The organism is Nonomuraea sp. NPDC005730, assembly GCF_040630865.1.
Lineage (GTDB): Bacteria > Actinomycetota > Actinomycetes > Streptosporangiales > Streptosporangiaceae > Nonomuraea.
In genome coordinates, this window is sequence record NZ_JBEXYK010000024.1 from 57672 (window position 1) to 114354 (window position 56683).

A 56683-nucleotide genomic window follows, 5' to 3' on the forward strand; every position below is an offset into this window, starting at 1 on the left:
GGGGTGGCGGCGGCCAGGTGGGTCATCGCGGCCAGGCTGATGCCGAGATGGGAGTTGGAGTGCATCGACAGGTCCAGGCCGAAGGTGCCGCAGAGGGTGGCGATGTGGGCGGATCGTACGAGGCCGCCCCAGTAGTGGTGATCCAGCAGGAGCACGCCGATCGCGCCGGCGGAGATGGCGGGGGGCAGGTGTTCGGGGGTGACGACGCACATGTTCGTGGCGAGCGGCATCGGGACGGCCCTGGCGACCTCGGCCATGCCCACGATGCCCGGCGTGGGGTCCTCCAGGTACTGGAGGGCGCCGTCGAGTTCGCGGCCGACACGGATGGCGGTCTCGACGGTCCAGGCGGCGTTGGGGTCCAGGCGGAGAGGGATTCCGGGAAACGCCTCGTGCAGGGCGCGGATGCCGGCGATCTCCTGGTCGGGCGGGAGGACGCCGCCCTTCAGCTTGATCGAGGAGAAGCCGTGCTCCTTGATCAGGAGTGCGGCCTGCGTCACCAGGGCCGCCTCGTCGAGGGCCGGGCCGAAGCGGTCGGGGGCGGCGCCGGGATGGCCCGCCCACTTGTAGAAGAGGTACGCGCTGTAGGGGACGGCGTCGCGGACGCGGCCGCCGAGCAGGTCCACGACGGGTACGCCGGCCGCCTTGCCGCGGATGTCCAGGCAGGCGACCTCGAAGGGCGAGAAGACCCGGTCGACGCTCTTCTCCTTGGTGGCGACGCCGGTCAGTCCGTGCAGGTCGGTCACGACGTCGCCGACGGTGCCCGCGATGCGGGCGTACATCTCGTTGGTCGCGTGGACGTCGAGCCCGAGCAGGACCTGCGCGCACTCGCGGACCTTGGTGAGGTGGCCGAGGTCGCCGTAGGTCTCGCCCAGTCCGGAGATGCCCTCGTCCGTGACGATCTCGACGATGGTCCGCAGGGCCCACGGCTCGTGGACGCCGGCGGCGTTCAGGAGGGGCGGATCCCGGAAGGCGACGGGGGTGACGTGGATCTGCCGGATAATCATTTCAGAACCGCCGTCCATATATATGAACAATAGCCAGATTTGTGGACAAGTTGCCGCAACTGTAAGAATCGGGCCGAGAAAGTGTCAAGACTCCGAAGGGCCACTCGATGATCTACGGATACGACCCCAGAACCGGTGAGACCGTGGGCGGCGGCCTGCCCCAGACCGACCGCGCCGGGGTCGACTTGATCGTCTCCGCGGCGGCGGCCGGCGCCGCGTGGCGCGCGACCCCGGCGGACGAGCGGGCGGCGGCGCTGGAGGCCGTCGCCGACGCACTCACCGCGCACGTGGACGAACTGTGGCAACTCGCCGACCGGGAGACGGCGCTCGGAGAGGTACGGCTGCGGGGCGAGGTGGCGCGTACGGCCGGACAGTTCCGACTTTTCGCCCAGGTCGTCAGGGACGGCGGTTACCTGGAGGCCGTCATCGACCACGCGGACCCGGCGCTCACGCCGCCGCGGCCGGACGTGCGGCGGATGAACCATCCGCTGGCCGGGGTCGTCGCGGTGTTCGCGGCGAGCAACTTCCCGTTCGCGTTCTCGGTGGCCGGTGGGGACACCGCCTCGGCGCTGGCCGCGGGGTGTGCCGTGGTGGTCAAGGCGCATCCGGGGCATCCGAACACGTCCGAGCGGGTGGCGAAGATCGTACGGAATGCCCTGCCTTATCCGGACCTGCTGGGGCTGGTGCAGGGGATGCAGGCGGGCGGCGACCTGGTACGCCACCCGCGCGTGGTCGCGGCCGGGTTCACCGGGTCGGTGGCGGGCGGCAAGGCGATCCAGAAGCTGATCGACGAGCGGGAGACGCCCATCCCCTTCTACGGGGAGCTGGGCAGCGTCAACCCCGTGGTGGTGCTGCCGTCGGCGCCGGCGCAGGAGGTGGCGAGCGGGTTCGCGGCGTCTCTGACGCTGGGGGTCGGGCAGTTCTGCACGAACCCGGGGCTCATGTTCGTGCCCGAGGACGACGAGTTGCGCAAGGCGCTGGTCGCGGCGGTCGAGGGGACCGGCGGTGGCCCCATGCTGGCCGAGCGGATCAGGGACGGGTATCTGGGCGGGCTCGGCCGGCTCGGCGAGCTGCCGCTGCTGGCGGAGGGGAAGCCGGGGGAGGGGGCCTGGGCGGTGGCGCCCAAGGTGTTCACGACCGATCTGGAGTCGTTCGGCGAGCGGCTGCCGGGGATCGCGGAGGAGTGCTTCAGGCCGGCGGCTGTTGTGGTGACTTATCGGGAAATTTCGGAGCTGAGGAGGGTGCTGGAGCGGCTGGAGGGGTCGCTCACGGCGACCGTCCATGGCGGTGATCCCGACGAGGCCGAGGAGATCGTCGAGGTGCTCGGCCGGAAGGCCGGGCGGCTGATCTGGAACGGATGGCCGACCGGGGTGGCGGTCTGCTGGGCGATGCACCACGGGGGGCCGTGGCCTTCCTCGACGTCGGCGTACACGTCGGTGGGGGCGACGGCGATCGGGCGGTGGGTGGCGCCGGTCGCGTACCAGGACTGGCCGGAGGCGCTGCTCCCGGACGAGCTCAAGGACGCCAACCCCCTCGGGATCCCGCGCCGGGTGGACGGCCGCCTCCAGACGGCGTGACAGGCCGCTCGCGGTCTTGGAAGGCGGCTCACCATGAGGGGGCTCACCATGAGGGGGCGTTCGGTGGGTTCGGGCTTGCTTGAGGGGGCCTGCTGCGGGGTGGGGCGCTTGTCGAAACCAAGAGTGGGTGGCGCCTCTCGAAGGGGGCGTCGCGACAGGTCGGCCGGGGGCTGAGGGATGGCGGGTGTGTGGTGATGGCGGTGGTGCCTGATCGCCCCCGGCATCGCCCATAGTCGGAGTGGAACCCGGGGGCTGTCAGGGGGCGGCCAGTTCGAGACCTCTTGTGGTGAGGTGGTGCAAGGTGGCCAGGTGGTCGGGGGTCGGGTCCGTCAGGGGGGCGCGGACGCCGCCCACGTCCAGCCCCCGCATCCGTACGCCCGCCTTGACCAGCGAGACCGCATACCCCGGCACCAGGTCCCGCAACTCCACCAGCGGCAGGTAGAACCCGGTGAGCAGCCGTTGCACGAGCACCTCGTCCCCGCCCGTCACCGCCTTGTGGAAGGCCAGCGCGATCTCGGGCGCGAAGGCGAACACGGCGCTGGAGTACAGGCTCACCCCGAGCCCCCGGTAGGCGGGCACGGTCAGCTCGGCGGTGGGCAGTCCGTTGAAGAACGTGAACTCCCCGGCGGGCGCGGCCGCCCGGACGGTCAGGATGATGCGCTGGAGCAGGTCGAGGTCGCCCAGCCCGTCCTTGAAGCCGATCACGTTCGGCAGGGCGGCGAGCTCGGCCACGGCGGCGGGGGAGAAGCGCGCGTTCCCCCGCTGGTAGACGACGACCGGCAGGTCGGTGGCCGCGGCGACCTCGCGCACGTACCGCACCAGCCCCTCGGGCGGGGCGCTGACCAGGTACGGCGGCAGCAGCAGCAACCCGTCGGCCCCGCTGTCGGCGGCGGCCCGCGCGGCGGCCCTGGCGGTGGGCAGCGGCCCGCCCGCGCCGCCGAACACGGGCACGCGCCCGCGCGCCGCCGCCACCGACGTGGTCATGACCTTGACGTAGTCGGTGAGGTCGAGGGCGTTGTACTCACCGGTGCCGCAGGCGGCGAACACTCCTCCCGCCCCGGCCGCGACCCCGGCGGAGACGTGCTCGGCCAGCACCGCCTCCGAGACGGCGCCGTCGCCGTCGAAGGGGGTCACGGGAAAGAAGAGAACACCATCCAGCCGCATCGGCAGTCCTTCCAACGAGGGGGTCTAGCGGATGCCCTCCCTGCGCAGAGTGGCAGCCAGCTTGCGGGTGTGCTTGATCACCGCTTCGGTGATCCGCTCGATCTCGGCGGGCGGCAGCGCGGCCGGCATCGAGCAGCTGATCGCGTCGGTGGCCGGGATGCGGTAGTCGACCGCCACGGCCACGCAGGCCACGCCGGGGGTGCCCTGCTCGCGTTCGAGTGCCCAGCCGCGGGTGCGGACCTGGTCGAGCTCGCCGGTCAGCTTGGTCAGGTCGGTGATGGTGTGCTCGGTCAGCGCCCGCAGCGGGTCGGGCAGCAGGGCCACGACCTCGTCGTCGGTGAGCTGGGCGAGCAGCACCTGGCCGAGCGCGGTGACGTGGGCGGGCAGCCGCCGGCCCACCCTGGGGATCACGTGGCCGGCCTCGCGCGACTCGCGGGTGGCCAGGTAGAGGACGTGGGCCTCGTCCCTGCGGGCGAAGTGCACGGTCTGGCCGATCTCGTCCCGCAGGTCCTCCAGGGTCTCCTGGGCGAAACGCAGGGCCGGGTCCTTGTCGAGGTAGGCGGTGCCGGTCAGCAGGGCGTGCGGCCCGATCCCGAACGCCGACCTGGTCGTGTCGGTCTCGACCCAGTTGAGCTCGACGAGGGTGCGCATGAGGGCGTGGAGGCTGCTGCGCGGGAAGCCGGTACGCCGCTGGAGCTCCGACAGCGTCATGGGGGCGGAGGACTCCGCCAGGGTCTCCAGGATGCGTACGGTCCGCTCGGCGGACTTGACCAGCTGTGGCTCCATACTCGTCCCATCTCGGCGGCGGCTTCAGGGTGTCAGGATATGGGATCCCGTCCAGATACATGGACATCAACCCTTGATCGCGCCACTTGTCAGACCCCGCATGAACTGCCGCTGGAACGCCAGGAACGCGATGATCGACGGCAGCAGCGCCAGCAGCGAGGCCGCGAGCAGCACGCCGATGCCGACCTCCTCGTCGGAGCGGAGGGAACGCAGGGCGATGGGCAGGGTCCAGGTGCTGGAGTCCGTCGAGACGATCAGCGGCAGCAGGTACTGGTCCCAGATCATGGTGAAGCCGAAGACGCCGATCACACCGAGCGCGGGACGGCACAACGGCACGATGATCGTCGCGAAGATGCGCAGCTCGCCCGCGCCGTCGATGCGAGCGGCCTCCTCCAGCTCGACCGGCACCTCCTTCATGAACTCCGTCATGACCAGGATCGAGAAGCCCCAGGCGCCGACGGGCAGGATCATCCCGGCGTACGTGCCGATCAGGTTGAGGTGCAGAACGGGCAGGTCGGCGAGGACGAGCGACAGCGGGATCGCGATGATCTCCTCGGGCAGCATCATCGTGGCCAGCATGAGCAGCATCACCACGGTCATGCCGCGGAACCTCCTGCGCGCCAGCGAGTACGCCGCGAACACGCTCACCAGCAGTTGCAGCAGCAGCCCGAACCCCACGACGACGAAGGAGTTGACCAGGTACAGGTAGACGTTCTTCTCCCCGGCCTGGACGAAGTTCTCCAGCGTGAGGTCGTCCGGCCACAAGGTGAAGGACGTCGGGTCGAGTGTCCTGCTGAACGCGCTGACCAGCAGCCCTATCAGCGGCCCGGTGAAGACCAGGACCATCGCCGAGTAGAGCACGACCTTCCCGGCGGTGGCCGCCGGCCCCTTGCGCGCCTCCAGGCCCAGGGCGCTGTCGAACCTCATGTCGCCTGCCTCCTGCGCAGCGTCTGCACGACCAGGGTGAGCGCCAGCGTGGCCAGGAACAGCACGATCCCGCCCGCCGCGGCCACCCCCAGCTCGTTCTTCTGGAAGCCGAGCTTGTAGATCAGCGTCATCAGCACCTCCGACGAGCCGTTGGGGCCGCCGTTGGTCAGGACGTAGACCTCGACGAACACCCGCAGCCCGCGGATGGCCGCCAGCGTGAACAGGATCCAGAACACCGGCCGCAACGCCGGCAGCGTGATGTGCCGCAGCCGGTGCCGGGTGGCGGCGCCGTCGACGGCGGCGGCCTCGTACAGGCTGCGGTCCACGCCCACCAGGCCGGCCAGGAAGATCATCATGTCGTACGGCGTCCCGCGCCAGACGCTCATCATCATGATCGACCAGAGCGAGGAGTCCTCGCTGCCCAGCCACGGTTGCGGATCGACGCCCGCCCAGCCGATCACGACGTTGAGCAGGCCGGTGTCGCCCGGATGGAACATGATCCGCCACACCTCGGCCACCGCCGCCATCGTGGTGACGACCGGGAGGAAGGCCGCGGTCCTGACGAACCACAGGTAGCGGGCGGGCCCCTCGATGAGCAGCGCGAGCACGAGCCCGAGCAGGAGCGAGCCGACCGTGGTGCCGAGCGCCAGCACGAGGCTGTGCCAGACGGCCGAGGCGAACGCGTCGTCGGCGATGATCGTGCGGTAGTTGTCGAGGCCGACCCATTCGTCGGAGGCGTACTGGACCTTGTTGAAGCTCTTCCACAGGCCCAGGGCCATCGGGATGAACTTGAAGTAGAGGAACAGCAGCAGGGCGGGCGCGAGGAACAGCCAGGCGACCAGCGTTCCGCGCCGCCGCGCCCGCCCGGCGCCGCGGCGCGGGGCGGCGGTTGTGGCCGGCGCCCCCGTGACGGTCGCGGTCATGACGCCTTCTGGCTCCGCAGTTCCTGGTTGAGCCTGGCGGTCAGCTCGGCCATCTTGGCCTTGACGTCGGCGCCGCAGTCGGCCCACACGGTGTTGATGACGTCGGCCGAGTCCTGCCGGATGGGCGCCCAGTTGGGCACCGGCGGCGCGTAGACGGCATGCTCGTAGGACTCCTGGAACACCTTCCAGCGCGGGTCCTGCCGCTCGGCGGCCAGGTCGACGCCCTTGTTCACGGGCAGGCGGACGATGGCGCCGTTGGCGTCCTTGTTCATGCCGATCCGCTGGCCTTCGGGGGAGATCGCGAACTCGGCGAACTTCTTCTGGGCGTCGGCCATGTCCGAGCCGACCATGAGGTAGACGTTCTCGCCCTCACCGAGGGTGCCGGGGCCGCCGGACGGGCCCTTGGGCACCGGCAGCACCTCGATCCTGTCGGTCCCGACGCTCTTGACGAACCGGGCCAGCACGTACGGCCCGACCAGGTAGATGCCGCCCTGCCCCTTCTCGAACACCTCGTGCGTGACGGTGGTGTCGTTGCTCACCGCGCCCGGGTTGACCGTCTTGGCCGTGCAGAACTGGTCCTGGAGGTACTGGACGGCCTCGACGGTCCTGGGGTCGTCCGTCATCGCGGCGAACTTGCCGGGTCCGGTGGGCTTCACGAAGTCGCCGCCGTTGGCGTAGACGAGGGAGGAGGCGTACCAGGAGGCGTAGCCGCGTTTGGTGCCGGCCGGGATCACGAAGCCCGCGGTGTCCTTCCGCCCGTTGCCGTCCGGGTCCTTCTCGGTGAAGGCGCGGGCCAGCGCGGCCAGGTCGGCCCAGGTCGCCGGTGGTCGCATGCCGACCTTCTCGCGCCAGTCCCTGCGCACGACGAGGGCGAAGGCCTGTGCGGAGAAGGGTGCGCCGTAGAACCTGCCGTCGGAGCCGGTGGCCGCCTTCCAGGCCAGGTCCGAGAGCTGGTCGCCGCCGGCCAGCCGGCCCTTGTCGACCTCCTGCAGCCAGCCCTGCGAATGCATGTTGCCGAGTTGGGCGGTGTCGTTGATGACGATGTCGGGAAGCGCCTTCTGGGCGGCCTGCTGGTTGAGTTTCGTCTCGAAGTCGTCGAAGAGCGCGACGACTTTGGTCCTGACCCCGGCGGCCTTGGTGAATGCGTCGGCCAGTGTCACCGCCGTCTTCGCGGAATCGGAGTCGGGCGGTTGCCTGATCCAGATCTCCAGCGTGTCGTTCTTGCTCGATCCCCCGGAACCGCAGCCCGTCAGCGTTGCGGCCAGGGCCGCGGCGAGCGCGGCCCCCAGCAAACGGCGTGACATCAGACCGCCTCCCGTTCACATACGTGGACACGTGTCGTGTGCTTGAACTCGTTCCTGTGACGGTAACTATCGCGGGACCAGGCGGTCAATATTCAAGTATGTGAATTTGAATCAGAATTGTGTACAACGGTTGGCATGCGCATTCTGATGACCGGCGCCGCGGGAAAAGTCGGCACGCTGCTCCGTCCCCGGCTCGCCCGTCCAGGCCGTACGCTGCGGCTCTCCGACCTCCAGCCGGTCGAGCCGGGCCCGGACGAGGAATGGGCGGGCGCCGACCTGGCCGACCGCGCGGCCATGGCCGAGGCCATGAAGGGCGTGGACGCCGTCCTCCACCTGGGCGGCCAGAGCCGCGAGCACCCGTGGGAGGACATCGTGCACGCCAACGTCAACGGCACCCAGGTCCTCATGGAGGCCGCCAGGAACGAGGGCGTCCGGCACCTGGTGCTCATGGGCAGCCACCACGCGGCCGGCTTCCACACCAGGCCGCGGGACGGCTCCGACCTGCCCGACTACGCCTTCCCGCGCCCCGACACCTTCTACGGCGTCAGCAAGGTCGTCATGGAGGCCCTGGGAAGCCTGTACCACGACCGGTTCGGCATGAACGTGACCGTGATCAGGCTCGGCACCTGCAACGAGGGCTCGGCCGACACCCGCGGCCTGGCCACCTGGATCTCGCCCGGCGACCTCGCCCGCCTGGTCGAGGCCGCGCTGGTCGCGCCCGGCTACCACGTCGTCTGGGGCGTCTCGGGCAACGCCCGCCGGTGGTGGTCGCTGCGGGAGGCCCGCCGGCTCGGCTACGAGCCCCGCGACGACTCCGAGCCGCAGGCCGCCGCCCTCGTCGCCGAACAGGGCGAGCCCGACCTGTCGGACCCGGTGCACGACCGCGCCGGCGGGGTGTTCACGCTCAACGAACTCGGCGGTTCGTGGTAGGCAAGCGGTTGCAGGAACCTTGACGTCAGGGCCGCCGAAGGTCAAGGCTTGGCTCTGGCAACCGTTTGCAAGGAGGACGGCCATGACGGTGACGATCAAAGACGTCGCCCGCGCCTGCGGCGTGCACGTGTCGACCGTCTCGCGCACGTTCTCGGCGCCGCACCTGGTCAATCCTGCCACGCGCAACCGGGTGCTGGCCGCCGCCGACGACCTCGGCTACCGGCCCAACAGGGCGGCCAGGGCGCTGACGACCGGGCGCACGTTCAACCTCGGCCTCATCGTCGCCGACATCGCCAACCCCTTCTTCCCGCCGCTGATCAAGGCGGCGCAGGCGCAGGCGCGGGGGCGCGACTACCACGTCTTCGTGGCCGACACCGACGAGGATCCGCGGGTCGAGGAGGAGCTGATCCGCACGTTCGCCAAGCAGGTGGACGGCGTGCTGCTGTGCAGCCCCCGGTTGTCCAACCGGATGATCGAACGCCTGGCGGAGGACGTGCCGTTCGTACTGGTCAACCGGCGGATCAAGGGCATGCCCGCGGTGCTGATGGACGTCGGCAAGGGCGCCAGGCTCGCGCTGGAGCACCTGGCCGGGCTCGGCCACCGCAGGATCGCCCTGCTGTCCGGCCCGCCCGGCTCGTGGACCAGCAACGAGATGCAGGCCGCCGCGGCCGAGATGCCGGGCCTCGACCTGCTCTTCTTCGGCCCCAACCAGCCCACCGGGTCCGGCGGCCTGGCGGTGGCGCCGGAGGTGGCCGCCTGCGGCGCGACCGGCGTGCTGGCCTACAACGACCTCGTCGCGCTGGGCCTCATCGAAGGGCTCACCGCGATGGACGTCGAGGTGCCGGGCCGGATCAGCGTGATCGGGTTCGACGACATCCTGCCGGGACGGCTCGGCCGGCCCAAGCTCACCACGGTGACGATGCCCGCCGCGGTGGCCGGGCGGATGGCGGTCGACCTGCTGCTGCAGTCAGAGGGCGAGGGCGCGGTGATCAACCTGGACACCGACCTCATCGTCCGCGAGTCCACCGGAAGGGCCCACTCATGATCTTCGGAACGCTGCCGTCGGGTGAGACCGTCGAGTGCGTGGAGCTGTCGTCCGGACGGCTGCGCGCCGAGGTGCTGACCTACGGCGCCGTCCTGCGCTCGCTGGAGGTCTCCGGCCGCGACGTCGTGCTCGGCCTGGACACGCTGGAGGACTACCGCACCCGCAGCCGCTACTTCGGCGCCGTGGTCGGCCGCTACGGCAACCGCATCGCCGGCGGCCGCTTCACCCTCGACGGCCGCGAGCACCGGCTGCCGGTCAACAACGGCCCCAACAGCCTGCACGGCGGCACCGAGGGCTTCGACAGCAAGGTGTGGACGATCACCGCCCGCACCCCCGCCTCCGTCACCCTCGAACTGACCAGCCCCGACGGCGACCAGGGCTACCCCGGCACGCTCACCGCCGCGGTCACCTACACCCTGGAGGACGACGCCCTCCGCCTCGACTACGCCGCCGAGACCGACGCGCCGACCGTGCTCAACCTCACCAACCACTCCTACTTCGACCTGACCGGCGGCGGCGACGTGCTGGGCCACGTGGTCAGGCTGGACGCCGCCCACTACCTCCCCGTGGACGACGGCAAGATCCCCACCGGGGAGCTCGCGCCGGTCAAGGGCACCCCCTTCGACTTCACCGAGCCGCAAGCGGCGGGCGAGCGGATGGGCGGCGCCTACGACCACTGCTACGTGCTCGACGGCGACATCGAGGTCAGCGCGGGCGGCCTGACCATGCGGGTGACCACCACCGAGCCGGCCGTGCAGTTCTACACGGGCGGCATGCTCGACGGGGTGGCCACGCCGTACGGGCCCTTCGCCGGGTTGTGCCTGGAGACGCAGCACTTCCCCGACTCGCCGAACCAGCCGCACTTCCCCTCCACCGTGCTGCGGCCCGGCGAGCGCCACACCTCCTCGACCACCTACCGCTTCACGGCCTGACCCCGCGCAGCTCCGTCGCGGCCTTGATGACCAGCAGCGCCACGTCGTCCTGCGACGGCTCCTGGGCGAACGTCTCGACCGCGTGCCGCACGCGTTCGGCCACCGCGTGGGCGCTCAGGCCGCGGCAGGTGGACAGCAGCGCCGACAGGCCGTCGTCGTCGTCGAGCAGCCGGTCGCCGTCGCGCCGCTCGGTCACGCCGTCGGTGACGCACAGCAGCACCTCCTCCGGCGCCAGCTCGAACGTCTCGACGTAGAACCTGGCGCCGGCCTCGACGCCGAGCAGCAGTTGCGGCGCGGCCACCGTGTCGACCGCGCCGTCGGCGCGCAGCAGCAGCGGCGGCGGGTGCCCGGCGGACGCGATCGTGCACAGGGCGCCGCCCTGGGGCAGCGGGATCAGCTCGCCGCACAGCAGGCTGAGGAAACGGCCGTCGTCGCCCTCCTCCAGCAGGGCCTGGTTGAGCCGGTCGAGGATGTCGGCCACCGTGTAGTGCTCCTTGGCCAGCAGCCGGACGGCGTGCCGGGCCAGACCGGTCACCGCGGCCGCCTCGGGGCCGCTGCCGCACACGTCGCCGAGGGCGAAGCACCAGTGGTCGGAGACGGTGAACAGGTCGTAGAAGTCGCCGCCCACGTCGGCGCCCTCCTCGGCCGGCTCGTAGACGACCGCCGACTCCAGGCCCGGCATGGGGGCCACGCGCATGGGCAGCAGGCTGCGCTGCAACACCCGCGAGGTGGTCGCCTGGCGGGCGTACAGCATGGCGGTGTGCAGGTTGAGCGCGACCAGCCGGCACAGGTCGGCCAGCAGGTCGGCCAGCTCCAGCGGCAGGGTCGGCTCGGCGCGGCCGATCACCAGCGCGCCGTGCGACCTGCCCTGCGTGAGCAGCGGGAACGACAGCACGGTCTCGGGGCCGACCGGCCAGCTCACCTCGTTGAGCGCGGTGCGCGGGATCGCCGGCAGCGACCTGCGCAGGTTGGCGTTGTAACGCTCCTCGCTGTGCCAGACGTGGGCGAGCCTGGTCATGCCCGCCAGATCGGTCAGGTAGACCGCCGCCCACGTCGCGATCTTGGGCACGACGAGCTGCGCGGTCAGCGCGGCGATCAGCTCCTCGTCGTGCACCCCGGCCAGCAGCTCGCCCGCCTCGGCCAGGAAGGACAGCCGGCCCCGGTGGGCGCGCTCGCGCTCGGCCAGCCGCTCGCGCTGCACCGGCACGGCCACCTGGTCGGCGATGTGCTGCAGGCTGACCGTGAGCTCCTGGTCGAAGCGGCCCGGCTGGGCCGCGGTCACCACGATGTAGCCGGTCACCTCGCCGCCCACGCTCATCGGCGCGCACGCCAGCGACCTGGCCCGCAGCTGCTGGGCCAGCTCGACGTCGCCGGCCAGCAGGTCGTCGATCATCGACGGCGTCCTGCCGTCGGGGCCGAACACGCCCGCGGCCAGCACCCCGACCAGCCCCGCCGTCGCGCCCGCGCCCGCCGCCACGCCGAACCGGTCGCCGCCCTCGGCGGCCAGCAGCACGTACGCCGCGTCGCCGCCGCTGCTGGTCTGGACGATCCGCGCGATGGTGTCCAGCAGTTCCGCGAACGGCATGTCCCGGTCGAGCAGGTCCTTGATCCGCCGCCCGGCCTCCCTGCGCAGCGGCGCGGCCGGCGGTGTCAGCACGTAGCGGTGGTCGCCGGCCACCATCATCCAGATCGACCGGCGGTCGTCCTGGCCGCCGCGGCTGCGCACGTGGGAGACGTAGACGGGGATCAGCCGGCCGTCGAGGTGGCGCATGCGCGCCTCGCCCCGCCAGCGGCCCAGGGACAGGGTGCCGGCCAGGGACATCGCGTACGGGCCGTGGCCGCGCCAGGCCACCAGGTCGGCCAGCGGCCTGCCGACGGCCTGCTCGGGCGTCCAGCCCAGCAGGTGCTCGGCCTCGGAGTTCCACGACAGCACGGTCCCGTCGCCGTCGGCGAGCAGCACCCCGACGTGCAGGCCCTCGATGGGCGCGGCCACGGTGGCGGGCGCCAGGCCCGGCGTGCCGACCATGACCTCCTGGTGGTCGGGCCCGTCGGTCAGCTCCATGCGGACCCACACCCGTTTGGCGGTCCTGGTGTAGGTGACGCCCCAGGCGTCGGCCAGCATGGCGGCCAGCGCCAGCCCGCGCCCGGACGTGCGCGCGGGGTCGGTGGACATGGCCTCGGGGGTCGGGACCGTCCTGCCGGGCCGGTGGTCGTCGACCTCGATCTCCAGCCTGGCCGGGCTCGCCGCGACGTCGAGGCGGCAGGTCAGCTCGATGCCGGTGCCCGCGTGCAGCACGGCGTTGGTGACGAGCTCGCTGGTCAGCAGCACCGCGTCCTCCGTCAGGTGGCTGAGGCGCCACTCGCCGAGCACCTGGCGGATGAAGCGGCGCGCGTGCGCCGGGGCGTGCGGAGTGCCGTCGAAGGCTGTGCTCGACACTCTGGTCGTGTCCACTGTGCGTCCTAGAACATCACTCGTTGTGGCAGTTCGGTCACAGTCAGAGTGTCAGATGGGTGCCGTTGATACCTCCGGTTGTGAAGAAGGTGCTCCCGGCTTAGCGCACGTCCCGGAGAAGGCCGACCAGCGGCGCCGCGGCGGCCGTCACGACCGCGCAGGCCAGGAAGAGCAGGAAGTAGTTGGGGCCGGGGGCGAAGGGGTCGCTGCCGACGCCGAGCAGCACCGGCGCCAGCGCGGGCGCGACCGCCGACGGCAGGTGCTTGGCCATCGCGAACGCGCCCAGGAAGCGCCCGGCCTCGCGCTCGTCGGGCAGCACCTGGGTCACCATGCCGAGGTCCACCGCGTAGTAGACGCCGGTCGCCGCCCCCGAGACCACGGCCACCAGCACCACGACGGCCACGCTCGCGGTCGCCGCCTTGAGCAGCAGCATGGCGGCCAGGATCACGGTCGCCCACAGGACGAACGGCCGCCCCCCGCCGATCCTGGCCGCCAAGCGCCCGCCGAGGTAGGCCAGCAGGCCGGACAGCAGCGTGCTGACGATCGTCGTCAGGCCCACCAGCGCGGTCGCCGCCGCGGTCGGCATCTCCAGACGGCTCTGCAGGTAGTAGAGCGAGTACGACGAGATCAGCGCGAACCCGATGCTGACCAGCACCCGCTGGATCCACAGCAGGCGGAAGTCGCGCGCTCCGGCGGGCAGCACCAGCAGCGCCGAGGCCAGGCTGCGCAGGCTCACCGGCCGCCGCCCGGCCGGATCGAGCCGGCGGTCCGGCAGCGCCACCCACAGCACGAGCGCGGCCGCCACGGCCAGCGCCCCGCACACCGCGAACGCCGTGACCAGCGAGTCCTTGAACACCTGGGCGGCCACCATCGCGGGCACGACGCCGACGATGTTGCACATCGAGAACACCCCGGCCACCCGCGTCCGGCGCTCGGGCGGGAACTGGTCCACGACAGTGGCGGTCAGCCCGGCCACCATGGCCTGGTAGCCGCAGACGGCGACGATCCAGCCCAACGCGACCAAGGGCACCGAACCGGCCGATGCCAGCAGGAGCAGGCCGGCCAGGCCGGTGAGCGAGCCGCCGAGGATCCAGGGGCGGCGCATGCCGTAGCGGCCGGCGGTCCGGTCCGACAGGTGGCCCGAGACCGGGTTGGCGATCACGGTGGCCACGCCGCCGAGGGCGGTGACCAGGCCGAGCGTGCTCTCCTTGCCCGCCGGGGCGATCTCCTGGATCTTCAGCCCCAGCCCGAGGACGAGCGGCAGCGCGCCGGCGGCGGCGTAGCAGAGCTCCGCCAGGCCGATGGCGGCGACCAGGCCGCGGCGCACGCGTACCGGCTCCTGGGTGAGCGTCATGGCAGCAGGGCGGCGCGCAGCCGCTGGATCCGGGCGGCGGTGAGGCCGTGGGCGAGCAGGAACTTCTCGGCGCCGCCCAGCTCGTCCAGGGTGGCCAGGAACGTGCGCATCGCGCTCTCGGGCGCGTCGAGCAACGCGGCCGGCACGCCCCCGGACGCCCCCGGGGTCTCGGACAGGCCGAGCATGGCCAGGACCTGGGGGAGCGCCCGCGCGGTCAGGGCGTAGTCGCGCACGATGGCCTCGTGGTCCACGCCGAGCAGGTCGAGGATGAGGGCGACGACCATGCCGGTCCGGTCCTTGCCGGCCGCGCAGTGCACGAGCGCGGGCAGGCCGTCGGCGATCTCGGCGACCACCTCGGCGAACCAGGCGGCCCGGTGGCGGAGGAGGGCGGCGTACAGGTCGCCGAGGTCCAGGTCGGCGGGTAGTGCCGCGAGCCGGGCGGGGGAGGAGTCGCCGCCCGTGCCGAGCGCGGCGTGCCGGACCGCGCCGTCATGGACGCCGCCGAGCTCGGCGTCGAGGGCGTCGGCCCAGTCGCCGGGCCGGCGCTCGTCGTCGCCGCGCAGGTCCGCGATGAGCCGGAGGCCGGCGACCAGCCGGGCGTCCTCGGGGGTGAGGGTGTGCGGTTGCGCCGAGCGGTAGAGCACGCCCGGACGCAGGGAGGTCGCGGTGGCGACGTCCCGGAGGTTCAGGAGAGGCATGGGTCATATATATGAGTGGACGGTCCGCGGGAAGGCTGCCCGCATGTGGCCGGAGGATGAACCCTGCGGCACCTTTAAGGTGTTCACGTGCCACGACAAGCCCGCTACCGGGAGATCGCCCAAGTCCTCGGCAGGTCCATCGAGTCGGGCGAGCTGGCGCCGGGCGAGCGCCTGCCGACCGAGGACGCGCTGGCCGAGCGCTACGGCGTCCACCGGCTGACCGCCCGCCAGGCGATGGTGGAGCTGCGCAAGGCCGGCCTGGTCGAGACCCGGCAGGGGCTCGGGAGCTTCGTCAGGCGGGCGCCGCGCCGCATCGAGGTCTCCGTCGACCCCGAGACGCGCCGGCACCGCCCTTCGGACATCGCGGGCATGGCGGGCGTGTTCGGCGGCGGCGAGCGGGTCGTGGAGCGCGCGGAGGCGGCGCATCCCGTGGCGGCCGGTCACCTGCGGCTGCCCGGCGGCGTCGTGCACGAGATCACCACCCTGCTCCGCAACGCCGAGCGGCCCTGCGTGCTCAGCCGCTACAGACTGGCCCCCGAGCTGGCCGGGCTGCGCCTCGACGCCAAGGCGGGCGTGCTCGCCTCGCTGGAGGCGGCCGGCCACGCCTACCGCTACGCCTGGCACGCCATCTCGGCCGAGCCCGCCGACCTGCACGACCAGAGCATGCTGGAGATGCAGGCGGGCGAGGCGGTGCTGGTGCGGGAGGGGCTGCTCACGCACGACGGGCAGCCTCTGTGCCATGTCGAGCGGCGCTGCCGCGGCGACATGATCTCGTTCGTCACCCGATATGACTGAGCAGGACCTCGGTGTCCAGCTCGTAGACCGGCGGCGCGGCCGACAGCGGCACGAGCGTGGCGAGGGCCCCTGACGGGCCGAGGTCCACGCGGGTGAACGCCTGCAGCGGCAGCGCCCGCGTGCGCCCCGCCGGGGGCATGGTGTCGGCGGCGTAGGCGCTGCCGGGGCCCACCCAGACCGGGATGCCGGCCAGTGTGCCGGCGCTCGCGCTGTGCGTGTGACCGGCCAGCACGAGCCGCACGTCCGTCCCCGCCAGCACGCGGGCCAGCCGTTCGGGTTCGCGCAGGCCGATGCCGTCCATGAGGGGCAGCACGCTCGGGATCGGCGGGTGGTGCAGCACCAGCACGCTCCCGTCGGGTGCGGGCGTGGCGAGCGTGTCCGCCAGCCAGGCGAGCTGGTCGTCGTCGAGCTCGCCGTGGTGCCGGCCGGGCACGGAGGTGTCCAGCGCGACCAGCCGCAGGCCGCCCGCCATCGTGACGGCGTCCCAGGGGCCCTCCGCGGCGCGCGGGCGGGCGGCGGCGTTCAGCCCGGTCAGGCCCGCGCGGAAGGCGGCGCGCTCGTCGTGGTTGCCCATGGCGGTCACGACCACCGCGCCCAGCGCGCGTGCGGCCTCCCCGACCGCCTCCTCCAGCAGTCGGTACGAGGCCAGGTCCCCCTGGTCGGCCAGGTCCCCCGACAGGACGACGGCGGACACGTCCGTCCCTGAGGCCAGGACGGCGGCCAGCGCGGCCCGCAGGGCGCCCACGGGGTCCGCCGAGCCGTGCAGCGGCCCCTCGGGTACGACATGGACGTCGGTGAGATGGATCAGCGTGTACGTCATGACTGCGGACGATCCACGACGCCACTGAACGTGATCAGTCATCTATATGAATAGAGTAGGACATTTCGGGCGCACGGCGCGTCTCCGCGCGTGCGACGCCGTCTCCGACGTACCTTTGGCATCATGGCCACCCGTACGCCGAAAAGCGCATCGAAGGGGCCGGCGAAGCGGTCGACCTCGCCTCGATCGACCCCCGCGAAGCGGCCGGCCACGGCGGCGGGGCGACCGAGGGCGAAGGCCGCGAGCTCCGGCCGCAAGTCCTCCGTGACCCATCCCGACCCGATCAGCTGGGTCTTCACGATGATCGGCAAGCTGATCGTCGGGCTGTGGATGCTGCTCGCCAACGGCATCGGCAGCACCGCCCGCGCGCTCGGCAAGAACGCCCGCGAGCTCGACCCCGCACACCGGCGCGACGGCGTGGGCCTGTCGGTGCTGGCCGGCGCGATCGTGCTGGCCGCGATGACCTGGCGCAACCCCGAGGGCACGGTCTCCGGCGTCGTGAACACCGTCGTGCACGCCGTGTTCGGCTCGCTGGCGTGGGCGCTGCCGCTGCTGCTCGGCCTGCTGGCCTGGCGCTACCTGCGCCACCCCGACCAGAACGCCGACACCGGCCGCATGGTCATCGGGTGGAGCGCGCTCATGGTCGGCGTGCTCGGCGTCATCCACGTGGCCAACGACACCCCCTACCCGGCGGGCCAGGGTCAGGGCATGGACAAGGTGTCGGCCGCCGGGGGCATGATCGGGTTCATCGTGTCGGCGCCGCCGATGAGCATCCTGCCGTCCTGGATCACGATCCCGCTGCTGCTGCTCCTGTCCGGGTTCGGCGTGCTGGTGATCACCGCCACGCCCGTCCACCGCATCCCCGAGCGGCTGTCGGAGCTGCGGCACATGTTGTTCGAGCGGCACGCCGAGCCGCTCGCGCCGCGCGAGCCCGCCAAGCGCCGGCCGCGGACCAAGAAGGCGGAGGCCGAGGGCGCCGAGACGGTCAAGCCGTACGACACGCCGGTCATCGCCGAGAAGGACAAGCTGGCCGACCACTCGCCGGAGATCGTGCCGGGGCTCGTCGACGGGCCCGCGGACGAGGAGCCGTCCGTGCCGGAGCGCAGGCCGGAGCCGCCGGAGCCCACGCCCGCGCCGCGCAAGGTCGAGCAGCTCGTGCTGTCGCCGCAGGCGGGGCCGTACAGCCTGCCCGACCTGCAGTTCCTCAAGCCCGGCACGGCGCCCAAGCCGCAGACCAAGGCCAACACGACCGTGGTCAACGCGCTGACCAGCGTGCTGGAGCAGTTCACCATCGACGCGCAGGTGATCGGCTTCACCCGCGGCCCGACGGTCACCCGCTACGAGATCGAGCTGGGCCCGGCGGTCAAGGTGGAGAAGGTCACCGCCCTCACCAAGAACATCGCCTACGCCGTCAAGTCGGCCGACGTCCGGATCCTGTCCCCGATCCCCGGCAAGTCGGCGATCGGCGTCGAGATCCCCAACGCCGACAAGGACCTGGTCGCGCTCGGTGACGTGCTGCGCTCCCAGGTGGCCCAGGCCGACCACCACCCGATGATCGTGGGCCTGGGCAAGGACGTCGAGGGACGTACCATCGTCGCGAACCTCGCCAAGATGCCCCACCTGCTCATCGCGGGCGCGACCGGCGCCGGCAAGTCGGTCTGCGTCAACGGCCTCATCACCAGCATCCTCATGCGCTCCACCCCCGACGAGGTGCGCATGGTGCTGGTCGACCCCAAGCGCGTCGAGCTCAGCGTCTACGAGGGCATCCCGCACCTCATCACGCCCATCATCACCAACCCGAAGAAGGCCGCGGAGGCCCTGGAATGGGTCGTGGGCGAGATGGACCGCCGCTACGACGACCTGGCCGCCAGCGGCTTCCGGCACGTCGACGAGTTCAACAAGGCCGTGCGCGCGGGCAAGCTCGTGCCGCCGCCGGGCAGCGAGCGGGTCTACCAGCCGTACCCGTACCTGCTGGTGATCGTGGACGAGCTGGCCGACCTCATGATGGTGGCCCCGCGCGACGTCGAGGACTCGATCGTGCGCATCACGCAGCTCGCCCGCGCGGCCGGCATCCACCTGGTGATCGCCACCCAGCGGCCCTCGGTCGACGTCGTCACCGGCCTGATCAAGGCCAACGTGCCGTCCAGGCTGGCCTTCGCGGTGTCGTCGCTGACCGACTCGCGGGTCATCCTCGACCAGCCGGGCGCCGACAAGCTGGTCGGCCAGGGTGACGCGCTGTTCCTGCCGATGGGCGCGAGCAAGCCCATCCGGATCCAGAACGCGTACGTCTCGGAGAAGGAGATCGCCGAGATCGTCGCGCACTGCAAGGAGCAGATGCAGGTCGAGTACCGCGACGACGTGGCCGCCGCGCCGGTCAAGCGGGAGATCGACGAGGAGATCGGCGACGACCTCGACCTGCTGATCCAGGCCGCCGAGCTGATCGTGACCACCCAGTTCGGCTCGACCTCGATGTTGCAGCGCAAGCTGCGCGTCGGCTTCGCCAAGGCCGGACGGCTGATGGACCTGCTGGAGAGCCGCAACGTGGTGGGCCCCAGCGAAGGCTCCAAGGCCCGCGAAGTGCTGGTGAAACCGGACGATCTGCCCGGGTTGCTGGCCGACCTGCGTGGCGAATGACCCCAATGCACAGGTCCACGGCGATAACTGATTGAATATGAACCACTACGCACTGTCGTGGTGGGGAGGCGTTCGCTGTGCAGGAACAGAGCATCGGGGCCATGCTGGCAGCGGCCAGGCAGGCGGCGGGAATGACGGTCGCGCAGGTCAGCGCGGCGACCCGGATCCGAGAAACGATCATCAACCGGATGGAGCAGGAAGACTACGACCAGTGCGGGGGGGCGTTCTATGCCCGCGGTCACGTCAAGGCCGTGGCCAAGGTCGTCGGGCTCGATCCCGAGGCCATGGTCCACCTGTTCGACCAGCAACACGGCGGGGCGCCGCAGCCCGTCCGCGCCGCCGCGGTGTTCCAGGCCGACCGCACGCTCGCCCTGCGCGAGCGCCGGGGGCCCAACTGGACGATGGCGCTCGGTGTGGCGCTGGCCGTCGTGGTGGTGTTCGGCACGGTGCGGGTGCTCGGCGGCGCGAGCGACCAGGTGCGCACCGCCGACGTGCACGCCATCACGCCCAAGCCCAGCGTGCCGCCGAACACGCCCATCACCGAGGGGCCCCGCGCCGCGGCGGCCAAGGGCAGGACGGGCAAGAACATGGTCACCCTGAAGATCAACGCCAGACGTACGTCGTACGTCAACGTGCGCGACGGTCAGGGCCGGATGCTCTTCGCCGGGATGTTGAAGGCCGGAGACAGCTCGACCTGGCAGGCCGCCGAGAAGGTCAGCCTGCTCCTCGGTGACGCCGGAGCGGTGTCCTTGCAGGTCAACGGCAAGAAGGTGGACAAGCTCGGGGGCCGGGGGGAGATGGTGAGCCGCTCGTTCGGCCTCGACGCGACGCCTCCGCGGTAGTCCGGCGGGGAGGCCGTGCATCAGGTGGTGGCCAACTCCCGATACCGTAGTGTTCACCATGTCATCCCGCCGAACCGCATCGCTGATCACCCTGGGCTGCGCGCGCAACGAGGTCGACTCCGAGGAGCTGGCCGCGCGACTCGAGGCTGCCGGCTGGCAGCTGGGCGACGACGACCCCGACGTCGTCGTCGTCAACACGTGTGGCTTCATTGACTCGGCCAAGAAAGACTCCATCGACACGCTGCTCGCCGCCGCCGACTCCGGGGCGAAGGTGGTGGCCGCGGGTTGCATGGCCGAGCGCTACGGCAACGAGCTGGCCGAGGCACTGCCCGAGGCGAGCGCCGTCATCTCCTTCGACGACTACACCGAGATCGGCGGCCGGCTCGACGACGTGCTGGCCGGGCGTCCGCTCAAGCCGCACACGCCGCGCGACCGCCGCACGCTGCTGCCCATCTCGCCGGTCGAGCGCGGCAGCGCGCCCAAGACCGGCATCCCGGGCCACGGCGAGCTGCCCGACGGGGTGGCGCCCGCCAGCGGCCCGCGCGTGCTGCGCAAGCGCCTCGACGAGAGCCCGGTCGCCTCGCTCAAGCTGGCCTCCGGCTGCGACCGGCGCTGCACCTTCTGCGCCATCCCGGCCTTCCGCGGGGCCTACGTCTCGCGCAACCCCGACGAGCTGCTCGCCGAGGCCGACTGGCTGGCTCATCGCGGCGTGCGCGAGCTCGTCCTGGTCTCGGAGAACTCCACCTCCTACGGCAAGGACCTGGGCGACCTGCGGGCGCTGGAGAAGCTGCTGCCGCAGCTCGCCGCCGTGCCGGGCATCGACCGGGTGCGGGTCAGCTACCTGCAGCCCGCCGAGCTGCGGCCGGGGCTGATCGACGTCATCACCGCCACCGAGGGCGTGGCCGACTACTTCGACCTGTCCTTCCAGCACGCCAGCGGGAGCGTCCTGCGGCGGATGCGCCGCTTCGGCGACCCCGAGCGTTTCCTCGGCCTCCTGGAGAGCGTGCGCAAGGGCGCTCCCGAGGCGGGCGTGCGCTCCAACTTCATCGTGGGCTTCCCGGGCGAGACCGAGGAGGAGTTCGGCGAGCTGGTCGGCTTCCTGGAGCAGGCCAGGCTCGACGTGATCGGCGTGTTCGGCTACTCCGACGAAGACGGCACGGAGGCGGCCGACCTGCCGGGCAAGCTCGACCAGGAGGTCATCGACGAGCGCGTGCGCGTGCTCACCGAGCTGGCGGAGGAGCTGACCGCCCAGCGCGCGGAGGAGCGTATCGGCACGGAGGTCGACGTGCTCATCGACGACGACCTGGGAGACGGCGGCTACGAGGGCCGGGCCGCCCACCAGGGCCCGGAGGTCGACGGCTCGGTGACGGTCCAGGGCATCGGCCTGGTCAAGGGACAGATCGTGCGCGCGGTCGTGGTCGACGCCGAGGGGGTCGACCTGATCGCGCGCATCAAGGCCAGTCCATGACCAGGGACGAGCGCCGCGTGGTAAGCCCGTGGAACATCGCCAACGTCCTCACGGTCCTCCGGTTGGCGCTCGTCCCCTTCTTCGTCGCATGCCTGTTCCTGCCCGGCACCGGCTGGCGGCTGGCCGCCCTGGGGGTGTTCGGGGTCGCCTCGATCACCGACCATCTCGACGGCGAGCTGGCCCGCCGTTACGGGCTGATCACCGATTTCGGCAAGATCGCCGACCCGATCGCCGACAAGGCGCTCACCGGGGCGGCGCTGGTGTGCCTGTCGATCCTCGACGAGCTGCCGTGGTGGGTCACGATCGTGATCCTGGGCCGCGAGCTGGGCATCACCCTGCTGCGGCTGGTCCTGCTGCGGCACGCGGTCATCCCGGCCAGCTACGGCGGCAAGGTCAAGACCGTGCTGCAGATCGCCGCCATCGTGCTCTACATCCTGCCCGGGGTGCCCGACCCGCTGCGCTGGGTGGTGATGGGCGCGGCCCTGGTCGTGACCGTCGCGACGGGCGTCGACTATCTCGTACGGGCGGTCAAGCTGCGTCAGGTCGCCAGACGGGCGCGTGGGGAGTGATCTGAGCGATGGCGGACGCGGCCGAGGTTCTGGCCCTGCTGGTGCGGCACGACGCCACCGTGGCGGTGGCCGAGTCGCTGACCGGCGGGCTCATCGGGGCCGCGTTCACGTCGGTTCCTGGGGCGTCCAAGGCGTACCGGGGCGGGGTGGTCTCCTACGCCACCGATCTCAAGCGCGATCTGCTGGGCGTGCCCGGCGAGCTGCTGCGGCGCGAGGGGGCCGTGCATCCCGAGGTGGCCGCGGCGATGGCCGAGGGCGTCGCCCGGGTGTGCGGGGCGGCGTACGGGCTGGCCGTGACGGGTGTGGCCGGCCCCGAACCACAGGACGGAAAGCCCGTGGGCCTGGTGTACGCCGCGGTCCACGGCCCCGGCGGGGAGAACCTGGTGCGTGAGTTGAGCCTTGAGGGGTCGCGCGAACGTATCCGGGTAGGGACGGTGGACGAGGCAGTCGATCTCCTTGCAGGTGTGCTGAAGGCCAACAAAGGGGAACATTCCGGATGATTACCGTGTTACGTCCCGAGCGAACATGCGAAGCACGGTCTGACGCGGTGTCGGTGGATACGGGTACGGTGGAGCTGTGAGTGAGGTCCGTGAGCCAACTGCAAGCACCGAGCGCCCGGCAGGCGGGCCTGATGAGTCGCGCGACCAGGCACGAGCGGCAGACCCGGGGAGGCGACGCCCCATGATGACGGCGAGGAGTATGTACGAAGCCAAGAAGACCAATGTGCGGCACGATCCGATCGCGCGGGGCGTGGTGAAGACATCCACGCCGGGGAGGGAGCGACAGATGATTCTGCTGCGTCAGCTGCTCGGTGACGTGCTGAGGCGGTTGCGGGTGCGTCAGGGGCGCACGCTACGCGAGGTGTCCACGCTGGCGCGTGTCTCGCTCGGTTATCTTTCCGAGGTCGAGCGTGGCCAGAAGGAAGCCTCGTCCGAGCTGCTCGCGTCCATTTGCGGTGCCCTCGGAGTGCCGCTCTCGCAGGTGTTGCGTGAGGTTTCCGACCAGTTCGCGCTGGCGGAGCTCCAGGCCGCGCCTGTGCTGGCCGACATGCCCGAGCACGAGCGCCTGCCTCTTGCCGAGACGGTTCCCGGGTCGATCGGCGACACCGTGTTCCCCGAGGTCAAGGACATGGTGGCGGCCTAACGCGGCTGGCAGCCACCACACCACAGGATCAGCCTTTCCTGTGGCTGTGCCCCCATCTCCCCGCGGCTGATGCGCGTGCCGCATCGGCGACAGGGTCTCCCTGCCCTGCCATAGACCCAGGTCTGGTTCGCCGGGCGGCGATCACCTGTCGTCACCGTGCCGCCATGCCCCTTGTTGGCCTCCAGCAGCCGGTGGGCCAGCGTGACGAGCCCTTCGAGATCCTCGATCTCCCCGACCTTCTTCCACGGCCAGATCCCGCGCAGGAACAGGGTCTCGGCGCGATAGATCGTGCCGATCCCCGCCAGGTTGCGCTGATCGAGCAGCGCTTCGCCGATCGTCCTGTCCGGTGCCGCTCGTAGCCTTCGCACGGCCTCGCCCGGATCCCAGTCGGCGCCCAGCAGGTCAGGCCCCAGGTGCCCCACCAGCCGCTCCTCGTCGGCGGTCGTGACCAGGTCGACCATGCCGAGCTTGATCCCCACCGCCTGCCACTCCTCGTTGGCCAGGATCAGCCGCACCTGGTCGCCGCCGGCCGTGCGCCGCCCGGCGGGCATGACCCGCCAGCTTCCGTCCATGCGCAGGTGGGTGTGCACGGTCAGGCCGCCCTCGACCCGGGTCAGCAGATGTTTGCCCCTGGAGACCGTGGTGAGCACCGCACGGCCGCTCAGGTCCGCCGTGGCGTGCCGCGGGACGCGGAAGTCCGACCTGGTCAGCACACGGCCGTCGAGCGCGCCACGCAGGCGCGCCGCGGTGCGGTAAACGGCGTCTCCCTCGGGCATCCCTCCAGTCTAGGTACCCGCCTCCCGGCCGGGGCGGCGGCCACGGGCCCCGAGGGCGCCCGCCGCCATGCCCGGCCGGAGGGTTCAGTCCCAGGCGGCGGGGTCGGCGGCGAGCTGGCGGACACGCTCGGGAAGGCTGCCCGTGGCGACCTGTTCGAGCGTGACCTCCTCCAGGATGGCGCGCTCGGTGGCGCGCAACGCGATCCACACCTGCTGCAACGACTCGGCCGGACCTCGGTAGCCGACATGTTCCGGACGCTCGCCGCGCACGTTGGCCAGCGGCCCGTCCACGGCCCTGATCACGTCGGCGAGCGAGATGTTCGCGGCGGGCCGGGCCAGCACGTAGCCGCCCTCGGGACCCCGCTGGCCGCGCACGAGGCCGGCGCGGCGCATCTGGAGCAGGATGTTCTCCAGGTATTTGGGAGGCATGTCCTGTTCCTTGGCGAGCTCACCCACGGTAGTCGGACCCGCGCCGGCTGCGGCGAGTTCAGCGGCGGCACGGAGGGCGTAGTCGACACGAGCGGAAAGGCGCATGTTCTCGATTATCCCTCCTGGTCAACACTGGTTAGGCGCAAGGTCGTCAGAACGGGCAGGTGATCCGAATACGGCAACCGCGGCGCCTGCGCAGAAATCGCGATCAACCCCTTGGTGAGCAGCACGTGGTCGATACGCTCCTTGGGAGCGTCGGCGGGCGAGGTGGGCGGGTCCCCGAACGCGGTCAGCGGGTCGCTCAGCCCGGCCGCCCTCAGCACCTCCATGGCCGGATCGGTGGGCCGGGTGTTCAGGTCACCCGCCAGGATCACCGGTCGCCTCACCTGCTCCCCGGCTCCGGCGGCGCGGTGCCCGGCCTCGTCGGCGTCCCGGCCGGCGGCCAGGGCGCGGGCGATCGCGGCGACCTCGGGCGCCTGGCCCTCGGGGGCCTGCAGATGGGTGTTGACGATGCCCACCTCCTTGCCTCCGACCTCCAGGACGACCGTCTGGGCCTGCGCGCCCGTCGGGTAGTCATGGGCGCCCAGAGGATGGGAGTGCACCTGCTTGACCGGGAGGTTGGTGAGCAGCGCGTCGCCCCACACCTGGTCGGCGGCGGGCGCGAAGTGGTAGCGCATGCCGAGGCCGCGGGCGATCCTGGCCAGGTCGTCGTGGCCGCCGTTGAGCAGCCAGCCGCGGTCCACCTCGCTGAGCAGCACGACGTCGGGCTTCTGGGCGGCGGCCCACGACGCGATCTTGTCGAGCGACAGGCGGCCGTCCAGTCCGTAGCCCATGCGGATGTTGTAGGCGATCAGGGTGAAGGTGTCGCCCTGCTTGGCCCGTACGGGCGGCGCGGACGGCGCCCCCAGCGTCACGAGCCCCACCAGCAGGACGGCGACGGCCACCGGCAACCAGCCGAGGCGGACCGGCGCGACCGGCCGCGGCGAGTGCCGGACCAGGGCCGTCACGACGCTGAGGGCGGCCACCAGCACCGCCACCGCCACGAGGACCAGGCCGTTGGGGAAGCCGAGGTTCATGTCGTAGGCCGCGTAGTAGACGAACAGCCCGACGAAGAAGACCAGCCCGCCGCCGAGCACGGCCACTCCCGGACGTCGCCCGGCGGGGCGGTCCGGCCTCGCGGTCCCGGCGAGCAGGGAGCCGAGCCAGCCGATCAGCAGCACGGTGCCGTAGGGCGCCGACAGGGCGAGGGCCACCGCGGAGACCACCAGCAGAACGCCGAGGATGACGTCGAAGACCGGCGACAGCGGCGGGTGGGCGGCCTGCACCACGACCATGACCAGGACGACGGCGAGCAGGCCGGTGCCCGCCAGCACCGCCCACAGGTCGGTAGGGCTCTGCTCGGGTTTGGCCCAGCCCGTGGCGGCCACGCCGGTCAGCAACATCGCCGGGCCGAGCAGGAACCACGTCAGCGTGGGCGCGCGGTCCACCTCGGCGGCCGGCGGGCGGAGGAGGCTCAGGAAGGCGGCGCAGACCGAGAGCACCGCCAGCCACGGGACGAGGCCGTCACGCCAGACCAGATCCACGCCGTCCAGCAGCAGATGGACGATCAGCGACAGGCTCAGGCCGCCCATGACGCCGACGGGCACCGCCCGGCGCGGGACGGCGTGGGTGCAGCCGTACAGGAAGACCAGGCCCGCGGTGACGCCGGCCGAGGCGACGTAGAGCTGGCTCACGCCCGCCTGCAGCAGGATCCTGGCGAGGACCAGCGCCGCGGCGCCGCCGAGCAGAGCGTGGCGCGGCTTGGCTAACAGCGCCAGGAAAGGCAGGATGAACCAGGCGGCGGCGTAGAGGCCCATCAGCTCCGGCGGCGTCTCGCCCGCGCGGCCGAACAGGGTGATCAACGACGGGAGGAAGACCCTCAACACGTCCAGCAGCAGCACGAGGCCGAGCGCGAGCATGATCGCCGGGCCGCGGGGGATGGTCATGAGGCATCCTCGTGTTCGGCTCCGATGATATGCAAGAGCTGGGGCGCTAAACTTCCAACAACCTTTTCGAATTGACGGTGGGAATCAGCGTGGAGCGTCGTCCTGGTGTGCCCAGACTTCTCCGGGAGATCAACGATCGGGCCGCACTGGAGCTGTTGCTGGCCACCGGTCCCATGACGAGGGGGCAGATCGGCGACCTGACCGGTCTGTCCAAGGTCACCGCCTCCCAGACGCTCGCGCGGCTGGAGGAGCGCGGTCTGGTCGAGGTGGTGGGCGCGCAGGCGGGCGGCAGGGGGCCGAACGCGGCGCTCTACTCGGTCATCCCCTCCAGCGCGTACGTGGCCGGTCTGGAGGTCGGGCCCGAGCTCATCTCCACCGCCGTCGCCGACATCCACGGCCGCACGATCGCCGAGGTCACCGTCGATCCCGGCGGCCACGACGACCCGGTGGCCGCCGTGCACGGCGCGATCGTCAAGGCCTGCCGCAGCGCCAAGGTCAGCCTGGCCAGGCTGCGCGGTGTGGTGATCGGCACCCCGGGCGTGGTCGATCCGCGCAGCGGCGACGTGCGCTTCTCCTTCGACCTGCCGGGCTGGCACGAGGGCATCCACGAGGCGCTCGCCGGCGACCTGCGGCGCGAGGTGACGATCGAGAACGACGTGAACCTGGCCGCCATCGCCGAGTACGCCGACGGCGCGGCCAAGGGCGTCGACGACTTCGTGCTGGTGTGGGCGAGCCGGGGCCTCGGCATGGCGGTCATGCTGGGCGGCAAGCTCCACCGGGGGCGTTCGGGCAGCGCGGGGGAGATCGGCTACCTGCCGGTGCCCGGCGTGCCGTTGCCGGAGGACATCCGCACCAAGCCGGGCCGGCTGCCGTCGCTGGCGGGCGGCCTGCAGTCGCTGGTGAGCGCCGAGGCGGTGGCCGAGCTGGCCCGCGGCTACGGTTTCACGGCCGAGAGCGCCGGCGAGTGCGTCGAGGTCGCGGTGGCGGCCGGGTCCCGCGGTGAGCCGATGCTCGACGAGATCGCCCACCGGCTGGCTCTGGGCGTGGCGGCGGTCTGCGTGATCCTCGACCCGGGGCTGGTCGTGCTGGCCGGGGAGGTGGGCCACGCCGGGGGATCCGCGCTGACCTCCAGGGTGGAGGAGGCCGTGGCGCGGATCTGCCCGGTGCGGCCGCAGGTGGTCACCACGGCGGTCGCCCACGCCAACCCGGTGTTGCGCGGCGCGGTGCTGGCCGCCCTGGACCAGGCGCGCGAGGAGCTCCTCGCGCCCTGATCCGGCGGGCCGTGGCCGCCTGTCTCAGGCGGTGATCAGTTCCACGGCGGCCTGGGCGTTGGCCCTGGCCGCCCCGTACGTGGCGATGTAGGCGGCGCTGTCGGGCCGCCAGACGGGCAGGCCCATCTCGATCACCGTCGTGTCCTGGCGGGCCGCCACCAGAGCGGAGACCAGTTCCTGGCTCGCCTGGTAGCGGTGGGCGTCCTTCACCACGATGACCAGCGACCGGTTCGCGGCCTTGGCCAGCAGGGCGGGGACGTCGGCGGCCGCGGGCTCGACGCGGACGATCTCGGCGTCCGGCAGCCACGGGCCCACACCCCATGGCACGTTCCCCACGGCGATCGTGGGCGGGGTGTCCACCTCGATCACCAGGGGCTCCACCAGGGGTTCCGTCTCGCCGGTCAGCTGCACGGCGCGGCGGGCGGCGTGCAGGCCGACCCCGTTCTGCTCGGTCGCGATCACCTCGGGCGTGCCGAACCAGGCCCGCAGCGCTCCCACGCGGTCGGCCGCCTCCTCCAGCCTGGCGGCCGGCAGGCGGCCCTCGGTCACCGCAGCCACGATCTCCCCGATGACCCGCTGGACGTCGTCCTCGCCGGGGATCGGGCCGAGGCAGATCAGGTCCGCCCCGGCCGCGAGCGTGAGCACGGCGCCGTTGGCCAGGCCGACGCTCTTGGTGATCGCGTGCATGTCCAGCGCGTCCGTGATCACCACGCCGTCGTAGCCGAGCTCGCCCCTGAGGAGCCCGGTCAGAGCGGCGGGTGACAGGGTGGCCGGAGTGTCCCCGGTCACCACCGGAACCGCCACATGGGCGGTCATCACGGTCTTGGCGCCGGCCTCGATGGCCGCCCGGAACGGCGCGAGCTCGCGGGTGCGCAGCACGTCCAGGCCGACGTCCACGACGGGCACGGCCAGGTGGGAGTCCACCCGGGTGGCGCCGTGGCCGGGGAAGTGCTTGACGCAGGCGGCCACGTTCACCGACTGCAGCCCGTTGACCGCCGCGACCGTGTGCCTGGCCACCAGCGCCGGGTCGGCGCCGAAGGACCTGGTCCCGATCACCGGGTTGTCGGCCTCGGTGTTGACGTCCGCGCTCGGCGCGAGGTCCAGGTTGATGCCGCACGCGGCCAGCTCCGACCCGATCGCCGCGTAGACCCGGCAGGTCAGGTCCACGTCGTCGACCGCCCCCAGCGCCGCGTTCCCCGGGTACGGGCTGCCGACGTGGTAGGCCAGCCTGGTGACGTCCCCGCCCTCCTCGTCGAGCGAGATGACGGGCTCGGCCGAGGCGCGCAACGTCGAGGTGAGCGACCTGACCTGGTCGGGACCGGCGACGTTGAACCCGAAGAGCGTCACGCCGCCCAGGCCGTTGTCCAGCTCACGCAGCACCCAGTCGGGCGCCGTGGTGCCCTGGAAGGCGACGAGCAGCGTGCCGGCCGCGAGGCGACGCAGCCCCCGATCACTCTGACTCATGGCTCCTCATCACTTGAATGACGGCACGATCGGGTACGGCCCGGACCAGGCCGAGCCGTACGAGGATCAGTGCCTGTTACCCCTTCACGGCCCCGGCGGTGAGACCGGTGACCATGCGGCGTTGTACCAGCAGGAAGAAGACGACCACCGGAAGGGTCATCAGGGTGGAACCGGCCATGATCGCGCCCCAGTCGACGCCCTTCTGGCCGAAGTAGTACTGCAGCGCGACCGGCATCGTGTAGCCCTCGGAGCCCGACATCAGGTAGAGGGCGAACACCAGATCGTTCCACGCGGTGATGAACGAGAAGATGCTCGTGGCCACCAACCCCGGCGCGACCAGCGGGAACAGCACCTTCCAGAACGTGGTCATGCGGCTCGCGCCGTCGATCCAGGCCGCCTCCTCCAGCGTCCGCGGCACTGCCGCCACGAAGGTGCGCAACATCCAGATGCCGAACGGCAGCGTCAGCGCGACCTGGGTGATGATCAGTCCGAGGAGCTGGTCACCGAGGCCGACCCGCTTGACCATCATGTAGAGCGGGATGAGCAGGCCCTCCGCCGGCAACATCTGCACGATCAGCAGGATGACCAGGAACGTGCCGCGCCCCTTGAACCGGAAGCGGGCGATGGCCGTGGCCGACAGCAGCGCGAAGACCGAGCCGATGAGCACGGTGCCGAGCGCCACGATCGCGCTGTTGCGCATGTAGAGCCAGATGGAGTTGTTCGCCACGCCCTCGGTCAGCACCTGCGAGAAGTGGTCGAAGGTGAAGTGCGTCGGGAACGGGATGAACTCCGTCGTGAAGATCTGGTCGTTCTCCTTGAAGCCGGTGGAGACCATCCAGTAGACGGGGAAGACCGCGTAGAGGAAGACCAGCACACCGGCCGTGTTCAGGAGGATCTTCCCGAGCTTCTTGCGGGCCAGCGGGTTCACATCTCCTCCTGCTTCACGATCTGCCGGACGTACGCGACGGTGATGATGAGCAGGATGATCGTCAGCACGATGGAGATCGCCGCGCCGGTGCCCAGCTTCTGCGGGGGCCTGAACGCCTCCGCGACCGAGTACATCGACAGGTTGAAGCCGTCGCGGTTGGTCGGGCCGTTCATCAGCACGTAGAGCTGGCTGAAGACCTTGAAGTCCCAGATGATCGACAGGATCGTCAGGACGGCGAAGACCGGCTTGAGCAGCGGCAGGGTGATCTTCCTGAAGGTCCGCCACGCCCCCGAGCCGTCGACCTTCGCCGCCTCGTACAGCTCGGCCGGGATGCCCTTGAGACCCGCCAGCACCGAGACCGCGATGAACGGGAACCCGGCCCACACCACGCACACGATCAGCGCGACGTACAGCGGGAAGGTCTCGTTGAGCCATGGGGTGCCCGTCCAGTCCCGCTGGCCGGCGGGTGGCGCGGCCAGCCAGTCGGGCAGCAGGTTGAGCAGCCAGTTGACGATGCCGGACTCGGCGTCGAAGAGCGAGCGCCAGATGACGCCCTGGGCGACCGGCGGCACGGCCCAGGCGAACATGCACCCGATGACCACGACCAGGGACATCTTCTTGCCGAGCTTGTTCAGCAGCACGCCGATCGCGGTGCCCACGATCAGGGTGAGGCTGACGGCGACGAAGGCGAACACCACGGTGTTGCGCAGAGCCGACCAGAAGATGTCGTTCGAGAGGATCTTGTTGAAGTTGTCCAGGCCCACCCACTCGGCCGGCTTGCTCCCTCTGATCTGCGCGAGCCCGACCTTCTGGAAGGCCATCACGGCGAGCTGGAACATCGGGTACAGCAGCAGTACCGCGATGACCAGCACACCGGGGACGAGCAGGAGGTACGGGACGCTCCACGTGGGCATCCCGCTGGCCTTGCCCGGGGTGCCGCCCTTACGGCGGCGCCCCGGGGCGGGGGACGAGCCCCTGCCCCGGGTGACCGTAGTCGTGTTCGCCATCGTTACTGGTTCAGGATCTCTTCGAGTTCCTTGTTGGCGTCAGCGAGAGCCGTGGTGGTGTCCTTCTTGCCCTCGATGACGGCGCGTGCCGCGTTCTGCAGCACGGCCTTGGTGGCGTCGGCCTCGGCCCAGTTGGCGTCGGCCGGGAACGCCTTGGCCTTGGCGAAGGCCTGGGCGAACGGGCCCTGCGCCGGGTCCTCGTTCAGCGCCGCCAGGGTGTCGGGGTAGACCGGCAGCAGGCCGCCTTCCTTGGCGTAGCGGTCGGCCCAGGTCTTGCTGGTGGCGAGCTTGATGTACTCCTTGCCGAGGTCGGCCTCCTTGGTGCCGCCCCACAGCGCGATGTCGTTGCCGCCGAAGAAGGACGGGGCCAGACCGCCGGTCTTGGCGGGCAGCGGGAAGAAGCCGAGCTTGTCGCCCTTCAGCTTGCCCTTCGAGTCCTCCTCGATGCCGGGCAGGTCCCAGCCGGCCGTGAGGTACATCGCCACCTTGTTGTTGGCGAAGCGCTTACGGATGTCGACGGTGTTCAGCGTCAGGTTCGCCTTGCCGGACAGGCCGCCGGTGACCAGACCGGTGTAGGTCTCGAAGCCCTTCTGGAAGCCGGGGTCGGTCAGCTTGCCGACCCACTTGTCGCCCTCCTTGACGGCGAACTCGCCGCCCTCGGACCAGGCGAACGCGGCCAGCAGGTGGTTGGCGTCCGAGCCGCCGTTGAAGGCGAAGCCGTCGACGCCGGCGCCCTTCTCCTTCTGGATCTTCTTCGCCGCGGCGACGAGCTCGTCCCAGGTCTTGGGAACCTCGATCTTGAGGTCTTCGAACCAGTCCTTGCGGTAGAGCACTGCGCGGGCGCCGGCGCCCCACGGGATGCCGTAGATCTCGCCGTCGACCGTCTCGTAGCCGTAGAGGTTCTCGGGGATCTGGGCCCGGTCGCCTTCACGCGCGATGTCGGTGATGGGGGTGAGCGCGTCCTGGCTCTGCCACATCGGGACCTGGTCGTTTCCGATCTCGGTCACGTCCGGGCCCGAGCCCGTCGCGGCGGCGGCGAACTTGTCGGCCACCGTCGGCCACGGGATGAACTCAAGCTTGACATCCGCGCCGGTCTGCTTCTTGAACTCGGCGTCGAGCTCTTCCATGTACTTGGCCGCCGCGGGGTTGCTGTCACCGAGACGCCACACGGTCAGCGTCTTGCCCGCGAACTTGGGGCCACTGGAAGCGGGAGCCGCAGCGCTGGAAGACGGCTTCGGCTCCTCGCTTGACCCACAGGCGGCCAGGCCCAGGGCCAGGGCGGCCGTGGTGACCGTAGTGGCTGTGATCTTCGCGATCCTCACAGGGTTCTCCCTTCCCGGGTGCTGGCCTACGGTCCGCACCAGGCTGATCGTCAAATGCCGAACGACGCTGTTAAACTAACAAGAAACTTTCTTAAAAGAAACGCTCGTTAGCCATTCGTGACGAGAGGGGTGCGGTAATGAGTCGAAGCCCGGGGATCCCCCGGCTGCTGCGCAGGTTGAACGACCGCTCGGCACTTGAACTCCTCCTCGCGGACGGCCCGCTGACCCGCGCCGAACTGGGGGAGCGAACGGGACTATCCAAGGTAACCGCAGGTCAGCTGCTTGCTCGCCTCGAAGAACGGGGCCTGGTGGAGGTCGCGGGCGAGCGCGCCGGCGGCCGTGGGCCGCACGCCGCCCTGTACGCCGTGGTTCCGTCGAGCGCGTACGTCGCCGGGCTGGAGGTGCTGCCCGACAGCCTCACTGTCGGTGTGGCGGACATCACAGGTAAAATCGTTGTCGAAGTGACGGTCAACCCGTCCGACGCCCGCGACCCGGTCAAGGCGGTCCACTCGGCCGTCCAGCGGGCCTGCGCCACGGCCAGCGTCGAGCTCTCCCAGCTTCGCTCCTTCGTCATCGGCACCAGAGGTGTCGTCGATCCCCGCAGCGGCGACGTGCGCTGGTCCTACGACCTGCCCGACTGGCACGTCGGCGTGCTGGCCAGCCTGCGCCAGACCCTCGGCGTCTCGGTGACGATAGAGAACGACGTCAACCTGGTCGCCCTGGCCGAGAGCCGCTACGGCGCCGCCGTCGGCCACGACGACTTCGTGGTCATCTGGGCCGGCGTCGGCCAGGGCCTCGGCGTCATGCTCGGCGGCCGGCTGCACCGCGGCATCACCGGCGGCGCGGGCGAGATCGGCTGGCTGCCGGTGCCGGGCGAGCCGCTGCCGGCCGACGTCTCGCAGCCGCAGTCGGGCTCGTTCCAGCGCCTGGTGGGCCACGACGCCCTGCGCGGCCTGGCCGGCGAGCACGGCGTGATCGGCTACACCGTGCCCGACCTGGTCCGCAACGGCGACGAGGACTACCTGGACGAGGTGGCGGGCCGCCTGGCCGTGGGCGCGGCGGCCGTGGCCGTCGTGCTCGACCCCGGGCTGATCGTGCTCAGCGGCGACGTCGGCCGGGCCGGCGGCGAACGGCTGGCCGCCAAGGTGGAGGAGGCCGTGGCCCGCGTGTGCCCCAGCCAGCCGACCGTGGTGACCACCAAGGTGACCGGCAACGCGGTGCTGCGCGGGGCCATGGTCGCGGCCCTGGAGCAGGCCCGGGAGCAGGTTTTCTCCGACACTGTGTGAGAATTTCTGCCCATGTGGCAGCTCGACACCGACGTAGTCCTCATCTCCGATCCGCGCGTCTCGGCGATCCCCGTCCGGGAGTGCGGTGAGCCGCTGGCCGACGTACGCGGGCGGTTGCGGGTCGACACGCGGATGGCCGACGCCGACGGCGCGTACGCGCACCTGCGCGCGGGGCTGCTCGACCGGCTGGAGCGGGCCGAGAGCTCGTTGCCCGACGGCTTCCACCTGCTGATCGTCGAGGGATACCGGCCCATCGCCACCCAGCGGCGCATCTTCGAGGGGTACCGCGCCGAACTCCTGACCACTTACCCCGAAATGACGCCCGACGAGTCCTATATCGCGGCAAGTCGTTACGTGTCGCCCGTCGAGGTCGCCCCCCACACCGCCGGCGCCGCCGTCGACCTGACCCTGTGCGCCCCCGACGGCACCGAGTACGACATGGGCACCCAGGTCAACGACAATCCGGAGGAGAGCGGCGGCGCCTGCTACACGGCCGCCGCCGGCATCCCTGCCGAGGCCCGCGCCCACCGCAAGATCCTGGCCGCCGCCCTGGAGCCCGTGGGCCTGGTCAACTACCCGACCGAGTGGTGGCACTGGTCGTACGGCGACCGCTACTGGGCCATGTCCACCGGCGCCCCCGCCGCCCTGTACGGTCCTGCCCCCTTCTAGCCAGGTTTTCCCCCGGCAGCGGTACGGGCACAACCTGTGGCGGAGGCTCTTCGGACTCCCCAGCGAGGTGTGCATGGTTCCGTTGATCGGGATCGAAGAGGAATACCTCGTCGTCGATCCCCGCACCCGCCACGTGTCCCCACGGGCGGCCGAAGTCCTGGCCGCCGCGACGGACATGCTCGACGTGGCCCACGAGATCACCCGTTTCCAGGTGGAGGCCCGTACGCCGCCCTCCGCCGACCTCAGTGAGCTGGGCTCCCAGCTACGGGCAGCACGGAAGGAGGTGGCCGAGGCGGCCCGGTCGTGCGGCCTGGCGGTCGTGGCCAGCGGCATCCCGGTGCTCGGCAACGTCATGCCGCCGCCGCTCACCGACGACCACCGCTATCAGCAGGGCAAGGAACTCTACCGGGCGTTGCAGGACGAGATCAGCATCTGCGCGCTGCACGTGCACGTCGACGTACCGGACGAGGAGATCGCCGTCTACGTCGGCAACCATCTCAGACCCTGGCTGCCGACGCTGATCGCGCTGGCCGCCAACTCGCCGTTCTTCGTGGGCCGCGACACCGGCTACGCGTCCTGGCGAGTGATCAGCTGGGGGCGGTGGCCGGTGTCCGGGGCGCCGCCGTTCTTCCCGACGTTCGGCGACTACGAGCTGGCGCTGCGGGCGCTGTCGGAGTCGGGCGCGCTGATGGACCCCAAGACGGTCTTCTGGGACACCCGTCCGTCGCCGAGGCTGCCGACGGTCGAGATCAGGGTGGCCGACGTGCCGCTCGACGTGAGCGACAGCCTGACGATCATCGGCCTGATCCGGGCCCTGGTCGTGACCGCGTTGCGGGAGGTGGCGCGCGGCGACCGCGGGCTGCCGATCCCGTCGGAGGTGCTGCGGGCCGCCTACTGGCGGGCGGCCCGGGACGGCCTGGTCGGCGACAGCCTCGACGTGCGGCACGGAACCCTCGTGCCCGCCACGGTGATGGCCCGCCGCCTGTTCGGCCACGTGAGCGCCGCGCTGGCCGAGGCCGGCGACCTGACCTTCATCGAAGAGGGCCTGGAACGGCTGCTGAGCAAGGGCTCCGGGGCGGTGCGCCAGCGGCGCGTGCACGCCCGGGGCAACGACCTGACCGACGTGGTGGACGATCTGATCGAGGCCACCGTCGCCTGAACCGCCCGTTCAACGCAGCTGCAACGCAGTTTCGACGCAGTTTCAACGCAGTTTCAACGCAGCGCGAGCACGGCCGCCACGCCGAGGCCGAAGGTCACGACGACGCCGCGCAGCACGTTCGGCGGCATGAGCCGGGCCACGCGGGTGCCGAGGAAGCCACCCGCCAGGCTGGCCGGCGCCACCACCGCCACGGCCTGCCACTCCACCGGGCCGAACAGCGCGAACGCCACCACCGACACCGTACTGACGACCAGCGACAACGCGGCCCGTACGGCGTTGACCCGGTGCAGGTCGTCGCGCAGGAACATGCCGAGCACGGCCAGCAGCAGCGAACAGCCCGCCACGGCGCCCGCCACGGTGGCGGCCGACAGCGCCGTCACCCTGCGCCGCTGCCCGCGCAGCTCGGCGCGGTAGCCGACGACGCCGCCCAGATGGCCGGGCCACAGGGCCACCGCGCTGGCCACCGACGCCGTGACGCCCGGGTAGCCGAACGCCACCAGCACCGGGAAGGAGATCAGCGTGCCGCCCTCCCGCCGGCAACCCGGCCCCACCCAGAAACACAAGCTCACCAACCGTCACCACCCCACCCCCGGTCGGGGCGCGCGCTCGGTGGTGGTCCTCGCCTCCGGTTGGGGCGTGCGGTCGGTGGTGGTTCTCGCCTTCAGCCGGGACGCGCGCTCGGAGGTGCTTGCCTCCGGTGCAGGCGTGCGGTCGGTGGTGGTTCTCGCCTTCGGTTGGGACGGGCGGTTGGCGGGCGTGGGTGGGGAGTGGGGTGCGAGGTCGTGGTTGGTCATCGGCCCGCTGCGTAGCCCTGAGCGCCGCGGGGGTTGGCGGCGGCCCGCAGGAAGGCGCCGTCCCGGGCCACCGCGCTCAGCCTGCCGAGCGACCACGGCCCCTCGACCTCGACCTCGTGCCCGCGCCGCCGCAGCTCGGCCACCACTCCCGGGTCGAGCCGCTCCTCGACGTGCAGCACCCCGGGACGCGAGCCGCGCGGGAAGAACGAGCTGGGGAAGTGCGCGGAGTGGAACATGGGCGCCTCGATCGCCTCCTGGAGGTTCAGCCGCCCGTGCACGACGGCCAGAAAGAAGTTGACGCTCCACTGGTCCTGCTGGTCACCGCCCGGGGTGCCGAACGCCAGCCACGGCCTGCCGTCCCGGGTGGCGAACGACGGCGAGAGCGTGGTGCGCGGGCGCGCGCCGGGCCGCAGCGAGGCGGGCAGCCCCTCCTGCAGCCAGAACATCTGCGCCCTGGTGCCCAGGCAGAAACCCAGCTCGGGGATCGTGGGGGAGCTCTGCAACCAGCCGCCGCTGGGCGTGGCCGAGACCATGTTCCCGAACCGGTCCACGACGTCCACGTGACAGGTGTCGCCCCGCACCGCGCCGTCCGGCGTCACCGTCTGCTCGCCGGCGCCGGTCAGGGGGCGCGGGCGGCCGGTCGGCGGTACGTCGTGGCGGGCGACCGTCGGCTCGCCGATGCCCGGACGAACGGGCGCGGGAGTCGCGGAGGAGACGGCCGCCGTGCCCGGCGGGAGGAGCGGCAGCCGCGGCTCCCGGCCGCCGGGCGCGCCCGGCCGCAGTTCCAGGCTGGCCTCGGCCCCGATCAGCCGCCGCCGCTCTTCGTTGTACGCCGCGCTCAGCAGGTCGGCCATGGGCACGTCGGCGTCGCCGTACCAGGCTTCGCGGTCGGCGAAGGCGAGCTTGGCCGCCTCGGTCACCACGTGCACGTGGTCGGCGCCCAGGAAGTCGACGGCGTCGAGGTCGAACCCGGACAGCAGGGCGAGCTGCTGCAGGAAGACCGGCCCCTGCCCCCAAGGTCCCGTCTTGTACACGGTGTGCCCGCGGTAGTCGAAGCTCACCGGCTCCTCGACCGTGGCGGACCAGCGGGCCAGGTCGTCCCCGGAGAGCAGGCCGCCGTGGACCTCGCCCGAGCTGTCCCGCCAGGCGGTGCCGGTGCTGAAACCGGCGACGGCCTCGGCGACGAAACCCTCGTACCAGGCATGTCTGGCGGCGGCGAGCTGACCTTCGCGGGTGGCCGACGCGGCCTCGGCCTCGGCGACCAGCCTGCGGTAGGTCGCCGCGAGCACCGGGTTGGCCAGCCTGGAACCGGGCGCCGGGACCTGGCCGTCCGGCAGCCAGGTGGCCGCCGACGTGGGCCAGTCGCGTCTGAACAGCTCCTCGACCGTCCCGATCGTGGCGGCGATCCGGTCGAGCACCGGCACGCCGTGCTCGGCGTAGTGGATCGCCGGGGCCAGCACCTCGGCCAGCGACCAGGTGCCCCAGCGCTCCAGCAGCAGCATCCAGCCGCCGAACGCGCCCGGCACCGTCGCCGCCAGCAGACCCGTGCCGGGGACGACGTCCAGCCCCATCGCGGCGAAGCGCTCGACGGTCGCGGCGGCGGGGGCCACGCCCTGGCCGCACACCGCCGAGACCTTCTGCTCCTCCTCGCTCCACAGCAGGATCGGCACCTCGCCGCCGGGGCCGTTCAGGTGCGGTTCGGCGACCTGGAGCACGAACCCGGCGGTCACCGCCGCGTCGAAGGCGTTGCCGCCGCGCTCCAGCACGCCCATCCCGGCCGCCGAGGCCAGCCAGTGGGTGCTGGCGACCATGCCGAAGTCGCCCGTCAGCTCGGGCCTGGTGGTGAACAACGGTCTCTCCTCCGGGGGGACGGTTCAGGCGACTGTATACAATCCCCGCATCTCACCCTCGCTGCGGGGCGCCGGTTGCCGCCTGTGCGTCCGGGTGGTCCGCGTTGTCCGGGTGGTCCGCGTCGTCCGGGTGGTCCGCATCGTCCGGGTGGTTCGCCGTGCGGGTCACGGCCGCGAGGAACGACCGGCGGGCGGCGGCGACGTGCGCGACCGCCCTGGCCTGGGCCTCGTCCTCGTCGCCCGCCGCGATGGCCTCGCACAGGCTCAGGTGCTCCGTCCAGGAGTGCGGCCCCCGGGCGGCGGCGGTCTGGCTGAAGACCCACTGCGCCCGCAGCACCATGGGCCTCATCATCAGATTGAGGTAGGAGTTGCCCGCCGCCTCGCCCACGGCCAGATGGAAGGCGGTGTTGAGCTCGGCCACCTCCGCCGGTCGCCCGGCCGCCACAGCCTCCCTGGCCGCGTCGAGCACCCGGCGCAGCCGCGCGACGGCCTCGGGCCCACGCTTGCGCGCCGCCAGCCGGGCGGCCAGGCCCTCGACCGCCATGCGTACGTCGAAGAGCTCCTCGCCCTCCTCGGCCGTCAGCCGTGCGACCGTCGCGCCGACCCGCGGGACGACCTCGACGAACCCCTCGGCCGCCAGCACCCGGATGGACTCGCGCACGGGGTTGCGCGACACGCCGAGCAGCGCAGCCAGCCGATCCTCGACCAGCCGCTCACCCTGGGCCAGCTCGCCGGACAGTATGCGACGACGCAACTCCTCGGTGACCTCACCCAGCAGCGTCGTACGGCCGGTACCCCGCATCACATCAGCCATATGACCGCTCGTCGTATACAAATCCGCGGACAGTCGATCAACCACCGCCACCACCACCGGCTGGTCAGGCGCGTAGGCGCAGGCCGCGGGGGGTCGGATGGAACCCGGCCGCCTCCAGGGCAGCCGCCAGCGGCGATTCCACGATGGACGCGCCGTCGGCCCGCTCCACCGTCAGCTTCCCGAGCGCCCCGTCGCGTACGGCCAACGCCAGCGCGTCGACCGCCGGTTGCAGCCGTTCGTCGTCGGCGAACGACAACAACGTCTTGCCGCCCCGCTCCACGTAGAGGACGAGGTGACCGTCCACGAGCACGACCAGCGCGCCCGCCTTCCTACCCGGTTTGTGCCCGACGTCGCCGGGACGTTGCGGCCAGGGCAGCGCGGCACCGTACGGGCTGGCCGGGTCGGCCGCGGCCAGCACCACGGCCCGCCGCCCGGACACTCCCCGGCCGCGCTGACCGAGCATCCCGGCCTCTCCGCCCTGGTCGAATCCGCCACCACCGGGCCGCGAACCCCGGCCGCCCTCTCCGCCGCCGAACCCTCCGCCGCCGAACCCGCCGCCTGGCCGGCCGGTCTCCCAGGCGGGGGCCTCCGGCGGAGAACCGAAGCCCTCGCCCGGCGCGCCCCCGGTCGGTGCGACGCTCGGAGCCATGGCACGCATACGGTCGACCGCGCCCGCCAGCGCGAACTGCGCACCCCCCAGCCCCTCGACGAAGTATCCCCGGCGGCACCGCCCGCTCTCCTCATAGGCACGAAGCACCTGGTAGACAGGCGTGAACCCGCCGGGCAGCCGTTCGGAGGTCACCGCCCCGCGCGTCACCACGCCGTGCCGTTCGAGCAGCACCTCGGCCTGCGCGTGCGCCCGCTGCGTCGCGTCGTCGGCGGGACCAGGTAGCAGCCACCACCGCCCGGCCACGGTCGGCGGCCCGCTCCTCGACGGCAGCACGGCCCGGCGCCGCCGCGTCGTGGCGGGCCGGTGCGCGGGACGCCCGGTGCCCAGCGTGGCCCGCAGCGGCGCGAGCGTGTCGCCGGAGACCCGGCCCGACCACACCAGATCCCACAACGCGGAGACCAGCGTCGCGTCGTCGAGCGCCCCGCCCTGGGCCCCGAGCTGGTCGGAGATGCCCCGGAAGAACAGCGCGCCCCCGCCGCGCAGCAGGTCGAGCACGCGCTCGTGCAGCGGCGTCATCGTGATCTCGGCCGGCTCGGGCAGCAGCAGCGGCGCGGTGTCGGCGAAGTAGAGCGACACCCATCCGTCGCCGCCGGGCAACGACCCCTGCCCCACCCACATCACCTCGCCCGACGAGGTCAGCTCGTCGAGCAGCGCCGGATGGTAGCCGGGCACCCGCGAGGGCAGCACCAGCGTCTCCAGCGCCGACGCGGGCACCGCGGCCCCCTGCAACTGCTCGACGGACCGGACCAGCGCGTCCATGGCCCGGGCCGCCCCGGCCCGCGAGCCGTCGGACGACGTGCCCGAACCGGTGATGCCGTGCCAGGCGGGCAGGAAGCGGGCCAGCGTCTCGGGCGCTACCGGCTCGACCTCCTTGCGCAGCCGGGCCAGCGACCTGCGGCGCAACATCCGCAGCACCCCGGCGTCGCACCACTCCTCGCCCCGGCCGCCCGGCCGGAACTCCCCGTTCACGACGCGCCCCGAGGCGGCCAGCCGGCGCAGCGCGTCGGTGACCACGGCCGCGCCCAGCCCGAACCTGGCGGCGGCGGTGCCGGCGTGGAAGGGACCGCGGGTGCGGGCGTGCCGGGCCACCAGGTCGGCCAGCGGGTCGGGCACCGGCTCCAGGAACACGTGCGGCACCCCCACGGGCAGCGGCACGCCGAGCGCGTCGCGCAGCCGGGCGGCGTCCTCGACGGCCGCCCACTGCTCCTCGCCCGCGATGCGCACGCGGATGGCCCGGCGCGCGCGTTCGAGCTCCTCCAGCCAGGACGGGTCGCCGCCGCGCACGCTGACGTCGGGCGTCAGCAGCGGCCCGTGCGAACGCAACAGGTCGGCCAGGTCTTCGGCGTCGCGCAGCGGCCGGTCGAGCCGGGCCAGCTCGCGTTCGCTGCTCACGATCACGTCGGGGTCGAGCAGCTCGCGCAGGTCGGCCTGGCCGAGCAGCTCGGCCAGCAGCGTGGTGTCCAGCGCCAGGGCCTGCGCGCGGCGTTCGGCCAGCGGCGCGTCGCCTTCGTACATGAACGCGCCGACGTAGTGGAACAGCAGCGACGCGGCGAACGGCGAGGCCTGCGACGTCTCGACCTCCACCACCCGGATCCGGCGCGCCGCGATGTCGCGCATGAGCTGGACCAGCCCCGGCACGTCGAACACGTCCTGGAGGCACTCGCGCATCGTCTCCAGCACGATCGGGAACGAGGCGTACTGGGAGGCCACGCCCAGCAGATGGGCGGCCCGCTGGCGCTGCTGCCACAGCGGGCTGCGCCGGCCCGGCACGCGGCGCGGCAGCAGCAGCGCCCGCCCCGCGCACTCCCTGAACCGGGAGGCGAACATCGCCGACCCGCCCAGTTCCTCGGTGACGATCTGCTCGATCTCCTCGGCGTCGAACGCCGCCACGTCGGTGGGCGGCTCGGCCAGCGTGTCGGGGATGCGCAGCACGATGCCGTCGTCGGAGTGCACGGCCTGCACGTCGATGCCGTAACGCTCGCGCAGCCGCCGGTTGATCGCCAGCGCCCAGGGCGCGTGCACCCGCGCGCCGTAGGGGGAGTGGATCACCACCCGCCAGTCGCCCAGCTCGTCGTGGAAGCGCTCGACCAGCAGAGTACGGTCGTCGGGCACGTAACCGGTGGCCTCGCGCTGCTCGTCGAGGTAGGCCAGCAGGTTGCCGGCGGCGAACTCGTCGAGCCCCGCCTCCCTGATGCGGTCGGTGGAACCCTGCTTGGCCTGCTCCCGCAGGAACTGCCCGATCGCCCGGCCCAGCTCGGCGGGACGCCCGGCCGCGTCGCCGTGCCAGAACGGCAGCTTCCCCGGCTGGCCGGGAGCGGGCGAGACCAGCACCCGGTCGGCCGTGATGTCCTCGATCCGCCACGACGTCGCGCCCAGCACGAACACGTCGCCCACCCGCGACTCGTAGACCATCTCCTCGTCGAGCTCGCCCACCCGGGACGCCTTCTCGCCCACGAGGAACACGCCGAACAGGCCGCGGTCGGGGATCGTGCCGCCGTTGGTCACGGCCAGCCGCTGCGCGCCGGGCCGCCCCTGGAGGGTGCCGGTGACGCGGTCCCAGACGATGCGCGGCCGCAGCTCGGCGAACTCCTCGCTCGGGTAGCGGCCGGCCAGCATGTCGAGCGTCGCCTCCAGCGCGCTGCGCGGCAGGGTGGCGTAGGGGGCGGCCCGCTTGACCACGGTCTCCAGCTCGTCGACGGTCCACTCGTCGAGCGCGGTCATGGCCACGATCTGCTGGGCCAGCACGTCGAGCGGGTTACGCGGGTAGCGCAACTCCTCGATCTGGCCGCCGCGCATGCGCTCGGCCACCACGGCCGTCTGGACGAGGTCGCCCCGGTACTTGGGGAAGATCACCCCTCGGGAGACCGCGCCCACCTGGTGGCCGGCCCGGCCGATGCGCTGCAGCCCGCTGGCCACGCTCGGTGGGGCCTCCACGCACGCCACCAGGTCGACCGCGCCCATGTCGATGCCCAGCTCCAGGCTGGAGGTGGCGACCACGGCGGGCAGCCGCCCCGACTTGAGCGCCTCCTCGATCTGGGCCCGCTCCTCCTTGGACACCGAGCCGTGGTGGGCCCGGACGATCTCCGTCACCACGCCCTTGCTCGCCCCCGCCTGCGCCATCGTCTCGGCGGGCATGCGCCTGGGCGGCGGCGGGGGCTCCTGGTCGTACGCCGGCGGCTCCTGATCCTGTGGCGGTGTCTCCCAGATCGACAGGTCGATCGCCTCCGGCCCCTGCCGCCGCGTGTAGGCCAGCTCGTTGAGCCGGGTGCACAGCCGCTCGGCCAGGCGCCTGGAGTTGGCGAACACGATCGTCGAGCTGTGGGACTCGATCAGGTCGAACAGGCGCTCTTCCACATGCGGCCAGATCGACCGGCCGGACGACGGCTCGACCTGCTCGGGATCGGGCGCACCCGCCATCTCCGTCATGTCCTCGACCGGGACGACGACCTCGATCTCGATGCGCTTGTCGGACGGCGGCTGCACCACCGTCGCCGGACGCGTGCCGCCGAGGAAGGCCGCCACCTCGCTCACCGGCCGCACGGTCGCCGACAGCCCCACCCGCTGGGCCGGACGCTCCAGCAGCGCGTCGAGCCGCTCCAGGCTGAGCGCCAGATGGGCGCCGCGCTTGGTGGCCGCGACCGCGTGCACCTCGTCGACGATCACCGTCTCGACGTCGCGCAGCGCGTCGCGCGCCTGGCTGGTGAGCAGCAGGAACAGCGACTCGGGGGTGGTGATCAGGATGTCGGACGGTTTGGCGGCGAACCGCCTGCGCTCCTCGGCCGGGGTGTCGCCGGAGCGGATCGCCACCGAGATCTCCGGCACGGGCAGCCCGAGCCGGCGCGCCGTCTGCCGGAGCCCGGCCAGCGGCGCGCGCAGGTTGCGCTCGACGTCGACGGCCAGCGCCTTGAGCGGCGACACGTAGAGCACGCGGGTGCCCGGCTTGTGCCCCTTCGCCACACCCTCGCCCGGGGCCTGATCGGCCGCCCGCGCCGCGAGCCGGTCGAGCGACCACAGGAACGCCGCCAGCGTCTTGCCCGACCCCGTGGGGGCGACGACCAGCGTGTTGTCGCCGCGCGCGATCGACTCCCACGCGCCCTCCTGGGCCGCCGTGGGCGCCTGGAAGGCGCCGGCGAACCATTGCCTGGTCACCTGGGTGAAGTGGTCTAGCGAGCTCACCAGCACATACTGCCTCGCGCCACCGACAGAAAACGCATTGGAGCGGCGCCGGGTGATTGAGCGGGGGTCAAGGCGGACATACAGCGACCGTGACCATTGACTATGCCGCCGTCGAGACCCGACGCGCACAGCTGCGACATCAGTACGCCTTACCGCACCGGCCGTCGAGCAGCGCCCGTGGCCTGCATCACGTGGCCATGTTGTCGTCCGACGTGGAGCGGACCATCAAGTTCTACCAGGAACTTCTGGAGTTCCCGCTGACGGAGATCATCGAGAACCGCGACTACAAGGGTTCGAGCCACTTCTTCTTCGACATCGGCAACGGCAACCTGCTCGCGTTCTTCGACTTCCCGGGGCTCGACCTCGGCCCGTACCAGGAGGTGCTCGGCGGGCTGCACCACGTGGCGATCTCCGTCGACCCCGCCACCTGGGAACGGCTGCGCGGCAAGCTGGAGATGGCCGGCGTGCCGCACCAGATCGAGAGCGGCGCCTCCATTTACTTCAAGGACCCCGACGGCGCCCGCCTGGAGCTGCTCGCCGACCATCTCGGTGAGATGTACGGTGCGCGAGTTCTATGACTGTTCGTCCCGGCTCAGCGCCGTGACGCCCTGCGCGTACGCGGCCTGCCCGCACGCGGCTCCTGCCTGATTCCCGCGTGCCGCTCCGATCGCTGTCCCTTCTCCTTCTGGACGGTCTGCCGCATCGCGAGTAACAGCCGGCGGCGCCGCGCCCTGTTGGCCTTGGTCCTGGCGGTCTTCGGGGGTGAAGACTTGGGGGTCTTTGGCATGCGGATGTCTTACCCACACCTGACGCGATTCCATACTTGGTCCATGCGCCTGACCGAGTTCTGGAGACGGATGAACGCCCATTTCGGCGAGACCTATGCCGAGTCGTGGGCCCGCGACTACGTGATCGCCCCGCTGGGCGGCCGTACCGTGATCCAGGCGCTGGCCGACGGCGAGAGCGCCAAGACCGTGTGGCGGGCCGTGTGCCAGGTGGAGGACGTCTCGCCCGGCCTACGCTGAGTCCAGCGTCCGGCGGAGGGCGTCCGCCGTGGCCTCCAGGTCGTCCGCGCTGCCCTGGCCGCCCGGCGACCACAACAACGCCCAGCCCCCGCTGGAGGGGGTGGCGAAGATGATCGTCTGGCGGCGCGTGCGCGGATGCCACACCCACAGCACCGGATCGTCGCCGCCGACCATGCGGCTGACCAGCCCCTGATGGGGCAGCAACTCGGCGAGCGCCTCCAGAAGGGTGCGCCGTTCCCCGGTGTAGCCACTCGCCACTTCGCCGCCTCCCAGCCGATCCCCTGCATGGGAGTCTCCCCAGCTCACCGCGTATGACAACACGTCGACGGCAACACGCGCGGAAGATCGGGAACGCCCTCGCCTCCCGTGCCCCACCTGCCACCTACGCCCCGGAGCCCGCGCTCTCCGGACCGGTGGGGAGAGCGTCCGTGACGTCTCCCCACGCGGCTCAGGTCCGCGTTCTCCGGGACGGGCCGGATCCGCGTTCTCCGGGACGGGCCGGATCGGCGTTCTCCGGGACGGGCCGGATCCGCGTTCTCCGGGACGGGTCAGACGTCGCTTGTCCACAAGGGACAGGCGTTCGTCGGACCCGGACCCGTGCGACCGCCCGTCCGGGCGCACCCCGTCACATCCGCCCGCCGCGTCCGATCCCACGGCCGCGACCCCCCGGGCGGACCCCACGGCCAATCGGCCGGCAACCACCATGAACGCGAGCGGCGTCCGAGCACCGGCCTCGTCCTCCTCTGAACACGCCGCATGCATCCCAGCAGCGTGTTCGTGATGTGATCGAACAGCCGTTCGGCTACGATGAACCTGCCGAAGCCGGCCACGCCTTCCCCGACCGTCTCAGAAAATGTCGGTGGCAGGCCGTAGCTTTCACTCGACTGATCGGACCACGACCCTCCAGAGGGAGCTCCCATGGCTATCAACGACCGCGAGAAGGCCCTCGAGACCGCGCTCGCTCAGATCGAGCGGCAGTTCGGCAAGGGCTCCGTCATGCGACTGGGCGACGACGCCCGAGCCCCCATCGAGGTGATCCCCACCGGCTCGATCTCCCTTGACGTGGCCCTCGGCATCGGCGGCCTCCCGCGTGGGCGCATCGTCGAGATCTACGGCCCCGAGTCCTCGGGCAAGACCACGGTCGCCCTGCACGCGGTGGCCAACGCCCAGCGGGCCGGCGGCATCGCGGCGTTCATCGACGCCGAACACGCCCTCGACCCCGAATACGCCAAGAAGCTGGGCGTCGACACCGACGCCCTGCTGGTCTCCCAGCCCGACACCGGTGAGCAGGCGCTCGAGATCGCCGACATGCTGATCAGGTCCGGCGCGGTCGACATCATCGTCATCGACTCGGTGGCCGCCCTGGTGCCCAAGGCCGAGATCGAGGGCGAGATGGGCGACAGCCACGTCGGCCTCCAGGCCCGCCTCATGTCCCAGGCCCTGCGCAAGGTCGCCGGCGCGCTCAACAGCACCGGCACCACCGCGATCTTCATCAACCAGCTCCGCGAGAAGATCGGCGTCATGTTCGGCAGCCCCGAGACCACGACCGGTGGCAAGGCGCTCAAGTTCTACGCCTCCGTCCGCCTGGACATCCGCCGCATCGAGACCCTGAAGGACGGCACGGAGGCGGTCGGCAACCGCACCCGGGTCAAGGTCGTCAAGAACAAGATGGCCCCGCCCTTCCGCGTCGCCGACTTCGACATCCTCTACGGCGTGGGCATCTCCCGCGAGGGTGGTCTCATCGACATGGGCGTCGAGCACGGCTTCGTCCGCAAGTCGGGCGCCTGGTACACCTACGAGGGTGACCAGCTGGGCCAGGGCAAGGAGAACGCCCGCAACTTCCTGAAGAACCACCCCGACATGGCCAACGAGATCGAGAAGAAGATCAAGGACAAGCTCGGGGTCGGTCCGAAGCTCGACACGCCCGCCGAGCCCGCCGCCGCCGTCCCGGCTCCCGCCGCCGCGCCCTCGGGCCGTGGCTCGAAGCCCACCCCCAAGCCGGGTGACGTCTGATCGGTCGGCGCATGAGTGACAGGGATCCGTCGCAGGCGCCCCGTTCCCAGGACTGGGGCGCATGGCCCGACCTCCCCGCCTCGGGGGAGCGCAGAAAGCGCGGACCCCGCGGCCCCCGGGCCACCCCCTCCGACCCGACGACCACCAGCCCCGAGCCGCCGACCTGGGCCACCCCGTCCGCTTCGGTGACCCAGGCCACCCCGTCCGCTTCGGTGACCCAGGCCACCCCGGCTGAGCCGGTGACCCGGGCCACTCCGGCTGAGCCGGTGTCCGGGGCGACCGAGCCCGAGCCGGTGACCCGGGCTGCCGGCCGTCCGGCCTCGGGCAGGGGCTCACGTGGCGCCGACCTGGCCCGGTCGGCCGCTGACGGCTGGCCGTCGGTAGACGAATGGCACGAACAACGCGCCCACCTCCGAGCCGCCGCCTCCGAATCCCCCACCCCCGACGACGACCACCCCCCGTCCGCCCACACCAGGGCGGATGACCCGGCTGCCCACGACGGGCTGGACGACGCGGCCGATCACGCTGGAGCCGATGGTGTGGAGGGCGCGGCCGTCCACGATCAGGCGGACGACGCGGCCGTTCCCCACGAAGTGGACGACGTGGTGGTTCGCGACGATACGGACAGCGTGGTGGACGATGTGGTCGTCCATGCTCGGGTGGATGACGAGGGCACGTCGGGTTGGCGTACGGGCGGGCGGGCCAGTGTCGCGCCTCCGGCGTGGGGCCCTGGCCGGCAGATGGCCGCGCCGGCCTTCCACTGGCCGGGCGACCCCCGCCCCCAAGCCGACGAGGGAGACACGGGCTCAACCCGTGAAGCCGACGGGAGTCTGAGCAATGAGGTTGAGGTCAGGCTGGGTGCTGGGGCGGCCGTCGCGCCGAGCGATGAGGCTGACGTTGTGCTGCGCAAAGGGGCAGGGGTTGCGCCGGAAGGTGACGCCGATGTTGGGCTGAGCCAAGAAGCCCGCGTTACGCCGGGCAGCGAGGCCGATGTCGCGCTGAGCGGTGCAGCGGGTGTCGGGCTTGGGCTGCGTAGTGAGGTGTTCATGGCGTGGCCGGGCGCTGAGAGTGGCGATCTGGCTGACCGGCCCACTCCCAGCCGGCTCCACTCGGCCGAGCCCAGCGCTCCGGACGACGAAGCCACCCCCGATGGCCGCTCGGGTAGTCGTGGCCGAGCCAGCGGACGGGGCGGTGGCCGAGCCAGTGGCCGGGCGTCCCGGGGGCGCTCGGGCGAGGGTGCCGACGCGCCGATCTTCGTCTGGCCAGGCGAGCGTAAGGCCCCTGCCGACCGGCACACCGCTGCGAGCGAGCTTGCCGAAGACGCCCGCACCGAACCATCCCGTAAGGGCGCTTCCGGAAGGCGGAAAAAGAAGGCCCAGGTCGACGAGGGTCTCGCCGGAAGCTCCCTGAATGAGCTAGGCGATCATGACGGCGAGAGCGCTGCCGGGGCTGCTGGGCGGCGTACGAGCAGGCGGAAGGCTCGGGACGGTGAGGGTTTCTCTGGAAGCCCTCTGAATGAGCTGAGTGGCCATGATGGCGAGGATGCTGCTGGCGTTGCTCGGCGGCGTACGAGCGGGCTGGCAGATCAGGAGGGTGAGGGGGGTTCCGGGGCACCGCCGGCTGGGCTGAGCGGTCAGGATGGCGGCGGTGTCGCTGAGGAGCGCCTGCGGGAACGGGAAGATCCGGACGAGCCCGTCGGCGGAAGGTCGGAGGGTGAGGCTTCCTCCGAGGAGAAGCGCGGCGCCGATGAGTGGCATTCTGAGGTGCTGGCCGGAAACAGCTGGTTCGGCGATGAGCAGGACACGGGTGCGAAGAAGCGTTCAGGCAAGGGGCGCCGGACAGGCGGCCGGGGCACTGGACGGGGAAGCGGCAGGACGAGCGGACGCTTCGGCAGAGGCACGACGGGCCGTGGCGGCTCGCCGTCCGATGAGTCGCCGTCTGATGGGCTCTTGCATGACGGGCCAACGCATGACGGACCATCGCATGACGGGTCGCTGCCTGATGGGCCGGACGCCGGCAGTTCCGCTGCGGCGGCACCCGCGGCGGACCCGGAGTCCGTTGCGCGGGCCATCTGCCTCCGGTTGCTCACCATGGCTCCCAAGACGCGGGCGCAGCTCGCCGAGGCTCTTCGCAAGCGGGACGTACCGGATGAGGCTGCCGGAAAGGTGCTGGATCGGTTCGTCGAGCTCGGGCTGATCAATGATGAGGCGTTCGCGGAGGCATGGGTCGACTCCCGGCACCACGGCCGGGGCCTCGCGAAGCGTGCGCTCGCGGCCGAGTTGCGCCATCGGGGTGTGGACACCGAGACCGTGAAGGAAGCCGTGGAGCGTCTGGACTCCGACCAGGAGGCCGAGACGGCCCGACGGCTGGTGGACCGTAAGCTCGCCTCCACCCGATCCCTCGACTCGCAGACCCGTACGCGACGTCTGGCCGGCATGCTCGCGCGCAAGGGGTACTCGTCGGGGCTGGCGTACCGGGTGATCCGGGAGGCCCTCGAACAGGAGGGCATCGACCTGGAGGACGACTTCTCCTGACCCCAAGGTCCTCCGCCTGACCCGCCACCAGGTCCGTGCTCCCTCACCCTCGGGGCTCAGGGAGATGGAGGGGTTGTGGGTCGGCCTCCGGGGTCCGGCCCGTCTCCGGCTCGGGGCTTGGGGGAGGGTTTGGAGGTCTGGCGCCGGGTTCGGAGCTTGGTGAGGGCGAGGGGCCGCCTTAGGGAGGCCAAGGGAGCTGCGGGTCTGCCGCCGGGTTCGGAGCTTCTCATGCTCGGGCTCAGGCACACGAAGGGTTGTGGGGCTGTTGCCGGGTCCGAAGTCTCTCGTGCTCACGGGAGGGAGGCGGAGGGTGTGGGCTGCTGCCCGGGTGGGTGGCCATGAGGTGGGGTTGGGGCCGGAGGAGGCAGCGGGCGAGGCCGGGGGAACGGCCCAGAGTGCTGGTCAGTGGAGGCTGGGAGGCGCCGAGTCGGTGGAGGCTGGGGGATGGGCGCAGGGTGCTGGCTCGGTGGAGGTTGGGGGATTGAGGCAGGCGCTGGCTCAGTGGGGGTGGGAGATCGGCGCAAGGTGCTGGGGGAGTGGGGGTTGAGGGAATGGTTCGGGGGGCTGGGTCAGTCGGGGCTGGGGTAGTGGCGGGTTGGGGGCTGGGTTAGTGGAGTTGTCCGGTTTGGTGTAGGTGATCGAAGACGAGCTGGTCGACCGGGGATACGCGGTCGCGGTCGGCGTAGGTCAGCCAGGCGATCTCTTCGATCTCGTTGCTGGGTGTCGGTACTCCGTGGTGCTCGGCGGTGTAGCAGGTCATTCGTACGGTGACGCCGTCGGCGTGGCCGTGGGCCTGGGAGTGGAAGGTGCCCAGGTGGGTGGCGGTGGTCGGGAGGATGGTGATGGAGAGTTCCTCGTCGATCTCGCGGACCAGGGTGTCGAGGTCGGTTTCGCCGGGCTCGCGTTTGCCGCCGGGGAGGTAGTAGGCGTCCCTGCCTCGTGAGCGGGTGCTGAGGATCTTGTTGTTGTCCAGGTGGATCCAGGCGATCTTGTCGATGAGGTGGTTCACCGTGCTCCTGTCGGGGCGGGCGAGCCGGGCGTCGGGCGTCCGAAGAGTTGCTTGCGGGTGATGGGGCTGGGGGCGTCGGAGTCCAACGGTTTCATGGCCGGTGGTCGCCGGGGGCCGGGTTGTGGGCTTTGTCTGGGCCATGGGGATTGGAGAGGTGAGGGTGGGGGACAAATGGGGGTGATCGTGGGTTATGTGGTTGATTGGGGAGCTGCGGGCCCGTAAGACACGCTTGAGGACGCGTTTGCTTGCTCGTGACCTGTTCGACGCATAACCTCGACGGCAGTGAGGAGTTACTCCGCGCAGCGCGGATTGCCATACCGGTGAACGACGGACGAACGAGCTCGGTTGATCGAGGCAGGCGAGGTGTCGGCTATGGGGGCCGATGCCCGGTCCGCCTTGGCCTGACATCGGCCCTGGAGACGACGCCGACCGGGCTTTCCGTGGCGCGCACGTAACCCCTCCCGTTTTGGGTCCGCGTTATGAGGTGTTGACGACGCGAGGAGGGCGGGGCGCGCATGCAGCCGCTTGTCGTGGTGCTGATGGTGGCGGTGCTCGTGCTCGCGTTCGGGATGATCGTGGCGCTGCTCGTCGTCATACGCCGTACCTCTGGCGGTTTGCCCCGGAAGGCCGAGCCGAGCCCTGAGCAGGTGGAGGCCGTACACACGGAGCTTGAGGAGGCGCGGGAGCGGGCCGGAGAGATCCGCGCCAAGGCGGAGAGCGACGCCGAAGAGATCCTGCGCAGGTCGGAGAGCGCCGCCGAGAGCGTCGCGCAGATGCGGCGGGAGGTCGAGGAGGAGAGCCGGACCCTGAAGTCCGAGCTCAAGGAGCTCCGGACCGATCTCGAACGCAGGGAGGCCAGGCTGGCCGAGCGCGAGCAGCGGCTCGACGAGGAGGCCAGGCGGCAGTCCGAGCGGGACAGGAAGCTGGCCGAGACCGAGGTCGAGCTGGCCGACCGGCGCGAGGAACTGCTCCAGGTCGAGGACGAGCGGCGGGTGATCCTGGAACGGGTCGCCGGGCTGACCGGGGAGCAGGCCAAGTCCGAGCTGGTCAAGGAGATCGAGAACCAGGCCAAGCGCGAGGCGGCGCTGATCATCAGGGAGATCGAGGGCGAGGCCCGCAAGGAGGGCGAGAAGCGGGCCACCAAGATCGTGACGCTGGCGGTCCAGCGGGTGGCGGCCGAGCAGACGGCCGAGTCGGTCGTCAGCGTGCTGCATCTGCCCGGTGACGAGATGAAGGGCCGGATCATCGGGCGCGAAGGGCGCAACATCCGGGCGTTCGAGTCGACCACGGGCGTGAACCTGATCATCGACGACACGCCGGAGGCGGTGTTGTTGTCGTGTTTCGACCCGGTTCGCAGGGAGACGGCGCGGCTCACGCTGGAGAAACTGGTGCTGGACGGGCGCATCCATCCGCAGCGCATCGAGGAGGCGCACGTCCGCAGCCGCCAGGAGGTCCAGGACCTCTGCGCGCGGGCCGGCGAGGACGCCCTGGTCGAGCTGGGCATCACGGACATGCATCCCGAGCTGACCCTGCTGCTCGGGCAACTTCGTTACCGCACCTCCTACGGTCAGAACGTCCTCAAGCACCTCATCGAGTCCGCGCACATCGCCGGGATCATGGCGGCCGAGCTGAAGATGAACCAGCAGCTCATGAAGCGATGCGCGCTGCTGCACGACATCGGCAAGGCTCTCACGCACGAGGTCGAGGGCAGCCACGCGCTGATCGGCGCCGAGATCGCCCGCCGGTACGGCGAGCAGGAGGACGTGGTGCACGCCATCGAGGCGCACCACAACGAGGTCGAGGTCCGGACGGTCGAGGCGGTGCTCACGCAGGCGGCCGACGCCATCAGCGGCAGTCGTCCGGGGGCGCGCAGGGAGTCGCTGGAGGCGTACGTCAAGCGGCTGGAGCGGCTGGAGGAGATCGCGCAGTCGTACGAGGGCGTGGAGAAGGTGTTCGCCATGCAGGCCGGGCGGGAGATCCGGGTCATGGTCAAGCCGGACGCGATCGACGACATCCAGGCGCAGGTGATCGCCCGGGACGTGGCCAAGCAGGTGGAGGAGGAGCTGACGTACCCGGGGCAGATCCGGATCACGGTGGTGCGCGAGTCCCGCGCCACCGAGTTCGCCCGCTGACCCAGGCCGCCCGCCGACTCCGAAGGAGTCCGACGAGCCTGCCCACTCCAGGAGGACCGCTCGGTGCGAGGGCGGCGCGTCGGCGGGCGCGGAGAGGTGCGCCCGCCGGGAGGCGCCGCTCGCATCATCAGGCCAGGCCAGGCGGATCCAGGAGGTCGCATCGTCAGGCCAGGCCGGGCGGATCCGGGGGGTCGCATCGTCAGGCCAGGCCGGGCGGATCCGGGGGGTCGCATCGTCAGGCCAGGCGGATCCGGGGGTCGAGGAGTCCGTAGGCGACGTCCACGACCAGGTTCGCCACCACCACGGCGGTGGTGGCCAGGATGACGACGCCCATGATCACTGGCAGGTCCCCGCTGATGAACGCCTGCACCACCGCCTGCCCGATGCCGCCGAGCCCGAAGACCGACTCCGTCACCACCAGGCCGCCGATCAGCGTGCCGATGTCCACGCCGAGCTGGGTCACCACGGGGGTCAGCGCGGCGCGCAGGCCGTGCCGGTAGATGACGCGGCCTTCGGGCACGCCCTTGGCGCGGGCCGTCCGGATGTAGTCCTCGCCCAGGACGTCCAGCATGGAGCCCCGGGTGAGCCGGGCGTACGAGGCCGCCTGGACCATGGCCAACGTGATCCACGGCAGGATCAGGTGCCGGGCCCATTCGCCGGGGTTCTCGGAGAAGGGCACGTAGGAGTCGGGCGGCAGGATCGGGGCGCCCGCCATGGTGAGCTGGAAGAAGAAGAAATACAGCAGCAGCAGGCCGACCACGAACGTCGGCATCGAGACCCCGGCCAGGGCCAGCGTGGTCAGGGCGCGGTCGAGGAACGACCGTACGCGGGTGGCGCTGAGCACGCCGGCGCCGACGCCGAGGCAGAGCCACAGGACGGCCCCGCCGAGCACCAGCGAGAACGTCGGCGGGAAGTCCTGGGCCAGCAGCTTGCCCACCGATTCGCCCGAGAAGTACGACTGGCCCAGGTCGCCGTGCAGGAGCCGGCCCAGGTAGTCGAAGTACTGGACGATGGTGGGACGGTCGAGGCCGAGGTTGTGCCGGATCAGATCGACCTGCTCGGGGGTGGCCTGGCGGCCGGCCAGCGTACGGGCGGGGTCGCCGGGGGCGACGAAGAACAGGAAGAACGTGCCCAGGGAGACCAGCCACAACACCAGCACCCCGAGCAGCGTCCGCCGCAGCAGGAACCGTCGCAACATCAGCCCTCCACCTCCCGAACCAGCCCTGGCATCCCGCCCCGGTCACGAAGCAGCAGCATCGGATCCCCCAGCAGCGGCATCGGATCCCCCGGCGGCGGGCGCGGACGCCGGAGCAGGGGCCGCGCGCCGGTTCCGCCGTCGCCGGCGGCTGAACAGCCGTTCCATCCGGGGGTCGATGGCGTCCCTGATCCCGTCGCCCACCAGGTTGAAAGCCAGCGTTGTGATCAGCAGCGAGGCCGCCGGGAACCCCAGATACCAGTACGCCACCCGGTAGAAGCCCTGGGCCTCGCTCAGCAGGTTCCCCCACGAGGGGGTAGGGGGAACGATCCCGAGGCCCAGATAGGACAAGGTGGACTCGAACACGATCGCGGCCGGCACCAGCAGCGTGGTGAGCACGATGACGGGGGCCAGCAGGTTCGGCAGGATGTCCACGAACATGATCCGCGCGTCGCCGGCCCCCATGGACCGGGCCGCCTCCACGTACTCGCGTTCCTTGAGCGACAACGTCTGGCCGCGCACCACGCGGGCGATCGCCGCCCAGGAGTAGAACGAGATCACCCCGATCGTCGCGGTCAGCGAGGGCCCGGCGATGGACACCACCGCGATCGCGAAGATCAGGTACGGGAACGACAGGACCACGTCCATGAGCCGGGACAGGACGGTGTCGATGACGCCGCCGTAGTACCCGGCCAGCAGCCCGATGACGACCCCGATCAGCGCCGCCACGCCGGTCGCGACCACGCCGACGAGCAGCGAGACGCGCGCGCCGTACAGGACCCTGATGAACAGGTCGCGGCCGAGGCGGTCGGTGCCGAACCAGAACTCGCCGTTGGGCCCGACGGGCAGGCCCTGGTCGGTGATGCCGGTGTCGCGGAACTGCTCGTCGGGGTCGTGGCCGTTCCAGGCCGAGATGAGCGGCGCGGTCAGGGCGAGCAGGCACAGCAGCACGACGACGATGCCCGAGATCAGGGCCACCCGGTCGGACCTGATCCGCGCCCAGGCGAGCTGCCAGGGGCTGCGTCCGGCGATCGTGCGGTCGGCGACGACGTCCGGACGGATCTCCGTGAGAGTCATGCGGTCCTCCCGGCGGTCAGGTCCTCGCCCGCCTCGACGGGATAGTGACAGGCCACCAGATGCTCCTGGGGCACCAGCAGCGGTTCCTCGGCCGAGCAGCGTTCGCGTGCCTTCGGGCACCGGGGATGGAAGCGGCAGCCGGCGGGCGGGTCGATCGGCGAGGGCACGTCGCCGGTGAGGATGATGCGGTGCCGCCGTTCGGCCTCGTCGGGGTCGGCCACGGCGGTCGCCGACAGCAGCGCGTTCGTGTACGGATGGCGGGGCACCGCGTGCAGCTCCTCCGCGGTGGCCAGTTCGGCCACCTTGCCCAGGTACATGACCGCGATCCGGTCGCTGACGTGCCGCACCACCGACAGGTCGTGGGCGATGAACAGGTACGTCAGCCCGAAGTCGTCCTGGAGGTCCTTGAGCAGGTTGAGGATCTGGGCCTGGATGGACACGTCGAGCGCCGACACCGGCTCGTCGCAGATGATCAGCCGGGGCCGCAGCGCGAGCGCCCGCGCGACCCCGATGCGCTGCCGCTGCCCGCCGGAGAACTCGGCGGGGAAACGGTTGTAGTGCTCGGGGTTGAGCCCGACCCGTTCCATCAGCTCCTGGACGGTCCGCCGCAGCTCCTGGCCGCTCTGCACCCGGTGGATGACGAGCGGGTCGGCGATGATCGAGCCGACCCGCCGGCGCGGGTTGAGCGAGCCGTACGGATCCTGGAAGATCACCTGGATGTCGCGCCGGTAGGGCCGCATCCGGCGCCGCGGCAGGTTCGTGATGTCGGCGCCGTCGAAGCGCACGCTGCCGGAGGTGAGGGGATGCAGGCCCGCGATGCACCGGGCCAGCGTGGACTTGCCGCAGCCGGTCTCGCCGACCAGGCCGAGCGTCTCGCCGGGCGACAGCGACAGGCTGACGCCGTCGACGGCTCTGACCTGGCCGATCGTCTGCTTGATCAGCATGCCGCTGGTGATGGGGAAGTGTTTGACCAGGTTTTCGACTTCGAGCAGCATCAGGCCTCCTCCGCCGTGCCGCGCACCGCCCGTTTGCGCAGCGCCTCGGCCTCCGCGCCGAGCCCGATCGCCTCGTGCGGCAGCCAGCACGCCGAGGCGTGCCCGCGCGCGCCCGTGATGGAGGCCAGCGGCGGCCGTTCGGCGGAACAGACCGGCATCACGTACGGGCAGCGCGGATGGAAGGCGCACCCGGACGGGATCGCGATCAGGCTCGGCGGCGAGCCGGGGATGGGCCGCAGCCGTCCGCCGCGGTCGCCGGTGCTGCCCGGGATCGACTCCAGCAGGCCCTTGGTGTACGGGTGGTGCGGTTGGTAGTAGAGCGTGCGCCGGTCGGCCCGCTCGACGACGAGCCCGGCGTACATGACAAGCACCTCGTCGGCCATGCCGGCCACGACGCCGAGGTCGTGCGTGATGAGGACGAGCGCGATGTCGAACTCGGCCTGCACCCGCCCGATCAGCTCGAGGATCTGCGCCTGGACGGTCGCGTCCAGCGCGGTGGTGGGCTCGTCGGCGACGATGAGCTTGGGGTTGAGCGCGAGCGACATGGCGATCATCGCCCGTTGCCGCATGCCGCCGGAGAACTGGTGGGGGTAGTCGTCCACCCGGCGGTCGGGGCGGGGGATGCCCACCAGGCCCAGCAGTTCGACGGCCCGCTTCCTGGCCTCCGCGCGGCGGGTGCCGGGATTGTGGACGCGGATCAGCTCCTCGATCTGCCAGCCGACCTTGTAGAGCGGGT

At 71.5% G+C, this 56683-nt stretch carries 48 protein-coding genes (2 of these 48 only partly in view); 20 read left to right on the plus strand and 28 right to left on the minus strand.

From position 1 onward, the window contains the following. On the minus strand, positions 1-1004 hold the 5' portion of the coding sequence (locus tag ABZ444_RS26035; RefSeq protein ID WP_358001822.1) for a glucarate dehydratase family protein. It extends 253 nt beyond the left edge of the window; 1004 of the gene's 1257 nt are visible here — the first part of the coding sequence; the start codon lies at positions 1002-1004; its stop codon lies beyond the left edge, outside the window. Positions 1005-1111: 107 nt separating this feature from the next. Here ABZ444_RS26035 and ABZ444_RS26040 point away from each other — a divergent pair, with 107 nt between their 5' ends. Then, positions 1112-2581, plus strand: a complete 1470-nt coding sequence (locus ABZ444_RS26040; RefSeq protein WP_358001825.1) for an aldehyde dehydrogenase (NADP(+)) — start codon at positions 1112-1114, stop codon at positions 2579-2581. A gap of 255 nt (positions 2582-2836) precedes the next feature. Here the strand turns inward: ABZ444_RS26040 and ABZ444_RS26045 are convergent, their stop codons facing one another. From ABZ444_RS26045 to ABZ444_RS26065, 5 genes are all read right to left on the minus strand, one after another. Beyond that, entirely contained in the window at positions 2837-3745 is a 909-nt protein-coding gene (locus ABZ444_RS26045; protein WP_358001828.1) for a 5-dehydro-4-deoxyglucarate dehydratase, read from the minus strand. Between the two features lie 24 nt (positions 3746-3769). After that, positions 3770-4531: an IclR family transcriptional regulator gene (locus ABZ444_RS26050; protein ID WP_357985733.1), complete on the minus strand. Its 762-nt coding sequence runs from the start codon at positions 4529-4531 to the stop codon at positions 3770-3772. Positions 4532-4597: 66 nt separating this feature from the next. Further along, positions 4598-5458, minus strand: a complete 861-nt coding sequence (locus ABZ444_RS26055; protein ID WP_358001831.1) for a carbohydrate ABC transporter permease — start codon at positions 5456-5458, stop codon at positions 4598-4600. Continuing rightward, the gene (locus ABZ444_RS26060) at positions 5455-6381 is read right to left on the minus strand and encodes a sugar ABC transporter permease (RefSeq protein WP_358001834.1); all 927 of its coding nucleotides are present in this window, start codon (positions 6379-6381) and stop codon (positions 5455-5457) included. The genes ABZ444_RS26055 and ABZ444_RS26060 overlap by 4 nt, the downstream gene beginning before the upstream one ends. Then, on the minus strand, positions 6378-7685 hold the full coding sequence (locus ABZ444_RS26065; protein ID WP_358001837.1) for a sugar ABC transporter substrate-binding protein: 1308 nt from the start codon (positions 7683-7685) through the stop codon (positions 6378-6380). Before ABZ444_RS26065 ends, ABZ444_RS26060 begins: the two co-directional genes overlap by 4 nt. Positions 7686-7820: 135 nt before the next feature. On the opposite strand from ABZ444_RS26065, the gene ABZ444_RS26070 reads away from it, so the two are divergent. The 3 genes from ABZ444_RS26070 to ABZ444_RS26080 all read left to right on the plus strand — a co-directional run bounded on the left by ABZ444_RS26070 (position 7821) and on the right by ABZ444_RS26080 (position 10592). Further along, complete coding sequence (locus ABZ444_RS26070; protein ID WP_358001840.1) at positions 7821-8615, plus strand: NAD(P)-dependent oxidoreductase; 795 nt, start codon at positions 7821-7823, stop codon at positions 8613-8615. An 82-nt stretch (positions 8616-8697) separates the two neighbouring features. Then, positions 8698-9660: a LacI family DNA-binding transcriptional regulator gene (locus ABZ444_RS26075; protein WP_358001843.1), complete on the plus strand. Its 963-nt coding sequence runs from the start codon at positions 8698-8700 to the stop codon at positions 9658-9660. Beyond that, positions 9657-10592, plus strand: coding sequence for an aldose epimerase family protein (locus tag ABZ444_RS26080; RefSeq protein ID WP_358001846.1), 936 nt, complete (start codon positions 9657-9659; stop codon positions 10590-10592). Before ABZ444_RS26075 ends, ABZ444_RS26080 begins: the two co-directional genes overlap by 4 nt. On the opposite strand, the gene ABZ444_RS26085 is transcribed toward ABZ444_RS26080, so the two are convergent. From ABZ444_RS26085 to ABZ444_RS26095, 3 genes are all read right to left on the minus strand, one after another. Continuing rightward, complete coding sequence (locus ABZ444_RS26085; RefSeq protein WP_358001849.1) at positions 10582-13044, minus strand: SpoIIE family protein phosphatase; 2463 nt, start codon at positions 13042-13044, stop codon at positions 10582-10584. The genes ABZ444_RS26080 and ABZ444_RS26085 overlap by 11 nt on opposite strands. Positions 13045-13144: 100 nt before the next feature. Next, positions 13145-14398 carry an MFS transporter gene (locus tag ABZ444_RS26090; protein ID WP_358001852.1) on the minus strand — a complete coding sequence of 418 codons (1254 nt, stop codon included), beginning with the start codon at positions 14396-14398 and terminating at the stop codon, positions 13145-13147. After that, positions 14395-15096, minus strand: coding sequence for a tyrosine-protein phosphatase (locus tag ABZ444_RS26095; protein ID WP_358001855.1), 702 nt, complete (start codon positions 15094-15096; stop codon positions 14395-14397). Before ABZ444_RS26095 ends, ABZ444_RS26090 begins: the two co-directional genes overlap by 4 nt. A gap of 87 nt (positions 15097-15183) precedes the next feature. Between ABZ444_RS26095 and ABZ444_RS26100 the strand changes: the two genes are divergently transcribed. Next, entirely contained in the window at positions 15184-15891 is a 708-nt protein-coding gene (locus ABZ444_RS26100; RefSeq protein WP_358001858.1) for a GntR family transcriptional regulator, read from the plus strand. Here ABZ444_RS26100 and ABZ444_RS26105 read toward each other — a convergent pair. After that, positions 15875-16711 (minus strand): metallophosphoesterase, encoded by an 837-nt coding sequence (locus ABZ444_RS26105; RefSeq protein WP_358001861.1) that lies wholly within the window; start codon positions 16709-16711, stop codon positions 15875-15877. The two genes, ABZ444_RS26100 and ABZ444_RS26105, sit on opposite strands and share 17 nt — an antisense overlap. Positions 16712-16834: 123 nt before the next feature. Here ABZ444_RS26105 and ABZ444_RS26110 point away from each other — a divergent pair, with 123 nt between their 5' ends. The 6 genes from ABZ444_RS26110 to ABZ444_RS26135 all read left to right on the plus strand — a co-directional run bounded on the left by ABZ444_RS26110 (position 16835) and on the right by ABZ444_RS26135 (position 23367). Next, positions 16835-19345, plus strand: a complete 2511-nt coding sequence (locus tag ABZ444_RS26110; protein WP_358001864.1) for a DNA translocase FtsK — start codon at positions 16835-16837, stop codon at positions 19343-19345. 77 nt (positions 19346-19422) lie between these two features. Further along, positions 19423-20187 (plus strand): helix-turn-helix domain-containing protein, encoded by a 765-nt coding sequence (locus ABZ444_RS26115; RefSeq protein ID WP_358001867.1) that lies wholly within the window; start codon positions 19423-19425, stop codon positions 20185-20187. A gap of 58 nt (positions 20188-20245) precedes the next feature. Next, complete coding sequence (rimO, locus tag ABZ444_RS26120; RefSeq protein ID WP_358001870.1) at positions 20246-21655, plus strand: 30S ribosomal protein S12 methylthiotransferase RimO; 1410 nt, start codon at positions 20246-20248, stop codon at positions 21653-21655. Then, positions 21652-22224 carry a CDP-diacylglycerol--glycerol-3-phosphate 3-phosphatidyltransferase gene (pgsA, locus tag ABZ444_RS26125; protein ID WP_357985696.1) on the plus strand — a complete coding sequence of 191 codons (573 nt, stop codon included), beginning with the start codon at positions 21652-21654 and terminating at the stop codon, positions 22222-22224. Before rimO ends, pgsA begins: the two co-directional genes overlap by 4 nt. A gap of 8 nt (positions 22225-22232) precedes the next feature. Then, positions 22233-22724: a nicotinamide-nucleotide amidohydrolase family protein gene (locus tag ABZ444_RS26130; protein WP_358001873.1), complete on the plus strand. Its 492-nt coding sequence runs from the start codon at positions 22233-22235 to the stop codon at positions 22722-22724. A 286-nt stretch (positions 22725-23010) separates the two neighbouring features. Beyond that, entirely contained in the window at positions 23011-23367 is a 357-nt protein-coding gene (locus ABZ444_RS26135; protein WP_352323171.1) for a helix-turn-helix transcriptional regulator, read from the plus strand. On the opposite strand, the gene ABZ444_RS26140 is transcribed toward ABZ444_RS26135, so the two are convergent. The 3 genes from ABZ444_RS26140 to ABZ444_RS26150 form a co-directional block, all read right to left on the minus strand. Further along, positions 23364-24143: a DNA-formamidopyrimidine glycosylase family protein gene (locus tag ABZ444_RS26140; RefSeq protein WP_358001876.1), complete on the minus strand. Its 780-nt coding sequence runs from the start codon at positions 24141-24143 to the stop codon at positions 23364-23366. The two genes, ABZ444_RS26135 and ABZ444_RS26140, sit on opposite strands and share 4 nt — an antisense overlap. An 84-nt stretch (positions 24144-24227) precedes the next feature. Next, positions 24228-24677, minus strand: coding sequence for an Rrf2 family transcriptional regulator (locus ABZ444_RS26145; protein WP_352323159.1), 450 nt, complete (start codon positions 24675-24677; stop codon positions 24228-24230). 8 nt (positions 24678-24685) lie between these two features. Further along, positions 24686-26557 (minus strand): endonuclease/exonuclease/phosphatase family protein, encoded by a 1872-nt coding sequence (locus ABZ444_RS26150; protein ID WP_358001879.1) that lies wholly within the window; start codon positions 26555-26557, stop codon positions 24686-24688. An 89-nt stretch (positions 26558-26646) separates the two neighbouring features. Between ABZ444_RS26150 and ABZ444_RS26155 the strand changes: the two genes are divergently transcribed. Continuing rightward, positions 26647-27828 (plus strand): ROK family transcriptional regulator, encoded by a 1182-nt coding sequence (locus ABZ444_RS26155; protein WP_358001957.1) that lies wholly within the window; start codon positions 26647-26649, stop codon positions 27826-27828. A 24-nt stretch (positions 27829-27852) separates the two neighbouring features. Here the strand turns inward: ABZ444_RS26155 and ABZ444_RS26160 are convergent, their stop codons facing one another. From ABZ444_RS26160 to ABZ444_RS26175, 4 genes are all read right to left on the minus strand, one after another. Further along, on the minus strand, positions 27853-29292 hold the full coding sequence (locus tag ABZ444_RS26160; protein WP_358001882.1) for a glycoside hydrolase family 3 protein: 1440 nt from the start codon (positions 29290-29292) through the stop codon (positions 27853-27855). A gap of 76 nt (positions 29293-29368) precedes the next feature. Beyond that, positions 29369-30220 (minus strand): carbohydrate ABC transporter permease, encoded by an 852-nt coding sequence (locus ABZ444_RS26165; RefSeq protein ID WP_358001885.1) that lies wholly within the window; start codon positions 30218-30220, stop codon positions 29369-29371. After that, the gene (locus ABZ444_RS26170; RefSeq protein ID WP_358001888.1) at positions 30217-31227 is read right to left on the minus strand and encodes a sugar ABC transporter permease; all 1011 of its coding nucleotides are present in this window, start codon (positions 31225-31227) and stop codon (positions 30217-30219) included. Before ABZ444_RS26170 ends, ABZ444_RS26165 begins: the two co-directional genes overlap by 4 nt. Positions 31228-31229: 2 nt before the next feature. Then, positions 31230-32549, minus strand: a complete 1320-nt coding sequence (locus ABZ444_RS26175) for an extracellular solute-binding protein (protein ID WP_358001891.1) — start codon at positions 32547-32549, stop codon at positions 31230-31232. A gap of 137 nt (positions 32550-32686) precedes the next feature. Here ABZ444_RS26175 and ABZ444_RS26180 point away from each other — a divergent pair, with 137 nt between their 5' ends. The 3 genes from ABZ444_RS26180 (at position 32687) to ABZ444_RS26190 (ending at position 35663) form a co-directional block, all read left to right on the plus strand. Further along, positions 32687-33835 carry an ROK family transcriptional regulator gene (locus tag ABZ444_RS26180; RefSeq protein WP_358001894.1) on the plus strand — a complete coding sequence of 383 codons (1149 nt, stop codon included), beginning with the start codon at positions 32687-32689 and terminating at the stop codon, positions 33833-33835. A 12-nt stretch (positions 33836-33847) separates the two neighbouring features. After that, positions 33848-34504, plus strand: coding sequence for a M15 family metallopeptidase (locus ABZ444_RS26185; protein WP_358001897.1), 657 nt, complete (start codon positions 33848-33850; stop codon positions 34502-34504). 73 nt (positions 34505-34577) lie between these two features. Further along, positions 34578-35663, plus strand: a complete 1086-nt coding sequence (locus ABZ444_RS26190) for a glutamate--cysteine ligase (protein ID WP_357985665.1) — start codon at positions 34578-34580, stop codon at positions 35661-35663. Positions 35664-35716: 53 nt separating this feature from the next. Here the strand turns inward: ABZ444_RS26190 and ABZ444_RS26195 are convergent, their stop codons facing one another. The 4 genes from ABZ444_RS26195 to ABZ444_RS26210 all read right to left on the minus strand — a co-directional run bounded on the left by ABZ444_RS26195 (position 35717) and on the right by ABZ444_RS26210 (position 43967). Further along, positions 35717-36232: a sulfite exporter TauE/SafE family protein gene (locus ABZ444_RS26195; RefSeq protein ID WP_358001900.1), complete on the minus strand. Its 516-nt coding sequence runs from the start codon at positions 36230-36232 to the stop codon at positions 35717-35719. A 221-nt stretch (positions 36233-36453) separates the two neighbouring features. Then, complete coding sequence (locus ABZ444_RS26200) at positions 36454-38268, minus strand: gamma-glutamyltransferase (RefSeq protein WP_358001960.1); 1815 nt, start codon at positions 38266-38268, stop codon at positions 36454-36456. Positions 38269-38359: 91 nt separating this feature from the next. Continuing rightward, positions 38360-39121, minus strand: a complete 762-nt coding sequence (locus ABZ444_RS26205; RefSeq protein ID WP_358001903.1) for a GntR family transcriptional regulator — start codon at positions 39119-39121, stop codon at positions 38360-38362. A gap of 64 nt (positions 39122-39185) precedes the next feature. Then, the gene (locus tag ABZ444_RS26210) at positions 39186-43967 is read right to left on the minus strand and encodes an ATP-dependent helicase (RefSeq protein WP_358001906.1); all 4782 of its coding nucleotides are present in this window, start codon (positions 43965-43967) and stop codon (positions 39186-39188) included. An 89-nt stretch (positions 43968-44056) separates the two neighbouring features. Here ABZ444_RS26210 and ABZ444_RS26215 point away from each other — a divergent pair, with 89 nt between their 5' ends. Together ABZ444_RS26215 and ABZ444_RS26220 are read left to right on the plus strand one after the other, a co-directional pair. After that, positions 44057-44545 (plus strand): VOC family protein, encoded by a 489-nt coding sequence (locus ABZ444_RS26215; RefSeq protein WP_357985653.1) that lies wholly within the window; start codon positions 44057-44059, stop codon positions 44543-44545. Positions 44546-44797: 252 nt separating this feature from the next. Further along, on the plus strand, positions 44798-44992 hold the full coding sequence (locus ABZ444_RS26220) for a DUF3046 domain-containing protein (RefSeq protein WP_358001909.1): 195 nt from the start codon (positions 44798-44800) through the stop codon (positions 44990-44992). Here the strand turns inward: ABZ444_RS26220 and ABZ444_RS26225 are convergent. Beyond that, positions 44984-45250 (minus strand): hypothetical protein, encoded by a 267-nt coding sequence (locus tag ABZ444_RS26225; RefSeq protein WP_358001912.1) that lies wholly within the window; start codon positions 45248-45250, stop codon positions 44984-44986. The genes ABZ444_RS26220 and ABZ444_RS26225 overlap by 9 nt on opposite strands. 660 nt (positions 45251-45910) lie before the next feature. On the opposite strand from ABZ444_RS26225, the gene recA reads away from it, so the two are divergent. Further along, positions 45911-47005, plus strand: coding sequence for a recombinase RecA (gene recA, locus ABZ444_RS26230; RefSeq protein WP_358001915.1), 1095 nt, complete (start codon positions 45911-45913; stop codon positions 47003-47005). A 332-nt stretch (positions 47006-47337) separates the two neighbouring features. On the opposite strand, the gene ABZ444_RS26235 is transcribed toward recA, so the two are convergent. Then, a complete protein-coding gene (locus ABZ444_RS26235) occupies positions 47338-47658 on the minus strand; it encodes a hypothetical protein (RefSeq protein WP_358001918.1) in 321 nt (106 codons plus the stop codon). Positions 47659-48051: 393 nt separating this feature from the next. Between ABZ444_RS26235 and recX the strand changes: the two genes are divergently transcribed. Then, positions 48052-49539, plus strand: coding sequence for a recombination regulator RecX (gene recX / locus ABZ444_RS26240; protein WP_358001963.1), 1488 nt, complete (start codon positions 48052-48054; stop codon positions 49537-49539). A 607-nt stretch (positions 49540-50146) separates the two neighbouring features. On the opposite strand, the gene ABZ444_RS26245 is transcribed toward recX, so the two are convergent. After that, entirely contained in the window at positions 50147-50548 is a 402-nt protein-coding gene (locus tag ABZ444_RS26245) for an NUDIX domain-containing protein (RefSeq protein WP_358001921.1), read from the minus strand. A gap of 515 nt (positions 50549-51063) precedes the next feature. Between ABZ444_RS26245 and rny the strand changes: the two genes are divergently transcribed. Next, on the plus strand, positions 51064-52680 hold the full coding sequence (gene rny / locus ABZ444_RS26250) for a ribonuclease Y (RefSeq protein WP_358001924.1): 1617 nt from the start codon (positions 51064-51066) through the stop codon (positions 52678-52680). A gap of 235 nt (positions 52681-52915) precedes the next feature. Here the strand turns inward: rny and ABZ444_RS26255 are convergent, their stop codons facing one another. The 4 genes in view from ABZ444_RS26255 to ABZ444_RS26270 are tightly spaced (at most 42 nt apart) and all read right to left on the minus strand, a layout consistent with a single transcriptional unit that may run on beyond the window. Further along, a complete protein-coding gene (locus ABZ444_RS26255; RefSeq protein ID WP_358001927.1) occupies positions 52916-53878 on the minus strand; it encodes an ABC transporter permease in 963 nt (320 codons plus the stop codon). Between the two features lie 42 nt (positions 53879-53920). Beyond that, positions 53921-54952: an ABC transporter permease gene (locus tag ABZ444_RS26260; protein ID WP_358001930.1), complete on the minus strand. Its 1032-nt coding sequence runs from the start codon at positions 54950-54952 to the stop codon at positions 53921-53923. Next, positions 54949-55947, minus strand: coding sequence for a dipeptide ABC transporter ATP-binding protein (locus ABZ444_RS26265; protein WP_358001933.1), 999 nt, complete (start codon positions 55945-55947; stop codon positions 54949-54951). Before ABZ444_RS26265 ends, ABZ444_RS26260 begins: the two co-directional genes overlap by 4 nt. Continuing rightward, positions 55947-56683 carry the 3' portion of an ABC transporter ATP-binding protein gene (locus ABZ444_RS26270; protein WP_358001936.1) on the minus strand. The gene runs 301 nt beyond the window's last position, so 737 of the gene's 1038 nt are visible here — the last part of the coding sequence; its start codon lies off the right edge, out of view; it ends in the stop codon at positions 55947-55949. The genes ABZ444_RS26265 and ABZ444_RS26270 overlap by 1 nt, the downstream gene beginning before the upstream one ends.

What these genes read in the sequence shown, in the direction of transcription:
- ABZ444_RS26095 (WP_358001855.1), bottom strand. Translation starts at nt 15,096, where the DNA reads ATGCCTCTCCTGAACCTCCGGGACGTCGCCACCGCGACCTCCCTGCGT.
- ABZ444_RS26235 (WP_358001918.1), bottom strand. Translation starts at nt 47,658, where the DNA reads ATGGACGACCACATCGTCCACCACGCTGTCCGTATCGTCGCGAACCAC.
- recX (WP_358001963.1), top strand. Translation starts at nt 48,052, where the DNA reads ATGGCGTGGCCGGGCGCTGAGAGTGGCGATCTGGCTGACCGGCCCACT.
- ABZ444_RS26110 (WP_358001864.1), top strand. Translation starts at nt 16,835, where the DNA reads ATGGCCACCCGTACGCCGAAAAGCGCATCGAAGGGGCCGGCGAAGCGG.
- rimO (WP_358001870.1), top strand. Translation starts at nt 20,246, where the DNA reads ATGTCATCCCGCCGAACCGCATCGCTGATCACCCTGGGCTGCGCGCGC.
- ABZ444_RS26185 (WP_358001897.1), top strand. Translation starts at nt 33,848, where the DNA reads ATGTGGCAGCTCGACACCGACGTAGTCCTCATCTCCGATCCGCGCGTC.
- ABZ444_RS26145 (WP_352323159.1), bottom strand. Translation starts at nt 24,677, where the DNA reads ATGCGCCTTTCCGCTCGTGTCGACTACGCCCTCCGTGCCGCCGCTGAA.
- ABZ444_RS26040 (WP_358001825.1), top strand. Translation starts at nt 1,112, where the DNA reads ATGATCTACGGATACGACCCCAGAACCGGTGAGACCGTGGGCGGCGGC.
- ABZ444_RS26170 (WP_358001888.1), bottom strand. Translation starts at nt 31,227, where the DNA reads ATGGCGAACACGACTACGGTCACCCGGGGCAGGGGCTCGTCCCCCGCC.
- ABZ444_RS26190 (WP_357985665.1), top strand. Translation starts at nt 34,578, where the DNA reads ATGGTTCCGTTGATCGGGATCGAAGAGGAATACCTCGTCGTCGATCCC.
- rny (WP_358001924.1), top strand. Translation starts at nt 51,064, where the DNA reads ATGCAGCCGCTTGTCGTGGTGCTGATGGTGGCGGTGCTCGTGCTCGCG.
- ABZ444_RS26080 (WP_358001846.1), top strand. Translation starts at nt 9,657, where the DNA reads ATGATCTTCGGAACGCTGCCGTCGGGTGAGACCGTCGAGTGCGTGGAG.
- ABZ444_RS26050 (WP_357985733.1), bottom strand. Translation starts at nt 4,531, where the DNA reads ATGGAGCCACAGCTGGTCAAGTCCGCCGAGCGGACCGTACGCATCCTG.
- ABZ444_RS26045 (WP_358001828.1), bottom strand. Translation starts at nt 3,745, where the DNA reads ATGCGGCTGGATGGTGTTCTCTTCTTTCCCGTGACCCCCTTCGACGGC.
- ABZ444_RS26065 (WP_358001837.1), bottom strand. Translation starts at nt 7,685, where the DNA reads ATGTCACGCCGTTTGCTGGGGGCCGCGCTCGCCGCGGCCCTGGCCGCA.
- ABZ444_RS26105 (WP_358001861.1), bottom strand. Translation starts at nt 16,711, where the DNA reads ATGACGTACACGCTGATCCATCTCACCGACGTCCATGTCGTACCCGAG.
- ABZ444_RS26205 (WP_358001903.1), bottom strand. Translation starts at nt 39,121, where the DNA reads ATGGCTGATGTGATGCGGGGTACCGGCCGTACGACGCTGCTGGGTGAG.
- recA (WP_358001915.1), top strand. Translation starts at nt 45,911, where the DNA reads ATGGCTATCAACGACCGCGAGAAGGCCCTCGAGACCGCGCTCGCTCAG.
- ABZ444_RS26265 (WP_358001933.1), bottom strand. Translation starts at nt 55,947, where the DNA reads ATGCTGCTCGAAGTCGAAAACCTGGTCAAACACTTCCCCATCACCAGC.
- ABZ444_RS26060 (WP_358001834.1), bottom strand. Translation starts at nt 6,381, where the DNA reads ATGACCGCGACCGTCACGGGGGCGCCGGCCACAACCGCCGCCCCGCGC.
- ABZ444_RS26220 (WP_358001909.1), top strand. Translation starts at nt 44,798, where the DNA reads ATGCGCCTGACCGAGTTCTGGAGACGGATGAACGCCCATTTCGGCGAG.
- ABZ444_RS26070 (WP_358001840.1), top strand. Translation starts at nt 7,821, where the DNA reads ATGCGCATTCTGATGACCGGCGCCGCGGGAAAAGTCGGCACGCTGCTC.
- pgsA (WP_357985696.1), top strand. Translation starts at nt 21,652, where the DNA reads ATGACCAGGGACGAGCGCCGCGTGGTAAGCCCGTGGAACATCGCCAAC.
- ABZ444_RS26180 (WP_358001894.1), top strand. Translation starts at nt 32,687, where the DNA reads ATGAGTCGAAGCCCGGGGATCCCCCGGCTGCTGCGCAGGTTGAACGAC.
- ABZ444_RS26140 (WP_358001876.1), bottom strand. Translation starts at nt 24,143, where the DNA reads ATGCCCGAGGGAGACGCCGTTTACCGCACCGCGGCGCGCCTGCGTGGC.
- ABZ444_RS26055 (WP_358001831.1), bottom strand. Translation starts at nt 5,458, where the DNA reads ATGAGGTTCGACAGCGCCCTGGGCCTGGAGGCGCGCAAGGGGCCGGCG.
- ABZ444_RS26255 (WP_358001927.1), bottom strand. Translation starts at nt 53,878, where the DNA reads ATGTTGCGACGGTTCCTGCTGCGGCGGACGCTGCTCGGGGTGCTGGTG.
- ABZ444_RS26150 (WP_358001879.1), bottom strand. Translation starts at nt 26,557, where the DNA reads ATGACCATCCCCCGCGGCCCGGCGATCATGCTCGCGCTCGGCCTCGTG.
- ABZ444_RS26160 (WP_358001882.1), bottom strand. Translation starts at nt 29,292, where the DNA reads ATGAGTCAGAGTGATCGGGGGCTGCGTCGCCTCGCGGCCGGCACGCTG.
- ABZ444_RS26130 (WP_358001873.1), top strand. Translation starts at nt 22,233, where the DNA reads ATGGCGGACGCGGCCGAGGTTCTGGCCCTGCTGGTGCGGCACGACGCC.
- ABZ444_RS26075 (WP_358001843.1), top strand. Translation starts at nt 8,698, where the DNA reads ATGACGGTGACGATCAAAGACGTCGCCCGCGCCTGCGGCGTGCACGTG.
- ABZ444_RS26200 (WP_358001960.1), bottom strand. Translation starts at nt 38,268, where the DNA reads ATGGTCGCCAGCACCCACTGGCTGGCCTCGGCGGCCGGGATGGGCGTG.
- ABZ444_RS26260 (WP_358001930.1), bottom strand. Translation starts at nt 54,952, where the DNA reads ATGACTCTCACGGAGATCCGTCCGGACGTCGTCGCCGACCGCACGATC.
- ABZ444_RS26135 (WP_352323171.1), top strand. Translation starts at nt 23,011, where the DNA reads ATGATTCTGCTGCGTCAGCTGCTCGGTGACGTGCTGAGGCGGTTGCGG.
- ABZ444_RS26090 (WP_358001852.1), bottom strand. Translation starts at nt 14,398, where the DNA reads ATGACGCTCACCCAGGAGCCGGTACGCGTGCGCCGCGGCCTGGTCGCC.